The following is a 57671-nucleotide window of genomic DNA, read 5'->3' on the forward strand; positions in this document are numbered from 1 at the left end:
AACCGCGCGGTCCAGCAGTTCTGCATCGCCCAGAGAAACCTCTGCCTGCACCTTGCCGATGGACGGGTCCCACACCTGATGCTTGCGCCCGGTGCCGGGCCCCGTCGGACCGGCCATGAAATGATCGATATGTCGCATGATAGTCCCTCGTTTTCGCTCAGCGCTCGACCCATTCGGAGGTCAGGGCGCGAGCCGATAGATATTTCGTCTTGGTCCAACCGCCATCGACCACAATCGATTGGCCGTTGATCATTTCCGCGCTGGGCGAGCATAGGAAGGCTATGACGTTCGCCACGTCATCCGGCTCGGCCAGGCGCGGATAGGGCGTGGTTTCAACATTGGCGCGCTGGAACGTCTCATCATCAAAACGATGGCGGACCATGTCTGTCATCGTCACGCCCGGCGCGACGCAATTGCTGCGGATGCCGCGCGGACCATATTCCACCGCCATATGCTCGGTGAGCGAGCGCAGCCCGCCCTTGGCCGCAGAATAGGGTCCTCCCCGCCTGCCCCCGATCATTGCATAGGTGCTGGTCACGTTCACTACCGCGCTGCCCTCGGTCATGTGCGGGATTGCTTCGCGGCAAAGGCGGAACGGCGCGCGCAGCATGACATCGAGGAACCGGTCCAGTGTCTCGTCGTCGGTATCGTGCAGCGGAGTCGGGCTGCCCAGACCGGCATTATTGATCAGCGCATCGATCCGCCCGAACCGTTTCAGCGCGGCATCGATGATGCGTTTCGGCGCGTCGCCTGCCGTGACATCAATCGAGAGCGTTAGCACACGATCGTCCCCGCCAAGTGATACTGCCAGATCGGCCAGCTTGGCTTCATCACGGCCGATCCCGACCACCGCCACACCAGCTGCGCATAGCGCCTTCGCCGTGGCAAGCCCGATACCGCTACCGGCCCCGGTAATGATCGCCGTTCTGCTCATGCTGTGCGCCTCAAAAATCCATCTCCTGGATCTCGCCGTCAAAATTATGCGCAAGCTTATGGGTCGCCACATTCAGTTTTTCGGCATCTTCGCCGCGCAAATGCGCATCGATCACGCGGTTGTAATTGCTGATCATGCCTTCGATCCCCTTTCCGAGGCGCATGAACTCAAACCCCGCAGCATGCAGACCCTTCTGCTGCATCGGAATATTGCCATAGTCCTGGCGCGGAATGGTGGGGAACTGGTCGCTGTCACAGGGCAGTACCGTCGGCTCGGCGACGGCCTTGTGCTCATCATCCGGTGCAAAGTTGGTCAGCGACCAGATTTCGAACAGGCATTCTTCCGGCCCCAATGGCCGTATCCGATAAGCTGAGGCGCTGCTCATGGTCGGCAGCAGGAAATAATGCGGGAATATGAACTCGACCGCCTTGACCGGGTTCGTCTGCGCCACGGTGTTGAGATCGGGCAGATCCTCGCCCCGCGCGCGCAACTGCTCGACAACCTGATGCTGCACGATGCCGTACCACATCATGACCGCCTGCTCGGGGTCCTCCGGCAAATCGACCTCGAGCAGTTGCCCGGCAATCTCCACCTCCTTCTCGTGGATCATCCCGGCCATGCCGTCATTCAGCAACTTCATATGTTCATATTGCGCGTGAATATTCTCGCGCACCGTCAGGTTGGGATTGATCGGCACACCGATCCCGCCCGTATCCTGCCCGTACATGCTGTTATACAGTTGCGGCAGCATCTTCTGCAGCTGCGGATGAGTCTTCATGACATGGTAGCCCTCCATGAAGGCTTCCATCGCGACCTTCCAGTTCGCGGGCAAAGTGGTGGAATACCACCATTCGGCGCGCTGCTTGTCCATGCCGCGCGCTTCCAGATCGTCCAATACAGGCCCGATGCTTTCGCGCAAAGACGCAGCGTCGTCGTCAAAATTGATGAAGGCGCAGCCGATGGCGGTTTCAACACGGCACGGCACAAGGTCGACCTCGGCCTGCGCCAGCTGCTCCTCGCTGAAAAAATGCCGGCCATAGACGAAGGTGTTCTCTCCTTCGATGTTCCAGCGCCATCCATGGAATGGGCAGATGAAGCCCGCCGACTTGCAATTGCCCTGCCCGCCAGGCTTGGCGATTGGCACACCGCGATGGCGGCAGGCATTGTGGAACGCCTTCACCCCGTTTTTCGTCTGCACGATGATGACGGAACGATCGAGATTGGAATATTCAACCCAGTCGCCGACATTCTCGATGAGTTCCAGACGGCAGGCCATTTGCCAGACATGAGGCCACAAACGCTCGTTTTCCGCCGCGAAAAATGTTTCGTCATAATAGCGCTTGGCCGGAATGCGTTCCGGATTATCGACGGGAAATGGAATGTCGAACGTCGCGCTCGGATCGGCCTCGGCCATGGACGAAAAATCCTCTTTAGCTTTGTTGGCAGGCAGTCCTAACCAACTATGGCAGCGATGCGAATATGACCGGTCGGACCAACGCTCCGGCGATGTCAGCTGCGCTGCCTAGCCGCCAAGCTGCGCGCGCAGGACATGCTTCAGCACCTTGCCGGCGTCGTTGCGTGGCAAGGCATCGCGCAGCACCACCGCCTCTGGATATTTGAACTTCGCCACGCCTTGAGCAGCAAGATGCTCCGCCAAAGTGCTGACATCCGGTCTTGTTCCGGTGCGGGGAACCACAACGGCATGGGCACGCTCGCCCGTACGGACGTCGGGCACGCCTACAATCGCGATATCCGCTATATCCGGATGCCCTAGCAAAAGATCCTCAATCTCTTTGGGCGCAATATTCTCTCCATTGCGAATGATGATATCCTTGATACGCCCGGTCACGGTCAGGAAGCCGTCCGCGCTCATGCTTCCTTGATCGCCGGTCCGGTAAAAACCATCGTCGTCGAATGCCGTCCTTTCATCCGCCTGATCGATATAGCCTGCCAGCATCTGCGGTCCGCGCGCGAGAATTTCCTGCCCCGGCCCCAATCTGATCTCGGCATATCCTGCCTTGCCGTCGGTGAGCGCAGCCTCTGGCATGCTGCTGCGGCTTAACGCACCGACGGCGGTCACCGGCACTTCGGTGGATCCATAGACCCGGCTCACGCGCGCACGATCGAACCAGTTTGCAGCGTCCTCGATCAGGCGCGGCGGTACCGAAGCGCCGCCGCAAATGAAAACCTTCAAGGCGGGCAGATGCGCGCCTTCAGCCTTGGCGGCAGCGAGCAGATGCTCCAGGAACGGTGTTGCTCCGGCCATATGCGTCACATGCTCTTCCGCCATGATGGTAAGCGCCGCAGCAGGATCCCAACGCTCCATCAGAATAGCGCTGGATCCCAGGAGCAGCGGCGCTTCGAATACATAAATGGAGCCACCAATATGGCTGATCGGTGAGGGCACGAGAAACCGGTCGCCCGGCTCGACCAGCCAGTGCTCGGCAATCTGGCGCAACAACGCATGCAGCGAATTGTGGGTGTGCAGCACACCCTTGGGCCGGCCTGTGGTTCCCGACGTATACATCACCATGCGCACGCTGTTTGGATCGAGCATGAGAGGCTCGCGCGGGACGCTCCGGTCCACAATCTCGGCAAAGCCATGCTCTCCCTGCCCGCGCACGACCACGATCTCGGGGGGATCATTGTGCCCGGCGGCCACCCGCCGCACCATGTCCGCATAGGCGAAGCCGTTGAAGCTTTCCGGCACGAATACGACCCTGCTGGCGCAGTCTTTTAGGATGAAACTTAGATCATGATCGCGCAGGCTTGGCAGAATGGGATTGGCAACCAGTCCGCAATAGGTTGCCGCGGCATAGATGATGGCGGCTTCATGCCAGTTTGGCATCATGAACGAGATGACCTGGCCTCGCTCGGTGCGCGCCCCAAGCCATCCGGCCAGGCGGCTGGCAGAAAGGTGGCAGTCGCTGGCCGTGAGCCTGACATCGCCATCGATCAACAGAACCCTGTCCGGGGTCTGCCCCGCGATCCGCGGCAGCACCTGCCCCAATGTTTCGTCCGACCACCATCCCCGCTGCCGTGCTGCGGTAGCCCGCGCCTCGTCCCAACGAATGCTCCAGCCATCGATTGCGCGCCGCGTGATCATAGGGGTCCCCTTTTTTGCCGACTGTTGAACGGTCGCCATGCACCTTGGCAATGCGCGGGCATGAGGCAGGCCGGAAGCATCGCGGCGGTGATACCCGCAATCCTTGGCTAGGACCCGGCATGACCGCACGATAGGCCAGCGCAAAATCGAGACGCAGGAGAGCAGCTGATGCAGTTGGAAGGAAAGGTCGCCGTCGTGACCGGTGCAGGATCGGGCATTGGTCGCGCTATTGCCGAACGTTTCGCCAGGGAGGGCGCAAAGGTCGGTGCGTGGGATCTCAACGCAGACGGCGTTAACGAGACAGTGCAGACCATTAGCGATGCTGGTGGGCAGGCTTTGGCCATCGAAGCCGATTGCGCCGACAAGGACGCCATTGCGCATGCCGCAAGACAAACACGGGAACGTTTTGGCGATATCCAGATACTCGTCAATAATGCCGGGATTGCGCCTTTTGTGCCCTATCTCGATATTACCGATGAGCAGTGGGACCGGCTGATCGCGGTCAATCTGAAGGGGCCGCACCTTTGCACGCGCGAAATGCTGCCACCGATGCTGAAAGCGGGTTGGGGCCGTGTGATCAATATCACGTCCTCATCGGTGCAAAGCGGATCCTTTGCGCAAGGCCATTATGTCGCGTCCAAAGGCGGTGTGCTGGGCCTGACCAAAGCGCTGGCGCTGGAGTTCGCGGCAAGCGGCGTAACGTTCAACATGGTGCCGCCTGGCTTCGTCCATACGCCGGCACTCGACAATGCACCGGTCGATATAGAGAAGTTCGCCCAGACATTGCCCATGAAACGCGTGGGCCGCCCGGACGAGGTTGCCTCCGCCTGTCTGTTTCTGGCCAGCGAGGATTCCAGCTATATTACCGGCCAGACCATCAGCACCAATGGCGGGCGCTACATGGGTTCTGCCTGATCTCGATATCGCCCGGGCGGCTTCGCGCTAGCCGGGACCATGGGGTATAGTCCGCCCAAAGATATGCAATGGAGCCAGCAAGATGACCGTCGGAACCAAGACCCAAGTCAAGCATGAAGCGATCAAGCCCATGATTGGCAGCCGCATCCTGAATTCGAAAGACGAGCTGCTGTCAGGCGATCTCGGCGATGAAATTCGCGAACTACTGGAGCAGAATGGCGTGCTGGTCTTTCCCGAAATCAACTTTACCGATGCGGAGCAGATCGCATTCACCAAGACGCTGGGAACCTATGCGCCGGAACGTCAGGGCGATGACGAAGAAGTCACCAAGATCAGCATAGACCCCAAGGTTTCCGGCCCGACCGCGGAATATCTGAGAGGGTCGCTTTATTGGCACATCGACGGCACGATGCAGGAAGTGCCCATCCTTGCCTCGATCCTCGCATGCAAGAAACCCTCCCCCAAAGGCACGGGAAACACCGGCTTCTCCAACACCTATGCCGCCTATGAAGGGCTGCCGCAGGAGGAAAAGGACCGTATTGCCGACCTGAAAGTACGGCACGGCATCTGGGCCTCGCTCTTTTTCTATCGCCCCGAACCGCCGCTGGACATGCTGAAAGCCATGCAGGCAATCGGCGACAAGGAATTGCCGCTGGTATGGTCCCACGAGTCCGGCCGCAAGTCGCTCGTTATCGGCAACACGGCGCATACCGTGGTCGGGATGGACGTGATGGAAAGCCGTCTGCTGCTCAACGAGCTGCGCGAATGGGCCACCAAGGAAGACTATACCTATACGCATGAATGGACTGCGGGCGATCTGGTGATCTGGGACAATACCGGGACCATGCACCGCGCCGAACATTATGATGTGGAGAGCGGACGCCTGATGGTGCGCACGAAGCTGCAGGGCGAAGAACCCTTCGCCTGATTGCCCGAACGGAAAGGCACCGCCAGATGAATGAACTTCGGTTTGACGGACGCGTGGCTGTTATCAGCGGCGCGGGCCGGGGGCTGGGTCGTGCCTATGCGCTGCTTCTGGCGTCCCGCGGCGCCAAGGTGGTGGTAAACGACAATGGCAGCGCTATCGCCGGGGCCGCGGAAGATCACGGCCCGGCGGAATCGGTGGTCGAAGAGATCAGGCGACAGGGTGGCACCGCGATGGTCTCCACCGCGTCGGTCGCATCCCCAGATGAAGCGGCCCAAATCGTGCGCGATGCCATCGACGCGTTCGGGCGGATCGACATCCTCGTTCACAATGCCGGCAATGTCCGCCGCGCACCGATCCACGAAATGTCGGACGAAGCCTATCATTCGGTTGTGGATGTCCATCTCAGCGGTGGCTTCTATCTCGCCCGCGCCGCCATCCCGCATATGCGGGAGCAGCGATATGGCCGCTTCGTCCTCACCTCTTCGATCGGCGGATTTTACGGCAACGCGAATGTCGTGAACTATTGCGTGGCCAAAGCCGGCCTTATGGGTCTCAGCCGCGCCATCGCTGTCGAGAATGCAGAATTCGGCATTCAGAGCAATTTGATCTTGCCCGGCGCCGTTACGCGGCTGTCCGAGGGCATCGATACCAGTCAGTTTCCACCCATGGAACCAGACAAGGTCGCCCCCATGGTCGGCTGGCTGGCGCATGAAAGCTGTGACCGTTCGGGGGAAATTTTCGCCGCCGTCGCCGGCCGCATGGCCAAGTTCGAAATCGCCGAAACACAGGGTGTGTTCGCGCAGGATTGGACGATCGAAACCATTGCAGCCCGCCGGGATGAAATCACTGCAACCGAAGACGAGAAACGCTTCGGGCTCAATGGCTTTCAGGAACATCTCGGCTTCAGTTTCGCGATGGCGAAAGCCAACTGAGGCGGGCTTTTCGGGCACGGTTCGCCCTGCCGTTCAAGGATAGCGCGCGTGCCGCTGCAAAGATTCTAGCCAGAAAGCGAACATCATGCCTGCGAAGAGCGCCAGATCAGAATGGAAATCCCACTGGACGCTGCCGGTTGCGGCTGGCCTAGGCTATGCCACCAGCGTCATCCATATTTACGGGCTGGGCGTCTATATCGAACCGATCAGCGAGAGCTTTGGCTGGAGCCGTTCGGTAACCACCTTCGGACTAACGATTGCTACGCTGATCCAGGCCCTGTTCGGTATCCCGATCGGCATGCTGGTCGACCGGATCGGGCCGCGTCCGCTTGGCGTTATTGGCGTGGCTTTGACCTGCGGCGCATTTGCCCTGTTGGGCACGGCATCCGGCAGCGAATGGCAGTGGTATGGCCTGTGGGCGGTTATGGCTCTGGCCACTTTACCGGTGCAGGCCACCATCTGGACAGCAGCCGTGGCCAGCCGTTTCCAGGCATCGCGCGGGCTTGCCTTTGCCATTACGCTATGTGGCGCCTCGGTCGCCGCTGCACTTTTTCCATGGCTCGGCGCACGACTGATCGGTGCGTTTGGATGGCAAACGGCGATGGCTTATCAGGCACTGATCTGGCTCGCTATTGCCCTGCCCGTCATCATCCTTTTTTTCCGCGGCGCAAACGACGTGCCCAAAAGCCAAAGGGCGCAGATCGCCGCCGCGCCCGCCCCGGGCCAGCCTGAAGGTCTGAGCTTTGGCGAGGGCCTGAAATCATCGATTTACGCGCGGTTGATGCTGGCCAGCCTTCTTTTCACCTTTACCATTCTCGCGCTCGTCGTACATTTCGTGCCGATACTCACCGGCTTTGGCCTAAACACTGCCAGCGCTGCCGGGCTGGCCGGCCTTATCGGCCTCTTCTCGATCGCTGGCAGGCTCGGTACCGGTTTTCTGCTCGACCGCTTCAACGCTGCGCGCGTGGGCGCAGCCGTTTTTCTTCTGCCCATCGCAGCCAGTCTGATGCTGATTCTACTTGGTCCGGACGGTGCCATCCCGGCAGCCATCATGGTCGGCCTCACGCTCGGGGCCGAGATCGATGTGATTGTCTACCTCGCCACACGCCATTTCGGTTTGAAAGCTTTTGGTGCGCTCTATGGCGGACTCCTGGTCGCCCTGTCGGTCGGCACGGCTACCGGTCCGCTGGCTGCATCTGCCATATTCGATCGCTATGGCGCGTATGAGCCGTTCCTCTGGGCGACGGTGGGCATGATGGTGGTCAGTAGCCTGTTCTTGCTCAGCTTGCCTCGGCCGCAATTCGGCAATCTGAAAAGCTCAGAGACCTAGGCAGACATATTTGGTTTCCATATAGTCGCTCAATCCGTGGCGCGAGCCTTCGCGGCCGAGGCCTGACTGCTTGATGCCGCCGAAGGGAGCGACCTCTGTCGAAATGATCCCCGTATTGACACCGACCATGCCGGCCTCAAGGGCTTCGGCGACACGCCATATTCGGGCAATATCGCGCGCGTAGAAATAGCTCGCCAAGCCGAATTCGCTGTCATTTGCCCATTCAATCGCCTGCGCCTCGTCATGGAATCGTATGATGGCGGCCAGCGGACCGAAGGTTTCATCGCGGGCAATCAGCATGTCCTGCGTCGCATCGGCCAACACGGTCGGCTCGAACCAGGTGCCGCCCAGTTCAGACCGCTTGCCGCCGGCGCAAATGCGTGCCCCCTGCCGGGTCGCGTCGGCCAGATGCTCCTCTACTTTCAGAACAGCCTTTTCGTCGATCATGGGGCCAATCTGCGTGCCGTCCTCCATCCCGCTGCCGAGCTTCAGCGCCCGTACGCGCGTCGCCAGTTTTTCCACGAACTGGTCGTATACCGCGTCCTGAACGTAGAAGCGGTTGGTGCAGACGCAGGTCTGACCGGCGTTGCGGAACTTGGATGCGATAGCGCCCCCGACGGCCGCATCGATATCGGCATCATCGAACACCAGAAATGGCGCATTGCCGCCAAGCTCGAGCGATAATTTCTTGATCGTCTGCGCACTCTGACGCATCAGCGTTCGCCCGACATCGGTGGACCCGGTGAAACTGATTTTGCGAACCAGGGGGCTGGCCGTTAGTGCCTCCCCTATTTCCGCCGCGCTGCCGGTCACGATGTTGAGCACACCGCGCGGCACACCGGCTTCCAGCGCCAGAGCCCCGATCGCCAATGCGGAAAGCGGCGTCTGCGATGCAGGCTTCAGCACCACCGTGCAGCCGGCGGCAAGCGCCGGTCCAATCTTTCTGCCAATCATGGCGGACGGGAAATTCCACGGCGTAATGGCGCCCACGACCCCTATTGGTTGCGTCAGGGTGAGAATGCGCTTGTCAACACCGTGCGAGGGGATCACCTCGCCATAGGCGCGTTTGCCCTCCTCAGCGAACCACTCGATGAAGCTGGCACAATAAGCGATTTCACCCACCGCTTCAGCCAGCGGCTTGCCCTGTTCGCGGGTCAGCAATTCGCCCAGCAGCTGCTTGTGCTCCATCATCAGATCGAACAGTTTGCGCAGGATGCCCGATCGCTCACTGGCCGTGCGCGCACGCCAGTCCGGTAAGGCCGCCTGTGCCGCCGCGATGGCGCGCAATGTCTCCGCGCCGCCCATTTTGGGGACGGTGGCCAATTCGTCTCCATTTGCCGGGTCGACCACGGCAAATCGCGTGCCGTCGTCGGCATCGCACCACTGACCGTCGATCAGGCACTGCGTGCGAAGTAAGTCCTGCTGTGTCATGGGCCCCCCAGTGGCGGTCAAGAGTTTGATAGGCCCCAAAGGGCGTCGGCGGCTGCCGCGGCGTTGGAGGCCCGCCCGCCCAGCTCGCCGATCAACGCCTTCAGGCGATAGGTCCACATGTGCAGCGGATGCTCCAGGGTCATGCCCATCGCGCCCAGAAACTGGTGAAAATCATACACACAGGCTCGCGCGGACTCCTGCGCGTGCCACGCCGCCAAGGCGGCATCGCCGGGGTCCAGCGTTCCGGCGGCCTTCATAGCCAGCCAGTATACGCCGTTGGCACGCACTTGCGCTTCGGCCAGACGATGGCGCACCGCCTGAAAGGTGGCCAGCTGGCGGCCAAATTGTTCCCGCTCGCTGACATGCGCCACAGTGCTGGCCAGCGCTGCCGCCAGAAGGCCTGCCGCCTCTGCCGCCAGCGCCGCGCGCCAGCGGATGAACATGATAGACGGCGCTATGTCGTGGATCTGCCGCTCATCGGGCAGCGCGACAAGGCTCGTCATCGGATAACCGTACAACGCCCCGGTTTCGGCGCGCAGATGATCTTGGGTTGCGACGAAGCTCTCGACCTCCTGCTCTCCCACGATCACAACCGTGGTGCCGGGCGCGAGAAAGCGAACCAGTTGCGGCGTGCGGCGCGACGCAATTAGACAGATCGGCCCAGGCACCTCGCCCAGCAATGGCCCGATCATCGCGCTGAATGCGGCCTCGGTGGCGAAGGGAAGGCGGGCAATCCGCTCGATCACTACAGCGGCGGTCACCGTGCCTAGATCGGGATCCCTTGCGACATCGAGAAAGCCGTTTAGGCGCAACTGGGCATCCAGATCGTCGCTGGTCGCAGCCAATGGGGCATCGTGCAACGGCGCCGCCTCAAACGGGCGCACCAGGGTATCAACTGCGCTCAGAATGGCGCGCTGGTCATCTGTTAGGGCCAGATCCATCAGCGCGGCTCCCGTGGCAGTTCCAGCACATCGCTGGCAATGATGTTCAGCTGAATTTCGGCAGCGCCGGCAGCGATCCCCGCCACAATTCCACGCTGGTGATGCATCTTGAGATATGGATGATCGTCCGCGAGAGCTTCCGGCAGATGCTCCACGATAAACTCCGCAACACGCCGTTCGCACATCACGGTCGCAAAGCGCGCGGATGAACTTTCCTGTCCAATCACCTGCCCCTCCGCGCGGCGGGTGACGATGGCATAGCTGGCCATGCGGGCGGCCTCGGTCAGCGCAGCGGCTTCCGCCGCTTCGATCCGCACCGCCTCCCGCGTAAAATCGCCGCGGTGCTGCAGGATCGATACCGCCCGGTCCAGCGCGGCCCGCGCCAGCGAATAGCGCGGAATGCCGAGCCGTTCGTTGCGCAGCGAATAGGCAATGATCTCCCACGCCTGCCCCTCCTCACCAAGCCGGGCGGTGGCCGGTACACGCATGTCATCGAAAAACACCTCATGGATATCGCCCTCGCCGATCAGCGAGGGAATTTGCCGTACAGTGATACCGGGCGTGTCCATCGGCACCAGCAAGATGGTGATCCCGCGCTTGCGATCGTCGCTCGTTCGGCACAGCAGAAAGCATGTATCGGCCAGCCCGGCATAGCTGGTCCATATTTTCTGGCCATTGACGACATATTCATTGCCGTCCAATTCCGCGCGCGTCCGCAGAGAAGCCAGATCGGATCCGGAACCGGGCTCTGAAAATCCCTGGCACCATAGGGCTTTGCCCTCGGAAATCGGCGGAAGGTAGCGCTGCTGTTGCTGCTCGGTGCCGTAAGTGATCAGCGTGGGACCGATCCAGTTGACGTTCATATATTGGCCGCCGCGCGGTTCGCCCGCGATCCACATCTCTTCGGCCAGGATCGTCTGGAACCATGGGCCCAGGCCCTGCCCCCCAATGTCTTTGTCCCAATGCGGGGTAAGCAGATCTTCCCTGGCCAGCGCGGCGCAAAAGCTTTCCGCATAGCGGGTGAGCGAAGGCGATGCGGGCCCGTGTTGGGAGAAGCGCTCCCAATCCTCTGGCAGCGTATCGGCGAGAAACGCCTTAAGCCGCTCGCGAAACGCTTCCTCATCTTTGGTCCAGGTAAATTGCATGGCTCACTCCTACGCAAGCGAGGCTGGCGCGAACAGGGCGCGGCGCATCGCCGCCCCGATATCGCCGGAATGCCGCTTGTGAAAACACGCCACCAATCGGACTACCCAGGGCCATGAGCACCGATCTTCAAGACTTCCGCGCCGAGATCCGCCAGTGGCTGGACCGGGAAGCCCCCACCGATTGGCGCAGCGCCGCGACACATGATGCGTTTGTGGAAAGCCAGCGCGCCTGGTTTCGCAAGCTGGTTGCCGCGGGATATGCGGTGCCGCATTGGCCTGAACGGTGGCCGGGCGGTGGGCGCACGCTGCTGGAGCAGAAAATCATCTATGAGGAGCTTTCGCGCGCCGATGCACCGCGGCTGCTCCTGCCGTTCGTCTCTACCTATCATGCCTATGCCACAATTGGTGAATGCGGCACGCAGGAACAGCAGGAGCGCTATCTGCACGCTATTCTGGACGGGGAAACCTGGTGCCAGGGCTTCTCCGAACCCAATGCAGGATCGGACCTTGCCGCCATCCGCACCAAGGCCGTGCGCGATGGAGATCACTATGTCGTCACGGGCCAAAAAATATGGTCGACCATGGCGCAATATGCCGACATGTGCCTGCTGCTGGTCCGCACCTCGACCGAGGGGGCCAAGCAGGCGGGAATGACCTATCTGCTGATGGATATGGACAGCCCCGGCGTCACCGTTCGTCCGATCCATCAGATCCAAGGTGACGAGGAATTTGCTGAAATCTTCCTGGACGAGGTCAGGGTGCCGGTCGATCAGCGTGTAGGCGCAGAAGGCGCCGGGTGGGCGGTGGCGCAGGCCACGCTTGCCTCCGAACGGGGCCTGACCTTGATGGAGCTGTCCTATCGCATGCGCGGTGCCCTCACGCGGATTGCACGGCAGCTGACGGAGGTTGGGCGCGCCGACGATCGCGGTGCCTTGCGTGATCTTGGCGCGCTGAAGATCAGGATCGATGCCGTCTGCGCGCTGGCCGACCAGTTCTTGCGCAAGCGGATGAACGATGAGGAGCAGATCGGAGACGCCTCGATCGTCAAGCTGGCCTATGCCCGCTGTCTGCGCGCCTATGCCGATCTCGGGGTGCGCTTTGCTGGCCTCGATGGGCAATTTCACGCGCCGATCACTTTTGGCGATCTAAATTCCGGCAACTGGATGGCCGATTTCATGAACAGCTATGCCTGGACCATCGCGGGCGGCAGCGACGAAGTACAACGCAACATCATTGCCGAGCGCATGCTGGGCATGCCGCGCGAACCGAAGTCCTGGACGGCCGAGGTGGCGGCATGAGCGAGATGCGGCAAACGCTTGAAGACAGCGCGCGCAAGGTTTTTCCCAACTGGGAAGCGGCACGGGATGCGAGCGATGCGTGGGCCCAAGTGGCGCAGCTTGGCTGGTTCATGGTCGGTGTGCCAGAAAAGATAGGTGGGCTGGGCCTGGGCGATGAAGGTCTGGCCATCATCTTTGCAGAACTGGGCCGCGCGCTGGTGCCAGGGCCCGTATTGACGCAGTTTCTAGTCATCGAGGCACTGGTGGCTGGCGCGCCGTTCGAGGAACGCGACGGCTTGCTGGAGCGCGCCATGAGCGGCGAGATCATGACAGCGTCGCTCGCCATCGGCGGGCGTTCCAGTGAGGCGGTGATGGATGCCGACAAGGCCTCTCACATTCTGCTCCGCCGCGAGGATGTAGTCGCGCTAATCTCGCAAGATGGTGCGCAAGTGAAAGCCCGCGAAACATGGGACGTATCGCGCCGCCTGTTTGACGTCGCGGTCGTCGACGACGCGCAGCGTTACGTTGTGGCGCGTGGCCAAAAGGCGGCCCAGCTGAACGATCGCCTCGATACGCTTCTGTGCATCGCCCTTGCCGGTGATGCGCTTGGCGGCGCACGGGCAGCCCTGGGCTTGACGCTCGACCATCTCAAGGGCCGCAGCCAGTTCGACCGGCCGCTGGCGATGTTTCAAGCATTGAAGCATCGAGTGGCCGATTTGAAGATGATGATCGACACCGCGGACGCGTTTTACGCCGATCGCACGTCGCAATCGCTCACGGCGTTAGAAGCCGGTGAGTTGAAAAACTTCTGCTGCGCGGTCTATCGCGATACTGTGGAAGACGCGATCCAACTGCATGGCGGCGTCGGTCTGACCACCGAATATGCCATCCACCGCTTCTTCAAGCGCGCATTCCTGAACTGCGCACTGGGGGGCGATGCCGATTATTGGAATGAGCGCGCCGGACGTGCCGCGATGGCGGAAAGTCAGGCCAAAGCCTGATAGCCGCGTTATAGCGCAGCACGGTGGAAAAGTAGGTTGCCCTTCGTTGGCTCCCGTCCGGCTTTCCGGACGAGAGCCCTTCACGATATCCTGATTCAGCTCATCAGGCCTTTCACGGCCGCAATCATGTCGGCAGGCTGCACGATGTAGGCATCCTCCAGCGCCTTGGCGAATGGGACCGGACATTTCGGGGCGCCGAGCCGCCGCACCGGCGCTTTCAATTTGCCGAAGAGCTCCTCATTGATAGTCGCCGCGATTTCTGCACCCGGCCCAAAGTCGCGCACCGCTTCATGCGCAATCAATACCCGGCCGGTCTTTTGCGCCGATGCCAGTACCGTTTCCCGATCCCAGGGAGAAATCGTACGCAGATCGATCAGCTCAACCGAAACGCCCGCCTCGGCAAATCCTTCCAGCGCCATCTGCGCCCGAATGCACTGGCTCGACCAGGTGACGAGCGTGACATCGGTGCCTTCCTGCACGATCCGTGCCTTGCCCAATGGTATCGGCCCCTGATCGTCGTCCACCTCTGACGGGATGAACATGGTGCCGGCGCTTTCGATGAAGATGCAGGGATCGGGGTCCTGGATACAGGACAACATCAATCCCTTATAGTCGGCCGGGCTGGATGGCGCGACGACCTTGATGCCGGCAGCATGCGCAAACCATCCTTCAAGATGATCGGCATGTTGCCCAGCCGTCTGCCAACCGGCGCCGGTCAGCGTGCGGATAACGATGGGCACGCTGGTTTGACCGCCGGACATGAAGCGCAATTTCGCTGCATGGTTGAAGATCATGTCCATCGCGACGGTGGTGAAATTCATCAGCATGATTTCGGCCACCGGTTTGTAACCGGCCATGGCCGCGCCGATGGCGGCGCCAACGATCGCCTGCTCCGAAATTGGCGTGGACCGGACGCGGTCGCCGAATTTCGTCGAAAGCCCCTGCGCCGCCCCGGTGATCCCGCCGCCCTCCGGATCGGCAATATCCTCGCCCAGAACCAGGACCTTTTCGTCCTCGGCCATCGCCTGGTGCAAAGCTGCGTTGACGCCCTGGATCGCGTGCATTTTCGTCGTGCTCATGCCGACATCTCCTGTTCGAATACGTCGCGGCGCAGTTCATCAGCGGACGGCACTTCGCTGGCCATCCCGAATTCACGGGCTGCAGCGACTTCCTGCTCGATCTGCTGTGTCATCTCCTCAAGCTGGGCTTCCGTGGCATGACCATCGTCCAGCAACTTCTGGCGAAAAGCCGGCAGAGGATCGTTTTCCTTGGCCTTTGCCAGCTCACCCTCCGGCATATATTTCATGTCATCGCCGAGCACATGGCCCATGAAACGGAATGTGTTGCATTCCAGCAAGGTCGGGCCTTCGCCTGCGCGCGCGCGGTCGATGGCGGTGGCGACATGGGCATACATCTCAAAGGGATCATTGCCGTCGATCGTAAATCCCGGCATGCCATAGCCTACGGCGCGCTTTGAAATCTTGTCGACCGCCGTGCCCTTTTCGAAGCTGGTATGCTCGGCATAGCGGTTGTTGGGGCAGACGAAAATCACCGGCAATTTCCACAGGCCGGCAAGATTCATCGCCTCGTGAAACGCCCCGATATTGGACGCGCCGTCACCGAAATAGGCGATAACGACCCGCTTCGATCCGTCCAGCTGCGCCGCCCATGCGAGCCCGTTGGCGATCGGCATGGAAGAGCCGACGATGCCGGTTGTCACCATCACCCCGGTTTCGGGATGCGTGAGATGCATAGGGCCGCCCTTGCCCTTGCAGGTGCCGTCGACACGACCTGCGATCTCCGCCCAAAGCGGTTTCAGCGGCATGTCCTTGGCCACCATGTCCTGAATGCCGCGATAAATGGTACAGATCTGATCTTCGTCGGTCAAAAAATGCGAAACGGTGGCAGGGATGACTTCTTGCCCACGCGCCGAATAATAAGGCATTTGCAACCGGCCTTTTCGGATCGTCGACAGTATAGCATCGTCGTTGCGTTCAATGCGGACCATCCGGCGATAGATATCAACCAGTGCTTTCGTATCGGGCTGCGGCGCGTTACTCGCTTCGCTCATGCTTTCCTCGCTTTGTTCGGAATAACCGAACTGTCGCGGTGGGAAAGGTTGAGGTCAACGGCGCAGCAACGCGCCACAGCGATATGTTCCGAACGGCAGATAGATGACCATGGCACTTCCTGAATATTCCACGCTGCTCCTGGCAAGACATGGCAGGCGGCTTACCATTACGCTCAACCGGGGAGACGCGCTCAACGCCTTCGACAAGGTGATGCATGACGAGCTTCCCACCGCGCTGGAATTTGCACGCGACGATGCACATTCGGATGTGATCGTTTTGACCGGAGCCGGCCGCGCCTTTTCGGCCGGTGGCGATTTCGAACATATCGCGGCCAATGCTACGCAGCCGGAGCGATTCGACCATGAAATGGCGATGGCCAAGCGGATTGTGCTGGCCCTGCTCGATACCGACAAGCCCGTCATCTGCCGCATGAATGGCCATGCGGTAGGGTTGGGCGCGACCATCGCATTGCTGTGCGATATCATTTACGCCGATGAGAAGGCAAAAATCGGCGATCCGCACGTCCTGATCGGACTGGCGGCCGGCGATGGGGGCGCGCTGATCTGGCCGCAGCGCATCGGCCTGACCCGTGCGAAGGAATTTCTGTTTACCGGAGACCTGATCCGCGCACCCGAGGCGGTGTCGATCGGGCTCATCAACAAGGCTTTGCCCTCCGATGCTCTGGATCAGGCCGTCGATCACTTGGCGCAAAGGCTTTTAGGCCTGCCCCAAATGGCCTTGCGAGCGACCAAAAGGCTGACCAATCTGGAACTGAAGCGACTGGCGGACAGCCTTCTCGACAAAGGCATGGGATGGGAAAGCGAAACGGTACGAAGCCCTGAACATCGCAGCGCTATTGCCGCGATGCGCAAGGCACAGGGCGGTTAATCGATATTGCCGGGCGCAACCCAGCGCCGCTCTGCCGAAGATAGGCGCATCGCCTCCATCACGCGCTCCACTTCCAGCGCGCGCCCGAAATCCGGGGCGGCGCTTGCCTTACCATGGATGGCATCCACCATCTTTCGCATGGAGAGGGCCATCGGAAAAGCCGGAGGAACAGGAAAATCGGCATCGATCCCGACACGGTTACCGCCGAAATAGGCCTGCGGTACCTCAACCTCCGGAAGGTCGGTCGGCGCGTGCTGATCGGCCTTGTCTTGGAGCTTGGCGCCAAATAGCTTGCAATCGCGGGCTGTCGGAAAGGTGGGCGAACGGCTCATGAGCCTGCCCTCGCTCCCATATAGATCGAGAAGCCAGCCATCATGCTGCGGCATGGCCCATCCGGCCTGTAGCTGAACCAGCGCGCCGCTGGCAAAGCGCAGCATGGCGTTGCCAGTGTCGTTGGTTTCGGGTTCTATCCTGGAGCCGTCTGCGAAAGGCCACTCGGCCAGCACTTGCCGGTCGTCGGCAACCAGATCGACGATCGGACCTAACGCTTTCATCAGCGGATAGAGCGCGTGACTCCCATTGTTACGCAGCCCGGACACCCCGGCCTTGCCATCGGCGAACCAGGCATAGGGAAAATCGGCGGCGGGCGCGTTGAACAGAGAGATATTGAAATGGCACGTTCCACCTATGGGCGTGCCGATATATCCCTGCTCGATCAGTTCGATCTGCCGCCGCACCGCTGGCACATGCTCGATGAAGGCATCGACCACGCCGATGCTTTGGGAGGCCCGCCAGGCGTTGTCGATCGACTTGGCGGCTGACCAATCTGGCGCATGCGGAGAGGCATTGTAGAGATGCTTGCCCGCATGAAGAGCGGCGATGATCCAGGGCACACGCAAATTCGGCCGTGTGCCTAGGTCAATGATATCGATATCCGGATCGCGGCACATGGCCAAGGCATCCCAGAATGGCCGTTCGATCCCGTATCGCTGCGCAGCTGCGCGCGCAGTTTCCTCGCGCGACGTACAGATCGCGGTAACTTCGACGTCGCCAAGCGCGCGCCAAGCGGGCAGATGGGCCATCGCCCCCCAAGCCGCTCCCACCATGGCCACGCGAAGCGTCATCGTCTTACTCGATGATCGCCACCACGGTGCCCACGGGCACGGTTTCACCTTCATCGATCTTGACGGTCAGCTTCCCGGTTGCCGGCGCTTCGACTTCGTTGGTCGACTTGTCGGCCTCGAGCAGGAACAGGCATTCGCCTTCAGTGACCTGCTCACCATTTCCGAACATCCACTCGGCGATCTGCCCCTCGGTCATCGAAAAGCCGATCTTAGGAAAAATAACTTCGGTTGCCATGATGTGATCCCGTCTGGAGTTTCTGCAATTGGTCTAGGAGCGCAGCGCGACCGCCCGCAACCGATTGACAGACCGCGCCTCCGGGTATCGGCCCCGCGATGTCCCGTTCGTCAGCTTTCGTACTGCTTGGCCCAGTCGGCACTTTCACCAGGCTTAAGCGACGCCCCCGGGACTTTCCCCGACACCGTTTTCAGATCGAAGCCGATCGGATCGACATCGCCCTCGATCGGTACGCCAAAGGAGGAAATAGCCCAGCTCGTCATGACATAATGACCGATGGACATCACCAAATCCATTTTCTGCCGCGTATCGTAGTGGTCTCCGAGCTTTTGCCATACTTCGTCGGACACATGGTGATCGTCAATGAGATCGTCGACGGCCTGCAGAACGGCACGCTCTTCCGCTGTCCAGTGATCGGCTGTTTCAGGAAAGTCGCGGATTGCCGCTATGTCTTCCAGCGTCAGTCCGGCTTTCAGGCCGTAGCCCACATGATTGTGCCATTCATAAAGGCTTTTCACACGCACCGATACCCGCAGGATCAGCATTTCCAGGGACCGAACCGGCAGCGTGTTGGTCATCAACAGATGCTTGGACCATTGGCTGTAGGGCAAGGCCATGGCGGGATGTTGCGCCAGCACCATCATGATACTGGTGCGCGATCCTTCTTCGCGAGCGTTCGGCTCTCCCCAGAAGGCGAACACGTCCCGTGCGTCGTCTGTCCATCGTTCGCGCGGCAAGCTGGGGATACGTTGCATTTTGTCGGTCATCGCAAATCTCGTCTGGTCTGGCGGTTGGATCTAGTCTGCAAAGTCAGCTGCGGCATCGCGGGCCAGTTGCGCCTCGCTCGACACGATGTCCGCGCGATAGAAACGCGCTGCCATCAGGAAGCATAGAACGCCGGGAATAGCCAATAACGTGATAGAAAGCAGCGCCGCCCGGAGCGAATTCTCTCCATATTTGCTCGCCAGCATGTCGCTCAGTATACCAATCAGCGCCGGGCCGAGGCCAAAGCCGATCAGATAGATGGCCATCAGCGTCACCGCTGCCGTCGTCGCTCTGGCCCAGACTGGGGGCAAAGTGGTGCAAATCATGATCAGCGGCGCCGCAAAAATGCCGCCGGTGAAAGACAGGACGCCTGCCAAAACGTAGAATTGGTTGATGTCCGCCAACTGGAACATGCCCCAAATCGTGGCCACCGCTCCGATTGTCGCCAAGATGCCAATCGTCAGCTGTCGGCGCATGTCCCGTCGCCCGACAAAATCGGACAGCGGACCACCTAGAATATGGCCAACGAAGCTGCCCGCGCCGATCGCCGTACCAAGCGTGGCACCGAAACTGACTGCATCAATGTTTTCAATCCGGGTCAGATAGGCCGGGATCCAGCGCAGCACGCCGTTGACCATCAGCGCCAGACAAGCGAGCCCCCCGATCAGCCAGACCACGGTCCTGATAGCGAAAATCGTTTTCAGCGTTTGAAAGAAAGGTGGCTGCACCGGATCACGCAGCAACCCGTCGGCCATGCCCTTGGGGAAATTGCGCACCGTGAAATAGAACAGCGGCGCGACGATCAGACCAGGAATCCCAGCGAGCAAAAAAGCCGAGCGCCAACCGTAATTCGTGATGGCCCAACCGCCGATGGCATAGGCCAGCCCCATTCCTATCGCCGGGCCGGCCATGTAAACCGACGTTACCGTGCCGCGCTGATGCTTGGGAAAAAGATCGCTGAGCAAGGCTGGGCCGGGCGAACTCAAACCCGCCTCGCCAAACCCCACCCCCATGCGAGCCACGAATAGAAAAATGAAACTTTTGGCAGCGCTCGAGACGGTCGTGGCAGCGCTCCAGAGGGCAACGCTGACCGCAATCACCAGGCGTCTCGGATGCCGATCCGCAAGCCGCGCCAAAGGAATGACAGCGATGGCATAAACGCCGGCATAAGCGAGACCGTTAAGCGCGCCGATCTGGCTATCCGAAAGACTGAACTCGGCCTTGATGGGTTCGACGAGAATATCGAAAATCTGCCGATCGACCGCGCTGATTGCGGCAATGACAGTCAGCAAAAAAAGGATATACACGCGATAGGGCAGCGACGGCAGCTCTACCCCTGACGCTGACAAGCCAGTCTGCGAGACATCGTTCGCTTCCCGCAAATGATGGGCCATCAGTAGGCAAACCCAAGCTCAAGGCCCCATGTGGCCGGTTCGGCATATGTGGCGCCCAGGCCAAAGTTATTATATTGAACCTGGGTGACGAAGCGATTGTCGGTCAGGTTATCGCCAAAGGCTGCGATATAGAACCGGTCCGTGGGGTCGCGCCACTCTGCCCGCACAGACAGCGTTTCATAATCTCCGCCAGGGAATTGCGTGCCCGATGGCGCAAAGGAAAATTGAGATGTGTAGTAGATGTTTCCGGAAACAATCAGGCTGCCCCCGGCCGCAGCCGTTTCGAAACGCCCACCGATATTGCCCGTAAATTCGGGCGTGCGCTGCATGTCAACATCCGTCAGATCAAGGCGGAGGGGTAGGAGGGATAGGCCGTTTTGTAGGCAAGTCTGTTGCACGGTGGCGCCCAGATCCGCGCAGGCGAAATAGACCGGGGCGCCCGGAAAATCGGTATAGCGGCCATGAACATAGGATGCGGCCGCGTTCAGGGAGAACCCGCTTCCGAGATCGGCACTGAGCGCGCCTTCCACGCCGAAAATTTCCGCCTTCGCCGCGTTCAGGATCTCGGCCCGCCCGTTGGTGAGCAGCGAGACCTGCAGATTGCTATAATCATAGTAGAAGCCGGCAGCCTCCAGCGACACCGCGCCGAAGCTGCCCTTGAAGCCAAGCTCGAACGCATCGACCTCCTCCGGCTCGACCGCGTTGCACTGGAAAGCGGGCGGGTTCTGGCATGACCCGCCTACATCCACGATCGCGGCCTTATAACCGCGCGAGAAGGACGCGTAGATGCTGGTCTGATCGGACGGTTTGTATCGCACGACGATACGCGGCGTCAGCTTGTCCCCCTCCGTATCGGGGACGAACGTCCTGGCCGTCCCGACGCTGTACGATGCATCGGTGATCGTATCATGCGCATAGCGCACGCCGCCGGTGAGAAACAGGCGATCGGTCAGCTCATAGGTCGCATCGAAAAAAGCGGCGTAACTGCGGGTCGGAGCCTCGGATCCGCCCAGCCTGATCCGCGGGCCACCCTGGCTGACCGCGCTGTCCAGAAACGTCAGATAGCGATCGGAATTGTAAAGAAAAAACAGGCCGGCTGTATATTGCAATCGCGCCCCGGCCTTGGATGTCAGCAGCAGTTCCTGAGTCCAGGTATTGTTGATCACCGGAATGCCGAACTGGAAGATCGGCAAGGCCGTCTTGTCGAGATCCAGCGAGGAATCGAGATCCTGATGGCGATATTGCGTGTAGGACGTCAGGTCTGCAAAACCCAGATCGGCCTCGAGGGTCAACTGCACGACATCGGTGTTGCTGGTGATGAAGCTGCGATCCGCGCCCGGCGCATAGAAATCCGGATCGGTCGTGTAAGCCGATGGCGGATAGAAGGGCGACGTTCCCACCCCGATGTCGGGATCGGTATAGATATTATACAGCACCGGCCGGGGATCATCCGATTGCAGATGCTGGTAACGCAACTTGGCCGAAAACGCGCCGAAATCGGCTTTCAGGCCGGCCCGTATCTGCCAGTTTTTAAAATTGCGATCGCGCCTGCCGGTCGCCAGATTGCGCTGAAATGCGTTGCCGCTGGTATAGAGCCCTTCGATGTCGAAGGCGATATGGTCGGTTATACCGGTGGTGGCATAGGCCTGCGCGCGCACGGTATCGAAGCTGCCATAGGACGCACGCCAGGCGGCCGATGTTTCGGTGCTGGGATCGGCGGTGTCGACCAGAATGGCGCCGCCCGTCGAATTGCGCCCGAACAACGTGCCTTGCGGCCCCTTCAGCACCTGGACGCTGCGCACCTTGAACAGTTCGAAATCGGCCTCGGCCGGATTGGGGGAATAGAACCCATCGACATAGATGCCGACATTCGATCCGCCGCCAGATGTGGTGATGCTGGTGCCGATACCACGGATGGTGGGCTGGACGAACTGGCTCTGCCGGTCGAAGCGAAGCGCCGGGGTCAGTTTCACGATATCGGAAAGCTGCTCTACATTGGCCGCTTCCAGCTGGTCCGTCCCAAGGGCCGTGATCGAAATCGGCACATCGACCTGGGCTTCCTCGCGCCGCTGGGCAGTGACGACGATCACATTGCCGCCGGCCGAAACCTGCGTCTCCAGCCCAACATCATCGGCGCCCTGTTCACGCGGCGCATCCGCACTTTGCGCGGCCAGTGGGCTTGCCCCGGCAGCCAATGCCACGGACGCTGCCGAACTTAGCAACCGCAAAGAAAAAGAAGCTGTGGCCATTGGTATAGTTCTCCCACGGATTGGCGCCGTCTTTCGCCGCGCCTTTGCCTTGCCGATAAACCCGATCCGGCTTGGCGCATAAACCCCTCTCCCATTCTTCGCCGGGGCGATTGGCCTGCAGGTTGCCGACCGGTTGCTATTGCCGGGGATTGTCTGGCCGCAAAGGGCGACGTACGATCGGCCCCATGATTGGGCCAGAATTCTTAGCGGTCGCGGCGCTCGATGTGCTTTCGGAAACAGCTGCGCACGCGGTAGACGTGAAGGGCCGGACGATCCTGCTCTGCCTGCAGGCAGGCAAGGTGTTCGCCATTTCGGCCCGGTGCAGCCATGCGGATCAGGAACTGACCTGCGGCGCTGTGCGCAATGGCTGGATTTCCTGTCCTGCGCACGGCGCGCGCTTCGATCTGGCAACGGGCGAACCGCTCAATCCCCCGGCGACCACCCCGATCATGACCTATCCGGTACGGATCAGCGGCGGCATGGTCGAAGTGGCCGTGTAACAGGGTCAAGGAGCGAGGACGGACGCCATGTCCGTGCCGCTATCCGGCGTATCGGACCGCCAGCGGACGGAGCCATAGGGCCGCTCGAGACGTCGGCGGATGCGGCTGTCGTCATGCAAGCTGTTGAGCGCTTCGACGCGTTCCTGCGCTTCCATATCCGCTTTGGTGTAGCGGTCTCGCAGGTGCAGATAGTCCCCCCAGGTCGGGCAGATATAACGTTCGGTCCATAGTTGCGGCACGGCAATGTCCCGTGACAGGGACCAGTTGAAGCCGCCATTGCGGCGGCGCGTTTCACCGACGGATTGCATGGCCTGATAGAAATCCCGCGCCGAATCCAGCGCCACCCGATAGTCGATCTCGATCACGATGGGCCCAGATCTGGGCGTCAGAGCAAGCGCCGTATTCGGCTGGTTATCGATGGCCACCTGTTCGCTCTGGCCGCTGATTTCCCGGCGCAGCGGCAGCACGAAGCCGAGCGACATCGTAACACCCAAAACGCTGCCGGAAATAATCATGATGGCCGGGATACCGATCTGATCGGCCAGCCCGCCCCACAGAACGGCCCCGATCGCCACACCGCCCGTGACGGACGCGCTGAACAGCGACAGGGCCCGTGCCAGCACCCAGCGCGGCGTCGATAGCTGGATTCCGATGTTGAGCATCGAGAAGACCAGCATCGTCATGGCCCCCTGCACCAGAAACAGTGCGGCGCTGAGCCAGATCAGCGTGCTGATACCGATGCCGATCAAGGCTGCTGCAGCGGCAAAGGTTGCGCAGCGGATGGCGTTTTCCGGTCCCAGCCGGTCCCGTGCGGCCGTCGTGACCAGGGATCCGAGCACGGCACCGACCCCGCTTGCGCCGAGCAGCAGGCCATAGACCGCCGCATCGCCGTTCAGCACGTCCTGTGCAATCAGCGGGGCCATCGCCGTGCTCGTTGCCCCGGCAAATCCAAACAGAAAGCTGCGCACCAGAGCGTTGCGCACGCTGGATGCATGGCGGGCATAGCGCAAACCGGAGACGAGCGCCCGGTTCAGCCGTTCGGGCGGAAGGCGGGACGATATATGCTCCCGGCGCCAGAAGAATATCGCCAGCAGCAGCGGTATATAGCCCAGCGCATTGACCGCGAATGCCGCCTGCGCCCCGGCCGCCAGTACGATAACGCCGCCCACCGCGGGGCCGAAGCTGCGCGCCAGATTATAGCTGACCGACCCCAGCGCGACAGCCGATGGCAAGTGCGTCACCGGCACCAGTTCACTGATCGAGGATTGCCAGGCTGGCCCATAGAGCGCCACGCCGGCACCGATGACAAACAGGAGGCCCAGCAAAAGCCAGGGCGTGATCAGACCGGCGAACCCGACCGCCGCCAGCACGCATCCTGCGCAACAGGCCAAAGCGAGACCGGCCAAGGCGATCTTGCGACGATCGAACATATCGGCCAGCGCGCCGGCCGGTAGCGCCACCAGCATGAGCGGTGCCATCAGCGCCGTCTGGACGAGCGCGACCATCACGGTGGAATCGCTCAGCCTTGTCATCTCCCAGGCGGCTGCAACGCCAAGGATCAGATGTCCGAAATTGGATAGAAGGCTGCTGGTCCAGATGCGACGGAAGATGGGAACACCCAGCGGCGCCAGCGCAGACCCGCGCCTGGGATCCATTTGTACCATCGCCGCAAGCCCTATCTGTGCCCGATGGCCCCTGCTTGTCCCGCGTCGCCATGGCTTGTCATCCCAAGCGGCCATGACATCGCCCGGGCGTAGATGCGGACCTTATACCACTGGCTCATGGTAAAAGGCGCTTCACCGTGCGACTTTGCGGGAAATAACAGTCCGGGCAGGAGAGCAATGGAATGGCCGACGCTTATATCATCGATGCGGTACGCACTCCGCGGGCGATTGGAAAAACCGGCAAGGGCGCCTATTCCGGCTTGCATCCCCAGCATATTGCAAAGGCGGTTCTGGAAGCCATTCGTGATCGCAACGGGCTGGACACCGCGACCGTGGACGACATCATCTGGGGCACCAGCGCACAGATGGGGCTGCAAGGCGGCGATCTTGGACGGATGGCCGCGCTCGATGCCGGTTACGACGTCAAGGCCAGCGGCGTGACGCTGGACCGCTTCTGCGGCTCGGGCCTTACCGCTACCAGTCTGGCCGCCGGGCAGATCATGTCCGGACTGGAAGACTGCGTGATCGCCGGCGGCACCGAGATGATGAGCCATGTCATGGATCATGGCATGATGCTGCGCGAAAAGAAGGCGCATGTTGCCGGTGGGATCGGCACCAACAATCCCACGCTGGATGCGCGGCATCCGCAGACCAATCAGGGCGTCGCTGCCGATGCCATTGCGGCCATGGAAGGCATCTCCCGCGCGGAGCTGGAGGCCTTTGGCGTAGAGAGCCAGCGGCGCGCGGCCATCGCCATGAAGGAGGGCCGGTTCGACAGATCGCTGGTTCCGGTCAAGGACGCCGATGGCCATGTTGTGCTGGACCGGGAAGAATATCCACGCCCGGACACCACGGCGGAAAAACTGGCCGGCATGAAACCGGCTTTCGCGATGTTCTACGATCTGCCCGCCAATGCGTCGGGTGAGACATTTGCAGGGCAGATCAGGCGGAAATATCCGGATCTGGATTTCGAGGCCGTCCACCATGCCGGCACATCGTCCGGCGTTGTGGATGGCGCAGCGGCGCTGCTTCTGGCGTCGAAAGACTATGCCGACGCCCATGGAATGACACCGCGCGCGCGTATTGTGGCGGCGGTGAATGTCGGTGACGATCCCACGCTGATGCTGAACGCTCCGGTTCCTGCGGCCAGAAAAGCCCTGGAACGGGCGGGGCTGACCAAGGACGATATCGACGTCTGGGAGATCAACGAGGCGTTTGCCGTGGTGGCCGAAAAATTCATCCGCGATCTGGATCTGCCGCGCGACAAGGTCAACGCGAATGGCGGCGCCATCGCCCTGGGTCATCCGATCGGGGCGACCGGCGCCGTCCTGATCGGAACGGCACTGGACGAGCTGGAGCGAACCGGCGGACGGTATGCGCTCATCACGATGTGCGCCGCGGGCGGCATGGCGCCGGCGATCATTATCGAACGGGTTTGACCCGCCCGATCATTCGATAACCATCATCCGGCCATAGCCATTATCTGGGCGGCATGCGGATGGCGCCATCGATGCGGAATTGATGGGCGTTGAGATAGCTATTGCGCGCGATTTCCAGTACCAGGCTGGCAAATTCCTCTGCATGCCCGAGCCGCTTTGGAAACGGCACCGAGGCATTGAGATTGTCCCACATCTTCTCGTTCAGATCCTTGAACCGCAGCATGGGCGGCGTCGCGAAGATGCCCGGCATGATGGAATTGACGCGAATGCCCAGGTCCATCAGATCGCGCGCCATCGGCAGCACCAGGCCGTTGACCCCGGCCTTCAGCGATCCATAGGCGATCTGACCGATCTGGCCGTCCTGCGCGGCGGCACTGGATGTCAGGATGATCGTTCCGCGTTCGCCATCGTCATTCACCGGATCGGCAGACGCCATGCCAAGCGCGCTGATCGATGCCACGCGGTAGCTGGCAATCAGGATACCTTGCGCAGAGAACGCATAATCTTCGGTCGAGAACCGTTTGAAACCGCCCGTTTCCTTGTCCTTGCCGACGGTCTTGCCGCCCTTGGCGGCCATGGCGCAGTGCACCAGGACGCGCTCCTGTCCATGCGCCGCGCGTGCGGCCGCAAAGCCGGCCTCGACGCTCTGCTCGTCCATGATGTCGACCTTGTGGAAGGTACCGCCAATCTGCATCGCCGCCGCCTCCCCCGCGTCTTCGTTGAGATCGAATATCGCGACCTTGAGGCCTTGCTCCGCCAAGGCTTCGGCGCTTGCGAGGCCCAGGCCGGATGCGCCCCCGGTTACGACGGCGCCAAGACTGGAATCGAGTTTCATAATAGCGGTCTCCCGGCTGCGTGAATGACCGGAAGAACTATAGAAGCGGCCAAATGGATCGCCACCGCATGAGCGCTATATCGCACCGGCGGACGAGACCGCAGAACCCCCGTGTTTTTGCCATCATTCCATCGTTACGGCGATGATCGCGCTCAATCGGCCTTCACAGGGTGACGTGCCCGGCGGCTCTGCTTATCCCTGCTCTTCCAGGCAAAAGGGGAAGTGGCGATGGCGAAAGTTATGGAGGGCATCAAAGTCCTGGAGGTCGCACAATTCACCTTCGTACCGGCAGCGGGGGCCGTCCTGGCCGATTGGGGCGCGGACGTCATCAAGATAGAGCATCCCGTGCGCGGCGATACGCAGCGCGGCTTCCTCAACATGGGGGGCGTTCAACTGGATCCCCAGCGCCATACCCTGTTCGAGCATCCCAACCGGGGCAAACGCAGCGTCGGCATCGATTTCACCACGGCCGAGGGTCAGGACGTGCTGCACGAACTGGCCAAGCAATGCGACGTGTTCCTGACCAATTATCTTCCGCAGCATCGCCAGAAATATAAATTCGATATCGAGCATATTCGCGCGGTGAACCCCGACATCATCTATGCCCGCGGCAGCGCCTGGGGCGACAAGGGGCCCGAGCGGGAAAAGGGAGGCTTCGACGGCACCGCTTTCTGGAGCCGGAGCGGCATCGCCGACTGCATGACGCCGGAAGAGCTGGAGGGGCCGCTGTCTCAGGGCATCCAGGCCTTTGGCGATTCCATTGGGGGCATGTTCATCGCGGGCGGCATTTCGGCGGCTCTGTTTCATCGCCTCCGGACCGGCGAGGCCAAGGAGCTGGACGTATCCCTGCTTTCCACCGCCACCTGGGCGGCCGGCGCCAATATGGCGCAGGCGCTGGAAACCGGCATCGTGACGCGCAATTCCATGCCGCGCTCCGGCGGCAGCAGCCGCAATCCGTTCATGGGTAATTTCCGCACATCGGACGGCCGCACGATCAATCTGTGCATCGTCAGCCCGACCGGTTTGATCGAGGATACCTTCCATCATGTCGGCCGACCGGAGGCAGCCGCAGATCCTCGCTTCAAGGACGTGCTCAGCCTTATCGAACATGCGGACGCGGCGAGCGAAATTCTGGTCCAAGCCTTTGGCGAGAAATCGTTCGACTATTGGCGCGAACAGCTGCGTGGCATGAAAGGCCAGTGGGCCCCCATCCTGACCCTGATCGAACTTGCCGAGGAAGAGCAGATCAAGGCGAATGATCACATTCTGGAAGTCGATGCCGCAGATGGCAGCGACAAGCCGCTCAAGCTGTCGCGCAGTCCCGTCGAATGGGATCATGAACCCATCACCGCCACCCGCTCCCCCCAACCGAGCGAGCACACCGAACTCGTGCTGATGGAAATGGGCGTGGAATGGGACCGGATCGAGCAATGGAAGGCAGCAGGCGCCATTGCATAAATTAACCACCCTTCATCACACAGTAGGATTGAGCCAATGAAGCCAGGAACGCGATTGAAGAGCGCGGTGTGCGATACCGAAGTCATGGTCATCCGCGGCGGCGAAGGAACCGTCGAATGCGGCGGCGCGGCGATGACCGAGGATGGCGCGAAAACCGGCGAGCCAGCGGCAGATCATCAAAACGGTACCCTGATCGGCAAACGCTATGTCGATGGGGGCGGAACGGTCGAGCTGCTATGCGTCAAAGCCGGCAAGGGATCGCTCGCGCTGGATGGCACGCCCATGGCCACCAAGGATTCCAAGCCCCTGCCCGCTTCGGACTGATCGGAACCACCAGGCCGCCATGAATATCGCGCTTTTCCTCGAAATGGCCGCAGAGGCCGCGCCAGACCGCATCGCCCTGGTCTGCGATGGGCGCTCGTTCAGCTATGCCCAATTGCTGGCTGGCGCCCGCGGCGCAGCCACCATGATCGCGCAGTCCCATGCCGAGCATGTGGCCTTGCTCGACGAAGCGAGCGAAGCGGCCGTGTTCGCGCTGTTCGGCGCCGCGCTGGCCGGCGTGCCCTATGTTCCGCTGAATTACCGCCTGGCGGATGCCGATCTGGCCGCCCTGCTGCAACGCATAACGCCGTGCCTCCTGGTCGGTGACGTGGCGCGTGCACGCTCGCTGCACGATGATGAACGCAACATGTTGATCGCGCGAGAACGCTTCACCGGTCAGGCCAAGGAGGCGCCGGCCATAGAGGAAAGCGATGCCGGTCTGGGCACCGCCGTGCAACTGTTCACAAGCGGTACGACGGGCATGCCCAAAGCCGCCATCCTGCGGCATACCAATCTGACCAGCTATGTCATCGGAACGGTGGACTTCGGCTCGGCTCCGGAAGGTTCGGCTGGCCTCGTCACTGTGCCGCCTTATCATATCGCCGGTATCGCAGCGCTCCTGACCTCGATCTATTCTCAGCGGAAAATCATATTGCTGCCCGCATTCACGCCCGAAGCATGGCTCGATCTGGTGGCCGACCAGCGCGTCACGAACGCCTTCGTGGTTCCGACCATGCTGGCGCGCATCGTGGATGTCATGGACAAGGGGCATCGGCCCGATATGTCTTCGCTGAAAGCCATTTCCTATGGCGGCGGTAAAATGCCGCTCGAGCTCATCTCGCTCGCGCTGGATCTCTTCCCGGAAACCGGCTTTACGAACGCCTATGGCCTGACCGAGACCAGTTCGACGGTGGCGCTGCTCAGCCCCGAAGATCACCGGGCGGCCAAGGCATCGAACGATCCGATGGTCCATGCGCGTCTGGCGTCCGTGGGGATTCCCCTGCCCACCATCGAGCTGGAAATAAGGGATGAAGACGGCAAACTGCTCGGGCGCGATGCCGTCGGCGAGATTTACGTGCGCGGCGAGCAGGTTTCGGGCGAATATAAGGAAAAGAGCGCGTTGACGGCCGATGGCTGGTTTCCGACGCGCGATGCCGGCTATCTCGATCGCGATGGTTATCTGTTCCTGTCGGGCCGGGCCGACGACGTGATCGTACGGGGCGGCGAAAACCTGTCGCCTGGCGAGATCGAGGACGTCTTGCTGACCCATCCCGCCGTGACGGACGCCTGCGCCACTGGAATTCCAAGCCATGAATGGGGCGAAACGGTGGGCGTGGCGCTGGTGTTGAGCGACGGCAACAAAGCCCCCGAACAGCAAGAAATACAGCAGCTGGTGCGTGATCGTCTGCGTTCAAGCCGTGTTCCCGAACAGATTCTGTTCGTCGAGAGCCTGCCCTATAACGAGATGGGCAAATTGCTGCGACGCGAGGTCAAAACCTGGTTCAAGAGGTGATCACACCGGGCGACTTGCCCCTTCCGCTGTCGGCATGGGCCCAGCGCCATATCCATTCGCTCAACCGGCTGAGCGGTGTTCGTCAGAAAAGCAGCGCCGACCAGCTGATGCGCGAGCGGACCGTGACCAACGGCTATGGCACTGCCGGACGGCGATCCGCCGGCGGAGGCAGCCAATTCCATCGCACGCAGGATGGTGCCATTGCCCTAAATCTGTCCCGCGAGGACGATCGAACGCTGCTGCCCGCGCTGTTCGAAACGGCCGATGTCGAGGATCTTGCCGCCTGCTGTTCGCACGCAAAGGAAGGCAGGCTCGTCGCCCGTGGCCGCACCCTGGGGCTCGCGATCGCCGGATTGCATGAACAGCCGGTCTCGCATGCGCTCGAGGTGCGAGCTTTGGGCGACCGAAAAGCCCCCCGCCCCATGCCCCGCCTGTTGGACCTTTCCGCTCTATGGGCGGGCCCGCTGGCATCGCGACTGCTGCAGAATGCCGGATGCGCGGTGACGCGGGTGGACAGCGTCGGCCGGCCGGACGCGATGGAGCACGCCGACCCGGCGCATTTTCAGGCATTGAACGATGGCAAACGGCGCATACAACTCGACTTGCGCAGCGGCGAGGGCCTGCGCCGATTGCGTGCGCTGATCGCGCAGTCCGATATCGTCATCGAGGCGGCCAGGCCCCGCGCGCTGTTACAGCTCGATATCGATGCCGATGCCATGATCCGGGCGCAGCCGGGGCTGACGTGGATCACCATCACCGGCCATGGCACGGCAAAGGGCGCTGGCGATTGGGTCGCGTTCGGCGACGATGCGGCCGTGGCAGGCGGGCTCAGCCGGGAGATGTTCGAAACGACCGGACGCTTGGCCTTCGTCGGCGACGCCATCGCCGATCCATTGACCGGCATTCGTGCGGCAGAACTCGCTTATCGTCATCACCTCGATGGAGGCGGTGTTCGCATGATCCTGTCGATGAGCGGGCTTGTCGCTCAGGCCATTCGCAGCGAAAAGGCCCGGTCGCCGGCACAATGGCAAGCGCTTCTGCACGCCTGGTCCTGCCGGACAGGCAAGCCGATTGGGCGCTTACCGGCCGACGGTCAGATGGCGCCGTCATGCTGATCCGCAACGCCGAAATCTGGCGCGGCGCCACACAGGACGTGCGGACCGTCGGGAACAGGGTCGCAGCGATCGGAAAATTGCAGCGGGAGACGGATGAACCCGTTCTGGAAGCCGATGGCTGTGCCCTTCTGCCCGGGCTGCACGATCATCATATCCATCTGGCGGCGACGTCCGCCGCGATGCAATCGGTGGATTGCGGTCCGCCCCATGTGAACAATGCCGGGGAACTGGCGATCGCCTTGGCGCAGACGGGCACAGGGTGGCTGCGCGGCACGGCCTATCATGAAAGCGTGGCCGGCGTCCTGACCCGCAAGCAAATCGACGCATGGCAATGCGATCGTCCGGTGCGCGTTCAGCATCGGTCCGGCCGGATGTGGTTCTTTAACAGTGCCGCCTTGGCACTCCTGCGCGATTGCCCCGATATACCCGCAGGCATCGACTTCGATACCGGGCAGGCGTTCGAGATCGACGATTGGCTGCGCGGGGCATTGTCATCCAGGCCGCCAGATTTGCGCGCGCTCAGCCGCACCTTGGCGGCCCATGGCATGACCGGCGTGACGGAGATTTCGCCCTCCAACTCCCATGCGGAAGCGCAGTGGCTCGGCCGTGAGATAGAACAGGGCAACTTGCGGCAGCATTGCGTTCTGGCCGGGCGGCTGGACCTGTCCGATCGCATGCTGCCTCGCGGCATCGCGCTGGGCCCGCTCAAACTCCATCTTCACGAACATCAGCTGCCCGATTTCGAGCTGGTGGTAGACCGGATTTCGGCGGCCCACCGGTTGGCCCGCCCTGTCGCCGTTCATTGTACCACCGAGGTGGAACTGGTTTTCACGCTCGCTGCTTTGGCCGAGGCGGGCACCCTGGCGGGCGATCGCATCGAACATGCCGGCATCGCTTCCGACGCGCTGATCGAGCAGATGGCCGCACTGAGGCTGATCGTCGTCAGTCAGCCGCACTTCATTGCGGAACGCGGCGACCAGTATCGCGAAGCCATTCCGCCGAGCGAGCATTCGCTGCTCTATCGCTTGCGGTCCTTCATTGGCGCTGGCGTCCCTCTGGCCGCAGGCAGCGACGCGCCCTATGGCTCGACCAATCCCTGGACGGCCATGTCCGCGGCATGTTCGCGCCGCACGCGGAACGGCCATATGATCGGTGCCAAGGAGGCTCTGTCGCCAGAACAGGCCCTGTCTTTATATTTGCGCGATCCGCTAAATCTGACCGTCGAACGCCAGATCGCTGTGTCGGGGCCGGCAGATCTTTGCTTGCTGGACCGTCCCTGGGCGGCGGCGCGCGCGGATCTGTCTGCGGTCGCGGTCCGCGCCACGCTGTTCGACGGCAGCTTAGTCTATGATCGCGTCGACCAGCCCCCAGTCCAGCGCCGTTCGGGCGCCGATGCGGCGGCCTGACAGCATCAACAGCGCGGCCCGCTGACGTCCGATACGCCGCGACAGCGAGACGCAGCCTCCGGCGCCGGGAATCAGCCCCATCTTCAACTCCGGCAGGTGAAATATGGCCGACGACCGCGCCGTCATCCGGTCAGCAAAAGCCGCCAGTTCCAGCGAGGAACCCATGCAGAGACCTTGAACGCTAACATGCAGTCGCGCCGGGCACGCCACTATGGCATGGGCTGGCAGCGTTTGCAGCCTGATGCCATGCGCGGCAACCGGATCGGTCGTTGTACCGAACTCGCCCAGTTCCGCGCCTGTGCCGAACGCCCTTCCGACCGCACTCAGCTCGATGCGGGCTATGCTGTCATCCAGCACGGCAAGGTCAAAGGCCTCGCGCAAACCGTCCCGCAGGGACACGTCGATCGCGTTCCACGCCGCTGGCCGATCGATCACCAGATGCAGCACATTGTTCTCGCGCGACATCTGCAGCTGCCCCGGCGGCCATTCTGGCGCCTCGCCTCTTGCTGCAAGCCAAGCATGGTGTTCCGCGCCGCCCTGGAGGGTCGACATCGCCAGGGACTCGGCCACCAGCGCCTCTCTGACGGGCAGATGCGCGATCAGCCGCAGCAATTGCACGCAGATGGTAGCGCTAAACGGATTAGCGAGAATCGAGTCGATCAGCTGGCCAATGGAAAAGGGCGACTCGACGATCACATCGAGATGACTGGCCAGCGGATGGTCGCGCGGACCAATTCCGATGACCGGGCATGGCGGCAGTTCGCCAACGCATATGTCGCGCGGCTCGGCGTCCAGATCCAGCACGATCAGCGGTGGAATTTCCGTCCGATCAAGGGTTCGTAAGCGACTGAACTGCAGGACAAACGGCGCACATAACATCAGCATTCCCTAGCGTCCCCCACGCTCTCGGCAAGCGCCCAATTATGCTGCACTGCAATAAACTGTACCCTGTCGTTTTTCGTTGACAGCCGCTCCTTTGAAGCCAACACTGTTGTTCACTAACTGGAGAGATGACATGACAACGCAGACCGCTAACAAGGCCAAAATCGCTCGTCGGGTTATTGAGGTTCTTGAATATTTCGATGACGCGCATCGTGAAGCCACAGTGATGGATATCGTGCGCCGCTATGATCGCCCGCAAAGCAGCACGTCCGAACTGCTGTCCAGCCTCGTCGAGCTTGGCGTTCTGTACAAGGATTGTCAGTCACGCTCCTACCGTCCCACGCCGCGTGCGGCCATGCTGGGCGCAAACACGCAAACGCCGCTCGTGCGCTCAGGTGGCCTTTCGGCACTGCTGGATCGGCTTCAGGCCCAGACGGGCCTGACTGTCGCGCTATTCGGCCTGGTCGGTGTCGAGGTTCAGGTCTTCAATTGCCTATCGGGCACCGTCGGTTCCAATGCCGGTTTCCGCGAGAGCATCGTTGGTGGGAAGACCGAGCGCCTAACCGACTCCACGGTCGGCCAATTGCTGCTGTCGACGCTGTCCAGGCCCCGGCGTGAGGGCATCATTCGCCGCCTCAATGCGGAAACAGACGGCCACCATATGCCCTATTCCGAAATGCTCGACCTGATCGATCGGTATGAGCGGCAGCGCGGCGCGACGGGCGCGGCGGGCTTCGGTATCGACGCGGAGATCTGTGCGGCGCTGCTGCCAAATTATCATGTCGACCAGCCCATGGCGATTGGCTTCGTCTACAAACCGTCCGGCAATATCGATGCCGAGGCCCTTGCCAACACCGCAAAATCGGCCATCGAACAGATGGTCAAGAACAGCGAACAGCGCGAAACGGTCACGCCAATGACAGCCGCCGCCTGATCAGGCTTTATAGCGGACATGCAAAAGCCGGGTCGTCGACCCGGCTTTTTTTATGTTCTGATTAACCGATTGGGAGCGAACAATCCGCGAGCGGAGAACGCGCCCAATCTAGTTCGCGTGCTCGCCTACGCAGACTGTTTCTTGCGCTGGTCATGCTGCGAGAACATGCGCATCAGATCGCCAGATGTGATGGGCCGCGTGGTCCCCTCGTCCACGGGACGATCGCCGCCCGAACTTTTGGGCGCGGTATCCACACCGGCATCGTCCGCACGCTTGCGGAGCGCAGCGACGGTAACCTCTTCCCTTTTCACCATGTCAAACAGTGGAAAGTTGAACCAGTTCATCGCGTTGCCGTGCGAAATTTTCTCGATCTGCGTGTCCGTCAAATGCTTGATGGACTTCCACAGATGCTCCGGCACTTCAGGCCACAGCGTATCGGAATGCGGATAGTCGGTTTCATAGGCGATATTGTCTTCGCCGATGAACTCGATATTTTGCAGCCCGAACTGGTCATCGATGAAACAGGTAAGGAAATGGCGCTTGAACATTTCGCTGGGCTTCATCTCCTGGAACACCGAGTTGGTCCAGGCCTTGTGCCGCCAATTGGAAAAGTCCGAACGTTCCATGAAATAGGGCACCCAGCCAATGCCGCCTTCCGACAGCGCAATGCGAAGTGACGGATATTTGTGCAACGCTTCCAGCTGCAGCCAGTCGGCTGCGCCATAGGCAATCGACATCGGCATGGTGGTGATCCACGCCTCGATCGGCGTTTCTTCCGATGCATGCGGTGCCGGGTTGCCCGCGCCGATATGGCAGCAGATGGTCAGATCCGTATCGACGATCGCCTTGAAGAACGGGTCCCAATACTCATTGTGAATGCTCGGCAGGCCTTGCGACGTCGGGGCATCGCTGACGGAAACCGCCTTGAAGCCCTTCTTGGCCAGACGATGGATCTCGGCGACGCAGGCATCCATGTTCCAGGTAGGCAGGATCCCGCAGGGAATGAACCGTTCCGGATAGGAATCGCACCATTCGTCCTTGTGCCAGTCATTATAGGCGCGAAGATGCACGAGCGCGCGGTCCTTGTCGGCAACGCGGTGCAAGCGGCCACCGGCGAAATCGAAAACGCTGCCGAAGTTTACGGAAGACGCGATGCCGTTGACGTCCATATCGCCCACGCGCGCGTGCACATCGTAGACACCTTCGCGCAGCTGATCGAGCGCGGTCGGCTCCATACCATATTCGTCCATCGGACGGCCGACGACGGCGTTCAGCCCGACCGAGGGCAGATACATGCCCTGATATTCCCAGGCCGCCTTGCCATTCTTGTCGGTGATGAAGGTTGGCGCATCTTTCAGGTCCTCAGCCGACAGATGGTTTTTGAACATGTCCGGTGGCTCGCTGATATGATCATCCACGCTGATCAGCACCATATCGTTCATCTGCATGTTCATTCTCCTTCTGCGCAGGGTCCGCGACCCTTTTAGGGGAGTCGATTAGCGGCAACGGAGGATGGTGCCCAATATGTGCCCCAAACATCGCCTGTGTGAAGTCGCACGCGAAAGGCAACCCGGCGGTTACACGCCTGAGTTGCCAGTTTCAGCGCTGTGCAGATGTTTCGCCATGTCCTTGGGGGAAGCGCACGCCACCGGATTACTCAGTCGCGGGCAAGCAGGAGAGCGGCCGCCATGGGCCCCCCGCCGCTGGTCGCGACGGCCAGCGACGGGTTGCCCGATACTTGCCGATCTCCGCCCAGGCCGCGCATTTGCACCACGGATTCATGCGCAAAGCCGAAGCCGTGCAGCCGCCCCGCGCCCAGCTGACCGCCCGACGTGTTCATCGGCAACACGCCGTCGAGCGCTATGCGGGTGCCACCTTCGACAAACCGATGCCCCTCGCCGATCGGGCAGATTCCAAGGCCCTCGAGCCAGGTAATCGGATGAAAAGCGAAGCCATCGTAGAGCTGGGCGATATCGAGATCCGACGGGCCATAGTCGCTATGCTCCCACAGCGCTTTGCCGGTAGCGTAGGACCCCGGCCATTCGGCCTGATCCCAGCTATATCGCTCCACCGAACCGGCGGTGGCCGCAATGCGAACCGGCGTTGCTGTAATCTCGTCCAGCGCATCCCCTGCCGAGACGATGATCACGGTCGAGGCGTCGGTGAAACGATCGCAATCATACAGACAAAATGGCGTGGAAATCATGCGTGCGGCGAAATATTTGTCCGCCGAGAGCGGCTCTTTTACGATCGCGCGCGGATTGAGCGCGGCATTGCGATGCGCATTGATGGCGATCGCAGACAATTGCTCACGCGTCATGCCATAGCGGGCCATGTGCCGCGTTGCATATTGCGCCACCCAATTGGCCGCGGAAATGGCGTAAAATGGCGCCGTCCACTGGCTCGCGCCGCTGACGTCCTTGCGGTGCATCGGCGGATATTCGTCCGGATCGGCCAACGCGCCGGCTTCATACACCGTGCGAAAACACAGCACATGCCTTGCCCTTCCCGCTTTCACGGCCATGGCCGCAGCCGCGATCGCGCCGAGTTGCGCGGTCATTTCCTGGGCGCCCAGATGCCACCGGGTCTTAAGCCCCAGGGCCTCGATCACATCGTCCGACGACACAGGAGAAAATCCGAGATAGGTCGGCATTTTGCCGGGATAGGTGGCCACCCCGTCAATCTGTCCGGCAACGAGCCCGGCATCATCGAGCGCCTCCCGAATGGCGTCGACGGTCAAGAGCAAGGGCCGCCGCTTCAGACGAACGCCGACCTCAGACATGCCGATGCCGCTAATATAGGCCTGTGGCTCACCCATTACCCGGCCCTCTCGAACAGGGGAAAGAAGATGCCATCCTCTTCGGAAAAATTGACGACGACGGGGTCATCCACCGCCACGTCCGTCGGAGCGCAGCCGATGATATTGGTAGTGAGAAAGATGCTCTCATCCTCCTCCAGCGCGACGCGCGCAATCACGAACGGCACATCGAGGCCCGGCATCCATGGCTGGTGATTGATGGTGAAACTGTCGATACGCCCCCGCCCGGACGCGGGTTGCGGGGAAACATTCTCGCTCCAGCAATGGCGGCAAATCGGTTGCGGCGGATGCAGCCACCGGTCGCAATCGCCGCAGCGGCAGATCATCAGCTTCCCACTGGCGCCGCCGGTCCAGAATGCCCGATTTTCAGCGGTTAATCGTGGCCGCGGACGGGGCGGGCCGAAACTCATTTGTCCCAGACAAGGTGCAGTGTGTCCGGACCGATGACATTGCCGCCATGGAAGGTGACGGGCTTGTCCGGATCGAGCCGGAATTCCGGAAGCGCCTTGACCATTTCCTCGTACAAGACCTGCAGCTCGATCCGCGCGAGATGGGACCCAAGGCAGCGATGCGGGCCGGTGCCAAAAGCAATATGCGCCTTGTTTTCCCGGTTGAGCGTGTAGGCTTCAGGGTTCTGAAACTCGCCTGGGTCGAGATCCGCAGCGGGCAGAAACATGAGCGCCTTCTCGCCCTTCTTCAGCGTCACGCCCTGGAATTCGGAATCTTCGCTGACGAACCGCGGCGGAACGGTGAAGGTGTAGCGCCGCAAGATTTCCTCCGCAGCCTCGGCAATCAGCGCGGGGTTGTCGCGCAGCTTGCGCTGCAATTCCGGATCGGTGGCAAGATGCCGCGCGCCAAGACCCATGCCGTTCATCACCGTGTCGAGGCCGGCCACGAACAGCATGACGGCATAATTCTCGATATCGTGCAGCGTTGCCGGGCGGCCATCGAAATCGGACTGCCAGAGCAGGGACAGCACATCGTCTTTCGGCTCGCGCTGACGGTCCAGGATCGTTTCGCGCATCACATCGGCCACCTTGCGCAGCCGCTTCTGAATGGCGCGCGGGTCCATGTCGGTATCGTGCAGATGGTCCGCCACGAGATCGCGATATTCACGCTGTTTGCTCTGTGGCAGACCGAAGAGCGCGAGGAAGATCTGCGTCGGCAGCGGCTCGGCCACATCGGCCATGAACTCGCAATGGCCCTGATCCTTGATCCGATCGATAAGACCAGCGGCAAGCGCCCGGATCTGGTCCTTGAGCGCCAGCATGTTCTTCGGGCTGAACGTCTTGTTCAGCGGCTTGCGATAGGTATCGTGATGCGGTGGATCGACCGTGATAGGCAGCGGAATAAGCGCTTTCTGATCGTCCGGCTGCGTCGCATTATAGGCGGCAATCGCTTCATAGGGCACGGGGCCGTTGCTGAAAATCTCGGGGCTGCGTTGCGCCGCATGCACGGCGAAATGGGCGGCAACCACCCAGTGCCCACCATGGCGCGGCGTCCAGAACATGGCCGGTGCCTCCCGCGCGATCTCAGCGATCCGGTCATGTCCATGCGCGATCAGCCCGGCATCGTAATGATAATCGAAATCATAGACCAGCTCATCCGGAACATGGTCGGGCTTGGCAACGGCAGGCGTCAATTCGGGCATGGTCGGATCGTGCTCCTTCGCGCAATAGAGTGCTGGCGTTGTGCGGCAGGCCGCCTGGAAAAACCATGGCCCATGGCCAATACCGCACCGGCGATTGCAGCGGATCAACGCCCATCGCACCTGCGATTTGGCGGCGTACCGGTTGATTGATACCGGCCCAACCGTTTTAGCCTTGCGTCATGACAATCCAGGCGGAGGCCCCATGAAGGTTCGTATCCAGAAAGCGCAATGCGTGGGCAATGCGCGGTGCCAGGCAGTCGCGCCCGATCTCTATCCGCTCGACGATGAAGGTTATATCGATACCGACGGTTTTGCACCATCGGCTGCGCAGCAGAAGCATGCCTTGAACGGCGCAAAAGCATGCCCGGAACGGATCATTTTCGTGGTCGAGAACGAGAGCGGCGAGGAACGGCAGCTCTGGCCCCCAATCAGGGCCTGAACGAGGGCGCCGGTCGGGCTCCCGCATTTTGCAATAGATACATGTTTGAGGATCTGATCGATGAGCGATATTTTGGGCTATAAGGGCAAGCGGGTTGTCGTATCGGGCTGCTTTTCCGGCATGGGGCATGCCGTAGCCAAGATGCTGATCGACCTGGGTGCCGAGGTCCATGGCCTGGACTTCAAACAGTGCGATCTTCCTCTGGCGTCTTTCAACATGATCGATCTCAGAGACCCGGAATCGATCGAGCACGCTGCCGCGCATATCGGCGGCAAGATCGATGCCTTGTTCAATTGCGCCGGCTTGCCGAATGCCTTCCCCGCCATGGACGTGATGAAGGTCAACTTCATCGGCCTGCGTCATCTGACCGAGCAGCTGCTGCCGAAGATGGGCGCGGGCGCGGGAATTGCGAATATCGCCTCGACCGGCGGGCTCGGCTGGAGCCGCCGCATTCCGGACAATATGGCGTTCGTCACGACGAAAGGCTGGGACGCCGCCATCGCCTGGTGCGAGGCCAATAAGGATACGGTGTCGGAAGGCTATGCCTTTTCGAAGGAAAACGTCATCGTCTGGACCCAGTTCATGGGCGCACAGCTTATCAAGAAGGGCATCCGGATCAACTGCACCCTGCCCAGTCCCACCCAGACGCCCATGATGAAGGCGTTTCACGAAAGCTCCGGCAAGGATGTGGTCGACGCCGCTGCGGAACCCATGGGTCGTTACTCCACCCCGGAAGAGCAGGCTGGCGGTCTCGTGCTGCTCAACTCCAGGCTCGCAAGCATCGTCAATGGCGTCGTTTTCCCAGTCGACGGCGGGTTCATGGGCGCGCTGGCCACCGGGCAGATCGACATCGCCAAGCTGATGGGCGGCAAGAAGCAGGGCTGAGCATATGAATTTCGATCTGACCGAAGAGCAGGACATGATGCGCGGAAGCTACGCGCGGCTGCTGGATGCCAAATGCACGCCCGAACGGCTTCGCGCCGCTGAAAAGACCGGCATCGATGCCGAGATCTGGGCCGAGCTTGCCGATCTTGGCGCCTTCATGCTGCGCGTGCCGGAGGACCGGGACGGACTGGGCCTGGGCACGTTCGACGCGGCGATCCTCATGGAAGAAGTCGGGCGCACCTTGCCGTCCGGGCCGATTGCGGAAACGATCCTGGCCGCCCGGCTGGTTGCCCTGCTCGGCGGCGACGAGCACGCCGAAACGCTTGCCGATATCGTTGGCGGCACAAGCATTGCGTCACTCGCCTTCGCGGACACAGGCCAAAAGCCAAAGCAATTCGTGGCAGGCGGCGAGCATGCCAAATTGGTGATCGGCAAAAGCGGCACCGATGTTCTTCTATACCAGGTAGGGCAAGATGCCTTCACCGCCGAACCAAATCTGGCATCGAACGGCCTTGTCGAAATTGATCTGACGACATGCACGGTGTTCACGCTGGCATCGAATACCGAGGCCGGACAGCTGTTCGACGCAACCTTGGAAGAATGGAAACTGCTTACGGCATCGGCCTTGGCAGGTCTTGGTCGTCAAGCTGTCAAAATGGCCGCGGAATATGCCAGCGAGCGTAAGCAGTTCGGTCAGTTCATCGGGCAGTTTCAGGCCATCAGCCATCCCCTGGCCGACAATCTTTGTGACGTTGACGGAGGCAAGCTGCTCACGTGGAAAGCGCTACGGGCCGCCGCTGATGGTAATGCCCAGGCGGCCGCCTTCTGTTCCCTGGCGCTCTGGTGGAATGCCAGGGCCGCCGGCAGCGCTGTCAGTCAGGCGCTCCAGACGTTCGGCGGCTACGGCCTGACCACGGAATATGACATTTACCTCTACAATCTGCGCGCCAAGGCCTGGCCGCTGACATGGGGTGATCCGGCGCAGCTTCTCGTTGAAGCGGGGGAGCGGTTCTACGGAGGCGCTGCGCCTGCCATGCCCGATGTCGGCGATCTGCCGATCGAGTTCGACATCGGCGAAGAAGCCCGCGAGATGATCGAGACGATCGACCGCTTCATGGAAGACAATGTGACCGCGGAGATGCGGGCCAAATTCCACTATAGCTGGGAAGGCTGGGTGCCGGAATTGCACAAGAAGCTGGCCGAGGCGGGCCTGCTGTTCTTCAACCCTGAACTCGGCGGCAGAAAAATCGGATCTTATGCCCGCGCCGCCGTGCGGCGGACGCTGGAAAAACACGGCTACGCGCACCCCGCGACCAGCGTTGCCGAAATGGTGGGCCTCATGATCGCGCGCGCCGGATCGGACGAGCTGAAGGACGAGGTGCTGTCGCGCATCATCTCTGGCGATATCATTGCAAGCCTTGGATATTCCGAGCCCGCTGCCGGCTCGGATGTCTTTTCTGCACAGACCCGCGCCACGCCGGACGGAAATGGCTGGAGCATCGAGGGCACAAAGATGTTCACCAGCGGCGCCAACCTAGCCGATTATGTCCTGATGCTTACGCGCACCAACAGCGATGTGGCCAAGCACAAGGGCCTGACCATGTTCATCGTGCCCCTGAAAACCGAGGGCGTGACGGTGCAGCCGGTGCACACCTTCCAGGACGAACGCACCAACATTACCTTTTACGACAACGTCAAGATCCCGGACAGCTACAGGCTGGGCGAGATCGATGGCGGCACAAAAACCATGTCGCTCGCGCTTGAGCTGGAACATGGCGGCAGCTTCGCCAACGCCATTCGGGCCAATCTGGAAGCGGCAGAAGAGCTCTGCGCCCTGATCGACGCACCGGACGGGGGCAAACTGATCGACGATCCGCAGGTCCGGGCACGTCTGGCACGCGTGCACGCAAGCATTGCGATCTCCGAACTGTTCGAATTTCGCGCCAGCTGGGCATCGGTGGAAAAGAAACAGAATCTTGCATTTGGTCCGATGGCCAAGATGTTCTCATCCGAGCGGTTCATGGACGATGCCCGCGATCTGATGGATCTGACCGCACCGCTGTCGCTATCCAAACGAGACGGCGCGGCTCAGCTGGTCAATCAATCCTATCGCCACGCCCATGGAACGCGCATCTACGGCGGCACCAGTCAGGTCCACCGATCGATGATCGCCGAGCGCGCCCTCGGCATGCCGCGCAGCAGAGCTTAGGAAGCCGACATGACCAGCGAACCGCATCTTCTGACAGAATCGGTCGATGGCATTCTCATCGTCACGCTCAACCGGCCGGACAAGCTGAACGCGTTATCGTCGCAGACCATGCTTCTGTTCGACGCGGCGCTTGCCGGTTTCCGCGACGATCCGGATCAGAAGGTCATGCTGATCCGCGCGGCGGGTCGCTTTTTCTGCTCCGGTGCCGATCTGAAAAGCGGTGCGCCCGGCGCGCGGCCACGCACGGCCACCGGCATACGCGAAAATCACCGCACGGGCCTGTTCGGTATGCACCGCATTTACGATGAGATGGAGCATATCGAAAAGCCCATCGTTTGCGCCATCCACGCCACCTGTGTCGGCGGCGGCCTTGAAATGGCTTTGTCCTGCGATTTCCGCCTCGCGGCACAAAGCGCGCAATTTGCTTTTCCCGAAGGCCTTTTTGGCGTGCTTCCCGCGTCGAATGGCGTCAGTCGGTTGACGCGCATCTGCGGTCCGCATTGGGCCCGCTGGCTCATCATGGCCAATCAAAAGGCCGATGCGGACCGCGCCCTGATCATGGGGTTGGTGCATGATGTGATGCCGGACGAAGGCTTCGACGATGCGGCCATGGAATTCTGCCGACATCTTACGAAAAACAGCAGCGAGCAAATGGGGGCTGCAAAGATCGCGATCGAGATGGCCGCCGAAGTCGGCCGCGATACGGCCCGCCACATCGAACGGATGGCCAACAGCGCTCTGATGCTCAATCCCGAATATCTGAAACGGATCGAGGATTATGTCGCCAAACTGGGCAGCAAGCCGAAATCATGAGATAATCGGCGAAAGCCCTCAAAATTACCGCTTGAAGCTGCCGGGCTGGATTTCCCCGCAACGCGAAAAAGCCGCTCCAGATACCGTAGCCGACCGCGCCGATCAGCACGATCGCGACATAGATATTCAGAGATACATCACCGTTTGGCATCGACACTTCCCTCAGGCCGGCGGACCTAAGGCCCGGCAGAGCGGTCGCCTGATCAGGCCGCCGAGAGGCCGGCGGAGCGGTCGTCTGATCAGGCCGCCGAGCGTTTCTGGCTGCGCCCGCGTTCATCGGAGATGGCCAGCGCCAGCAACCGTGCCTGCTGATACAAGGTGCCGCCTTCGAAACGCGGTTTGATCTGGGGCGGATAGTGGGCCTTCATTTCCTCATCGGTTGCGATCGTGACCACACGTTCCAACCCCGTGTAGAGCACACTGGCAAGGTCATATTCCGGCCCGGTTCCCTCGACGGCATTGCCACCGGCCTGCTGCCCGAGCAGCCGCACCACATTGCGCGCCATCGAGATACGTTTCAGCATGACGCGCTCATCATGCTGATCGGCCAAGCGGTTGCGCAGATGCAGGATACGCGAATGCCGCTGCCAATAGGTATGAAAAGCCGCGATGAACTGTGTCGAGCGCGTTTCCACTTCCTCATCGGGCCAGCGATCGCGGATCAGGCCGATATAGGCCTCCTCGGCTTCTTCGGCGATGGGTTCGAACACGGCCAGAAACAGTTCGGTCGGATCGGCGAAATAATTATAGATCGACGACATGCGCAGCTCGGTATGGCGCGCCACGGCGCTGAGCGAAAAACCCTCGCTGCTCGGATTTTCGATCAGGTCGCGCGCAACGGTCATGATGCGCTCGCGCGTGATCCGGCCCTTGTTGCCCAGCTTCTGCCCCTGCAGATTGGTGTCGATATCCTTCACATTAGCCATGCGCGTCTTCCACGGCGTATCAGGCCGCCTTTCTTACTGCGATGACCTTGCTGTCGAGAAATTCCTCAATCCCTGCAAGACCCCATTCGCGGCCCATGCCGCTGCCTTTGAACCCGCCAAATGGCAGGTCACCGGCAATACACATACCGCCATTGACGCTGACTGATCCAGTGCGGATACGCCGCGCCATCGCTTCGGCGCGGTGTTCGTCCGCCGACACCACGCCGCCGGACAGTCCATAGGCGCTTTCATTGGCAATGCGGACCGCATCGGCGTCATCATCGAAGCCTATAACCACCAGCACCGGCCCGAAAATCTCCTCCTGCGCAATGCGCATGGAATTGTTCACGTCCACGAAGCAGGTCGGCTCGATGAAATAGCCCCCACCCTTGTCCGGGCGTGCTTTGCCGCCGGCCAGAAGCGTGGCGCCCTCCTTTAACCCAAGCTCGATATAGCTCATTACCCGGTCCATCTGTTTCTGGCTGACAACCGGGCCCATAATGTGGGTCGGCTCGTCCGGATCGCCCCATTTCTCGGTAAACCCGGCATAGGCCGCCTTCAGACCGGCCTTGGCCTCTTCCATGCGGCTATGGGGAACCAGCAGACGGGACTGGACGGCGCAGCCTTGCCCAGCGTGGAAAACGAGGATGGACTGCGCACATTCCATCGCAAAATTGGGGGCATCGTCCAGGACGATCTTGGCGCTTTTACCGCCCAGCTCCAGAAATACGCGTTTGAGTGTCCTGGCGCCGACTTCCATGATCCGCTTGCCGACCGGCGTGGAGCCGGTGAAACTGATCAGATCGACCCGCGAGTCGGACACCAGCTGTTCGCCCGCCGCTGCCGGGTCCGCGCCAAACACGACATTGAGTACCCCGGCGGGCAGACCGGCCTGATCGGCCAGCTCGCCCCAGATGGCGCCCATGCCGGGCGTGTCGGGAGCCGGTTTCAAAATCACGGTGCAGCCCGCCAACAGCGCTGCGACCACTTTACCGACATTGACATAGTGCGGCACATTCCAGGGCGTGATCGCGGCAACCACGCCGACAGGCTCGTACACGACCTTGCGGTGCGATTCGAACCCGCGGAAATCGCGCGTGCCCAGATCTTTTTCCCATGTCACCTGATCGAACACGGCCAGATAGTCATCCCAACCGACATTGGCGTTGTCCACATGCGCCATGCCGACGGCTGCGAGCGCGGCACCGGCTTCCTTGCGCGCCAGCTCGATCAGCCGGTCCTTATTCTCCTCGAACAAGGCACGCAGACGCGTAAGCGCTGCTACCCGGTCGGAACGATGTGCGGGATCGGACCAGGTCCCTTCATCGAAGGCCCGGCGCGCTGCGGCAATGGCTGCGTCGACATCCTGGTGCGTCGCATCGGCAGCGGTGCCGGCGACCTCGCCCGTCCAGGGATTGATCACGTCGAACATCCCCTGGTCCGAGGCGTCACGGATCTGGCCATCGATGTACAATTTGGCGTGCGGCAATTGGGTCATGTCAAATCCTGGTTCGGTGGTTCAATCGGCGCGGCGCGCACCGAGGGTAATATGGTCCAGATTGATGTCTGGCGCAGCGTCCACGATCAGCCGGAAGATGTCCGGCAATGACTGGAACTGGGAGAGCGGCTGCTCCATCATGGGCATGCCGGCCGCGGCGCAGGCGGCGGCGAAGCGCATGGTGACCTCAGGCTCCCAACCGCTGGTGGTCTTGTTCTCGCCGAACATCTTGCCCGCGCGCACCGTGGTCACGCGGATGCCGCGCGGCCGCAATTCGCGCCGCCAGCCATCGCCGATCCGTTCCAGGGCGGCCTTGGTGGCAGCATATAGCCACATCATTGGCACTGGAAGTTTCACGCTCTCGCTAGACACGTTGATGATATGAGCGCCTGCTTCCATCGCTCCCAAAGCTTCCCGGGCGACAAAAACGGGTCCGGCGATATTCGTGTTGATCTGGCTCATCACCTGCTCATCGGTGACCTCGTTCAGTTCGAACGGCGCATAGATGGCAGCATTGTTGATCAAGACATCGATGCGCGCCGTCTGCTGCGCGATCAATCCGAACGCATGGCGCACGGACGCACTATCGGAGATGTCGCAAGTTACTGGCACACAGCGCTCACCGAATTCATCAGCGGCGGCCCGCAATGTCGCTTCGGTTCTGCCGAGGATGAAAACCCTGTCCCCGTCCGAACAAAAGCGCCGCGCGAGGGCCTTGCCCAGCCCGTCGCCAGCGCCCGTTATGACGATCGTCTTGGTCAAGCTGCTATCCCTGTCCGTTCGGCTGGGCAAAATCGGCTGGATAGGCCGACAGGTCGCCATCATAGGCAATGCCTCCGGTCCACCGGTCACCACTGATCTTGGTGAAATAGTGAACCGTGCGTGCGAACGACCCGGCGCTGGACCGCGCTTCCATGGCAATGCCGGACGGGCTCACACCGCGGGCGCGGGCGGAAAAATCGCGGATCGTGAAGAGCAGATCGTCCGTCTGCTGCGCACATAGCACGAGATCGCTACCAGGGCAGAAACGGCGTGGCTCGCACTGCGTGCCTGCCAACCGTCCGCGCTTCATCCCGACATGTCCCGGCACACGGCTTACCTCGGGCATATGCACCTCGTCATACCAGCGGTGATAGGCGTCTTCCCGCCCCGCCACGAAGTTGGCGAGGATGATCGAAACGCCGGACAATGGCTGATCGGCCTGCCAATTCGGCCCGACATACCAATCCGAATACATGTTGTATGTATAGAACCGCTCCGCCTTGTCGGTATCGTCGAGAAGCGCGGCAGCATCGCTTTCGGCAAGCAGCTGACCCAGTTTGGGAATATCCCGGTCCGGCACGTCATAATCGAAGGTGTAGAGGGACAAAAACCGCCATGGCTGATCGATGTCCGGCATAATCTGCAGCGCGGCAATTTCGAACCGATCCGCAGAACGAAACCCGTCCAGCGCCTTGAGCGCATCTAGCTGCGCGCCGTCGAACCAGCGGGCATAGTCATCTTCCTTGCCGGAAACGATATTGTGCAGGTGCAAGGTCACATATCTGGCCATGGGCCCTGTCTAGCCGCAATAGAAAAGGCGGCAATCCGCCGCGCATCTTCATCGCCAGAGCGGACCTTGGCGCTATTGCCGTTCAGCCCCATCCCATTCATCCTGTTGCCATGTCAGAAAACGAACAAGCCGAGACCGAAATACGCTTCGCCATCTTCCGGGCCAACGACAGTGTCGATTTCGAAGAAAGCGGCGCCATGTCAGCGCCGGCGGCAGGAAGCTTCGATGTCGACGCCGTGACCAAGCTTATGCAAGCGGGCATCGATCATGGTGCCAATAATGAACTGCTGTTCTCCGGCGGGGGAATGAGCCTGGCCAAAGTCTGGTTCAAATCCGGCTATCCGCTTCCACGCCACAGCCACGACTGTGCGTGCCTTTATTATATCACGGCTGGCTCTCTTCGCCTCGGCAAGGAGGATCTGGGGCCGGGTGACGGTTTTTTCGTGGGCATGGACGTGCCGTATACCTACATCGCCGGCCCTGATGGCGTCGAACTGCTGGAATTTCGTGCGGCCACCGAATTCGGAATCGCGCTGCTCGGCGCCAATGCGAAATGGGGCGCAAAGGCCCTGGAACAGCTGCACTCAAGAACGGACGCCTGGAAATCTGAGCGGAGACCTTCCGAACGTTAAGAGACCGCCGGCATCTATTCACATCGACGAAACTCAATCCGCGCGAATTTCCACAACCCGTCCTGACGGCAGAACTGATCGGCATAACGTCCGATGACACTGTCCAATGCGCCGGTTCCGCGGCGCTTCATCTGCACCTGCACCGTCCATAGCCCTTCGGCAGCAGCGTCCGTGACGGTGATGCACGGCGAATGGACCATGTGCAGCATCCACTCGCTACCGCCAACAATCTGTTCGGCGAGAAATTGGATGACGTCTTCAGCGCCGTTAATTGCGCCAGATCCGTAATCGGCCACCACGGCATCCATCATGAGGCTGCGCAGATCGGCCATGGCATGGGCGCGATCGTCCGGAAGGGCGTCGACCGCGCGGCAATAGCTTGCCTTCACATTCTGGAGCGCCTCATAATCGGTCACCCTTCGGCATCCGCCAGTCGCCTGGCCGCGAATTCGCGCAAATCCGATGTCTTGATCTTCGCCGAACCTGTCGTTTTGAGGTCTTCCTCCTGAAAGAACAACACACGGCGCGGCACCTTGTAACTGGCCAGGGTGCGGCTGGCGAACGACCGGACGTCTTCTTCGCTCACGCTTTGGCCAGCATGCGTCACGACGGCGGTGACCACCATTTCGCCCAGAAGATCATCCGGTACGCCTACCGTCTGGTTCAGCTTCACGCCCGGGCATTGACGGATCGTCTCGTCGATTTCCAAGGGTGACACATTGGCCCCGCCGGTCTTGATGATATCGTTCAGCCGACCCTTCCAGAACAGCCGTCCCTGCGCGTCGACATGACCGCCATCACCGGTCGGGAAGAACCCCTGATCGTCCAATGTCTGATCGAGCGGTACGCCAAGATAGCCCATCATCAAGGTGGCGCCTTTGACCGAAATCTCTCCGGACTCGCCAACAGGGACCGTCTCACCTGTCAGTGGATCGACAATCTTGAAGGTTATGCCCGGCTGCGGCTTGCCGCTGCTTCCCGCGCGCTCTTCCATCGATGTGCCGGACGGATAGATCGAACTGATCGTGAATGTTTCCGTATTGCCATAAGCAGACATCGGTTCATCCCAGTCGGTATCGATGGTGGGATGCTGCCCGAAGGCATGGGAAGCGCTGACATATTTCATTGCCGACAGGTCGACATCGTCCCAGTTCGGTGCGCTGGCAAGCTGCGCCCACTGGTGCGGCCATGCGATGGCCATGGTGGCCTTTTCCCGCGCCATCAGATCGAGCGCTTCCTCGGGCTGGAAGGTCGATTGCAAAATGAGCGCCCCGCCAGCGCTGAGCGCGCCGCCGATGCCCATGCCGAAATTGCCAGAGAAGAAAAAACCGTTGGCGGACCAGCTGCGAACGTCCGGCCCGGTCGCGTAGAACCGCTTCCATCGCCATAACTGCAGAGCCACGGCGCGATGCGCGCTTAAAATGCCCTTTGGCTTGGCCGTGGAGCCGGAAGAAAAGAACAGCACCGCAGGATCGGCCGGCGATATCTGGTCGGCGATCGCCTCGACCAGATCGGTCTCCGTATCGTCGGCCCTCGACAGAAACGCATCCCAGTTCTCGCAGCAACCCTCTCCCTCTCCAACCGCGGCGACATGGCGCAGAAAGGGTAATGTCTTGGAGCGGAGCGCACCGGGTTCGGCCGTGGCCACCTGCGGTTCGATCTCCTGCAGCATGGCAAGGAAATCCTTGCGCAGGACGGTGCGCTCCATCAGCAGCACCGATACCGAGGACAGCTCGAGCATATAGGCGAGCTCTTCAGTCGTCGAGAAGGTGTTGAGCGTGGTGGCAACCCCGCCCGCCAACGCTGTTCCCCAGACTGCAGCCAAGAACTCCGGGCGATTGGTCATCAGAATGCCAACCCGGGTGCCCCTGCCCGTTCCACAGGCAATCAAGGCGCGCGCAACCTCCTGCGCGCACGCCCACAAGTCATTGTAACTCCACGAAATGCGCGCGCCGTCTTCGTGGAAAACCAGCGCTTCGCTTGCGCCGCCGGCCGCACATACCTCGCGCAGCCAACCACCCAAAGTCAAAGCGCCGATGCCCTCTTCCTCATCGAGCGATGGTCCCCGAATGATCGAGAGTGCTAGATCCTCCATAGACTTTCCCCAGCGATCAGGCGTTCACATCGACGATATAGCGTCCCTTGACATCGCCGCTCATGAACTTTCCGGCAGCGTCGATGGCATCGGCCAGTCCAATTTCCTGACCGATCGCTTCCAGTTTGCTGGTATCGAGATCGCGGCCAAGACGGTCCCAGGCCTTCAGACGGCGCTCCTTTGGCGCCATGACGCTATCGACGCCCAGCAAGCGAACGCCGCGCAGGATGAAGGGCATCACCGTTACCGGCAGATCGAAACCCTGCGCCAGCCCACAGGAAGCGACGGCTCCGCCATATTTGGTTTGCGCGCAGGCATTGGCCAGCGTGTAGCTGCCAGCGGTATCGACCACGCCCGCCCAGATTTCCTTCTGGAGCGGCTTGCCTTTCTCGCTCATCGTCGCGCGATCGACGATGTCGTCCGCGCCAAGCTTTTTGAGATACTCGGCCTCCTGCGTCTTGCCGGTCAGTGCATGAACCTGAAATCCGGCGGCCTTCAGAAGCGCGATGGCGACAGAACCCACCCCGCCGGTTGCGCCAGTAACGAGCACCGGCCCCTGATCCGGTGCGATACCGGCATCGATCAGTGCATCGACGCACAGCGCGGCGGTGTAGCCAGCGGTTCCGATAGCCATGGCCTGCTTTTCACTAAAGGCCCTGGGCAGCGGCACGAGCCAATCTCCCTTCAGCCGCGCCACCTGCGACAGGCCGCCCCAATGGGTTTCGCCAACGCCCCAACCGTTCAGCACCACCTTGTCGCCCGCCTTGTAATCGCCATGCGAACTATCGCGTACCGTGCCCGCAAGATCGATGCCCGGCACCATCGGCCAGGTCCGCACCACCGGGCTGGATCCGGTGATAGCGAGCCCATCCTTGAAGTTGAGCGTGGAGTAAGCGACGTCGATCGTCACATCTCCTTCCGGCAAACTGTTTTCATCCAGTTCTTTCAGCGAGACGGTTTGACCGTCATCGGTCTTTTCGATTTGGATGGCCTTGAACATGATATTTCCCCGAAAGAACTATGTCAGCGATTGCTACGGGCAGTGTGTTGCAAAAACTTCGGCATGAAGCAGCAACTGAAACGCTGATGGGGCATTTCATCGCCCTGCCGCTATCTCGGGCTGGCGATTTCGACCATGTCGTCCTGCATGACGGGGGCACGCAGCCGCGCGACCACGCCGGGAAATTCGTCCGGCACCATTGAGCCGAACAATGACAGACGCAGCACTTCGCGGCTCATGCGCGTGGCCAGCTTGCGCCGCTCGGCCTTGTTTTTGCTTTGGGACTGCGCCCAGACCGGCCACAGAAAGATGCTCGACAGAACGATCACCGATAGCGCCTGCGAATCGATATTGTCCTGTGCCAATTTGGTTCGCGAGAAACGCTGCAGAGAACCCTCGAACTCACGCCAGAAAGGATCGGCCGTCGGTTCGGGCGATGCCAGGATCTGCAATAGCCAGCCACGGCTGAGTTCCGCATTGTCCATGGCAAACACCGCCAGCCGGTGCATGGTGAGGCCAATATCGACCTCCTCGATCTTGCGCTCACCCTCGCTTGCCACATCACCGAACGCGGCTTCGTACATTCTGCTGGAGATGGAATCGAGCGTCGCCTTGACGAGCAGCTCACGCGAGGCAAAATGCTGATACACCGTGCCGCGATTGACGGCAGCCTTTTGCGCAACCGCTGAGATACTGATGGCATTGGCGCCGTTTCGCGCAAAGAGAGAGCATGATGCTTTCAGGATATCGAGACGCGTGGCCTCAGGGTCGCGAGGGCGTTTTCCAGCTTTTACCATCATTCTCCGTCACATAAGATATGGCCATGCCCGGCAGGCATAGCCCCGCCAGACCAGTAAATCTGCCTGTGATGGATGAAGCTGACTGTTGGCATCAGCAAATGCAAGGAAATCCGCGTACTGCGACGTGCAAATCACGTCCGTGGCGCGTCGAATTCCAGGGTCTTTTCAATCGCTTTTGACCGACGGGTCTCAGCCGCCCAAGTTTGGCAGACTGTTATTCGTGACGCAGGCCGGGCATGCCCCAATGGACAGGCCCGGCCCGAAACAAGATCGATCAGCTCTTGCTGGGCAGCTCGGCGACGGCTGTGCCGAGCGCGCTCAGTTCACCGCGATGGGTTTCGGCGCGCTGCTGGATTTCGACATATTTCTTGCCGTTTTCCTCGAACTTGCGGATCACCGATCCGTCGATGAAAATCACGTCTCCATCCGGGTTATGGCGGCGGATCTGGCTCTTGTGCTTGGTCAGCATCCCATCGTCACCAATCCAGTTGGTCACATGGTGGGTCAGCCAGCTGTGGCGTTCGGGGCCGTAATCATAGGCACCGGGGGTCCCCACTTCACGCGCGAAATCATCGTCCCAATGCACGCGCTCCGGCACGTCACGAATGCCGAACTTGTTGGGAATTCCAAGCCCTGGATGGGCGTCGAGCAGCTGGAAATGCAGTTTGTTGGTACGGATGTAGAGGCCGCCCCAGCCCTGCGCATAGCCAATAAAGCCGGTGACGGTCATCGGCCCTTTCATCATGCGTGGAAGCTCATCGCCTTCCTTCACATCTTCCCAATAGCGCGGGGTTGCACCGCGAATTTCCTCGTTCCGGTACAGGTCGAACCATTCCTGCATCTGCTCATCGGTGAGTTGTTCGACCTTGCCGACCTGGCCGGTATATTTCGTCCCGCGCTCACGCGCCTCGTCGCGGTCCGTGCGGAAGACATAGCTGTCGCATTCGGCCACGTGATCGCCATGCTGATTGTAGAAATCGACATGATAGATCTGCTGATAGGCACGTCCGGCAAAGCGGGTCTGATGTTCGATCAGATCTTTCAGATGCGCCTTGGTGCTGATGGTGTCGTTCCGCAGAACCGGCTTATGCCAGGTCCAGTCGGCACCGGCCCACATTGCGTGGACGCCCGGCAAGCCGCCGCAATAGCCTGAAACGATCCGGCTGGTCGAAAAGAGGAAGCTGGGCAGCGCGACGATCGAACCATATTTGGTTTTCTGCGCATAATCCGGATCGCACCAAAGCGGGTTGTCGTCGCCAATGCCATGGGCATAGTGGCGGATACCATCCCGCGTCGCTTCATAATTCCACGGCTCCACCGTGTTTTCAATCGGCACGCCGATGCGCTTGCGCAGATCGTCGAGCCCTTCTTCGGTAATCTTGGGGAAACGCGGTTCCGATTTCGGTTGCGAAGCCATTTTTCTACTCTCCTTGTGTGTCAGGTTGATATTTTTGCGGCAGCGGCGGCCTCGCGGTCCCGAAGGACCTTGCGATGGACCTTGCCGGCGGGCGTTTTGGGAAGCTCGTCGACAAATTCGACAATCCGGGGAAACTCGTGCTGGGCGAGCCGCTCACGGGTGAAATCCTGCAGTTCCTTGACGAAGGCGTCGGAAGCTGGGCGGCTGGAGATCACGAAGGCCTTGACCACCTGGCCCCGTTTTTCATCCGGCGCGCCGATCACGGCACATTCCTGCACGTCAGCATGCTTCAACATGCTGTTTTCGATTTCGACGGCGCTCATGGTCCAGCCCGCCGAAATGATCACATCGTCCGCACGTCCACAGTGATAGAAATAGCCGTCCTCATCGATCTTCGCGCGATCCTTGGTCGACAGCCAGCCATCTTTGCGCTTCAGCATCAACTCGCCGATCTCGCCGGGATCGGTGGGCGAACCATCGGCGCGCTGGACCTGCAATTCGAGCCCGGGAATAGCCTTGCCCAGCGCGCCGGGTTTGACGGTAAAGTCTTCGGCCCCAGGGAAATTGGCCAGAACGACGCCGATTTCCGTCGTGCCGTACATCGAGCATGCGTCGATGCCGAAGGTCTCGGCAATCCAGTCCAGTGTTCCGGAATCGATGGGTTCACCGGTAAAAGACATTTTCTCGAGCGAAAAATCGAATTCCGCCGAACGGCCGGTGTTTTTCATCATGCGATAATGGGTTGCGGCAGCGGACAGGTTGGTGATGCCGAAATCCTGCAAGGCAGCCATCATGCGTACCGCATCGAACCGGCCATGCCCCATGGTGCCGGTCGTCACACCCATGGCGAGCGGGGCGAGCGTGCCGTGCCATTGGCCATGGCCCCAGGCGGGGCTCGACGGACAGAAAAATTCATCGCCTGGCCGAATGCCGGTGCCGTAAAGTGCCGCATAGATCAGCGTCACGATAGAGCGGTGCGTGTGCTGCACCGCTTCGGGCAGTTCCCGCGTGGTCCCGCTCGTATATTGGAAGCAGGCCATGTCATCAGCGGCCGTGGTCGGCTCGAACCGGGCTGGATAGCGTTTGATCTCGCCGATCAACCGATCGTCCGCAACCGTCACGCGCAAGCCGTCGATCGTCTCTGCAAGACCGGCTTTCTCCGCATTGGTCAGCAGGATCGCCGGTTTGCAATCATTGACCCGCAGGCGCAGCGCATCGGGGCCGAACAAGGTGAACAACGGCACCGAGATCGCGCCGTGCAGCATGGCACCGAACATGCAGACATAGAATGGGAGCGACGGCTCCAGCATGAAAGCGATCCGATCGCCTTTCTGTATGCCGTTATCGTTCAGCCAATGGGCAAATTGGGCGGCCCCCGTCGCAATCTCATCGAAACTCAGAATTTCGTTCGCGCCATTGGCATGCGCGATCCGCACGGCTGGACGACCGGAACCGTCGGCATGGCGCAGGATGCACTCATGCGCGATGTTCATGGTCTGCCGATCGCCATCGAACAGGTCCCACAGACCTGCGGAGGACGCATGCGCGAGCGCGTCAGCATAGCTCGAATAGTCGGTCAGTTTCGCCATCGATCTTCTTCCCTGCAAATCATTCGCTGCATCGGTGATCAAAACCGTTCCACAATCATCTTGCTGTTGCAAATCTTGAATGCTATTCAATATATCGAATGGCCGACACTGATGGAAAACCACCGCTCGGCACGGTTGTGCGCGAAAGCAAAGCTCCTGCCATTGCGCGCGCCTCCGCCATCCTTCGTCTCTTGGGCCGAAGCGATATTCCGCTGGGATTACAGCCTATTGCGCGGAAATTGGATCTGGTACCGAGCACCTGTCTCTACGTTCTCAGGGCTTTGGTCGCCGAAGAGCTGGTCAGTTTCGAACCGCAGACAAAGCGCTATTCGCTGGGGTCCGGCCTGTTATCGCTGGCGCGATCTTGGTTGCACCGTGATCCCTTCGCCGGTTTGGCCCAACCCATGATCGATGAAATCGCCAATCGATTCGGCGTAACCTGCGTGGCGGTGGAAATTTCCGGCCTCGATCGGTTCACGGCCGTGGCCGTTTCAAAAGCCGGGGGCAACTTCCGGCTAAGCACCGAGGTGGGCAGCCGTTTCCCTGCATTGATTAGTGCCACAGGTCGCTGCATCGCCGCCAATGGCGCGTTCGAGGAAAAGCGCCTGCGCGCCCGCTTCGATAAACTGCGCTGGGATGATCCGCCCAGTTTCGAGGAGTGGCAGGCGCAGGTTGCGGAGGCCCGCGAGCGCGGATTTGGCCTCGATGCCGGCCATTATATAGCAGGGGTCACCGTGTTGGCCGCCCCCGTATTCAAGGCAGCTGGCGCGCCAAGTCATGCCTTATCCGCCACAGCCCTGTCCCGCACGCTGACGCCGGATGCGATCCCCGAGCTGGCCGACGCCCTGATCGGTAAATGCAATCTATTGTCGCGCCAGATTTCGCAGGCGGCCTAGATCGGCCGAACCACCAATACGCTGCCTTCCGCATCGCCGGACACATAGACCCTGCCATCGGACGCGGCGGCCACCCCGCAAAACGGCACCATCGGCCCGGACATATCGCCGACGCCGCCAAGCAATTTCGGTTGAACGCCCGGCGGTGCCTTGACCGGCAGCGCGGTTGCGATGTCCTCAGTCGTGCCGTCCGTCAGATTATGAGCGATGAGCTTTTTGGCAGCGACATCGACCACGAAAAGCCTGTCGCCCTCCAGCGCGATACCTTGTGGCTCCCCCAAGCCATCGATCACGGTCTCCGTCCGGCCGCCGGCGATGCGCACTATGCGGCCAGCGCCGCTTTCGCTCACATAGACCTCGCCATCCGGCGTGACGGCAACCCCCATCGGCACATCCAGCCCTCGCGCCAGTTCTTCGATATGGCCATCGGCAGCGGACAACACACGGCCTGCTGCGCCGTCCGCAAAAACAGCCGCGCCGCCGCTGGACGAAGCCACGCCGTAGAGTAGTTCGAATCCGGCAGCGACTGGTTCGCTCTCGCCGCTATTTGGGCTCCACCGCATGACGGCGCCCAGTGAATTGGTGGTCAGCCAGGCGCCATTGCCTGCACTGGCAACGCCGCGGACGAAACCCGGGAAACCCGGTGAAAACAGAAAGCCGGCCGTCTCCAGGCCGTTTTCGCCAAGCATGTAAGCAAAGCCGCCATCGGCAACGAACAGCGCGCCATCCTGGTTCAGGGCGAGACCCATGGGCCATTGCAACCCACGTTCGACCAATGCCCGCACCTGACCGTCCGCCAGGATTTCCGTCACCTCACCCGGTATCGACGATACGAACAGGCGATCACCGACAAAGGTGCAATTGTCGAGGCCGGGCGCAAGCTGGGCCAGGAGTTCCCGACTGCCGGACTGGGGATCAATCCGCAGGACCTGCCCCGATGCGACCTGCGTGGAGACGATGCGGCCGTTGCTGTCGAACTTGACGGAATCGGGCACGCCCAGATCGCCGGCAACGACCTCATGGCGGCCGCTGTCAAGATCGACCCGCCATATCTCGTTGGTCGCCATCATCGGCATATAGAGCTTGCCATCCGGGCCGATTTCGAACGCATTGGGCATTGGCGCGTCAGCCATGATTTCGCGCCGTCCGCCGCCGTTCCGATCCAGCTCGAACACCCGTCCGCCCATGCGGCACTCGCCCGCGAAAAGGCGGTCCTGATGCACCGTGATCGGATTGGCGACGGGCATATCGTCGGCAATGATACTATATTCACCCGATCCGGTCATCATGGACACCCGGCCAAGCGTGATCTCGGTCGCGTACATATTGCCCGCACTATCGAAGGCGATGTCGTCCGGCGCGGTGATTGGCCCATCGATGGCGCTGATAACCTTAAGCGCGCCACTGTCGATATCGAGCGCCGTGACGGCGCTTCCGGCCACTTGTGCCACATAGATTCGTCCGTCCGGTCCGGTGCGCAGACCATTGGCACCGAACAGCCGGCTGGCCGGCGTCGCCCGGTCGATCCGCCACCCCTCCGCCGCCTGGGCGCCCGATGGTCCCCTATAGCGACTGGATATCATCAACCATGTCCCAGGATGGATTTCAGCTCCAGATAGTCGTCGAAGCCTGCCGTGCCCCATTCGCGGCCATTTCCGCTCTTCTTGTAGCCGCCGAAGGACGCGTGGAAATCGAACCCGTTGTTGATCGCGACCCA

The 57671-nt window shown here is 61.0% G+C and carries 54 protein-coding genes (2 of these 54 cut by a window edge); 21 read left to right on the plus strand and 33 right to left on the minus strand.

The window, feature by feature from the left end; translation table 11 throughout:
- The 4 genes from G410_RS0111435 to G410_RS0111450 all read right to left on the minus strand — a co-directional run.
- Positions 1-138, minus strand: partial view of a CoA-acylating methylmalonate-semialdehyde dehydrogenase gene (locus G410_RS0111435; RefSeq protein WP_022673792.1) — the beginning only. It extends 1365 nt beyond the left edge of the window; 138 of the gene's 1503 nt are visible here — the first part of the coding sequence; its start codon is at positions 136-138; its stop codon lies off the left edge, out of view.
- A 19-nt stretch (positions 139-157) separates the two neighbouring features.
- Positions 158-934, minus strand: a complete 777-nt coding sequence (locus G410_RS0111440) for an SDR family NAD(P)-dependent oxidoreductase (RefSeq protein WP_022673793.1) — start codon at positions 932-934, stop codon at positions 158-160.
- A 10-nt stretch (positions 935-944) separates the two neighbouring features.
- A complete protein-coding gene (locus tag G410_RS0111445; RefSeq protein WP_022673794.1) occupies positions 945-2348 on the minus strand; it encodes an aromatic ring-hydroxylating oxygenase subunit alpha in 1404 nt (467 codons plus the stop codon).
- Between the two features lie 108 nt (positions 2349-2456).
- A complete protein-coding gene (locus G410_RS0111450; protein WP_022673795.1) occupies positions 2457-4040 on the minus strand; it encodes an AMP-binding protein in 1584 nt (527 codons plus the stop codon).
- A gap of 168 nt (positions 4041-4208) precedes the next feature.
- Between G410_RS0111450 and G410_RS0111455 the strand changes: the two genes are divergently transcribed.
- From G410_RS0111455 to G410_RS0111470, 4 genes are all read left to right on the plus strand, one after another.
- Positions 4209-4955 carry an SDR family NAD(P)-dependent oxidoreductase gene (locus G410_RS0111455; RefSeq protein WP_022673796.1) on the plus strand — a complete coding sequence of 249 codons (747 nt, stop codon included), beginning with the start codon at positions 4209-4211 and terminating at the stop codon, positions 4953-4955.
- Between the two features lie 82 nt (positions 4956-5037).
- Positions 5038-5883, plus strand: coding sequence for a TauD/TfdA dioxygenase family protein (locus tag G410_RS0111460; protein WP_022673797.1), 846 nt, complete (start codon positions 5038-5040; stop codon positions 5881-5883).
- Positions 5884-5909: 26 nt separating this feature from the next.
- Complete coding sequence (locus G410_RS0111465) at positions 5910-6815, plus strand: SDR family NAD(P)-dependent oxidoreductase (protein WP_022673798.1); 906 nt, start codon at positions 5910-5912, stop codon at positions 6813-6815.
- 85 nt (positions 6816-6900) lie between these two features.
- A complete protein-coding gene (locus G410_RS0111470; RefSeq protein ID WP_022673799.1) occupies positions 6901-8145 on the plus strand; it encodes an MFS transporter in 1245 nt (414 codons plus the stop codon).
- On the opposite strand, the gene G410_RS0111475 is transcribed toward G410_RS0111470, so the two are convergent.
- Genes G410_RS0111475 through G410_RS0111485 form a run of 3 tightly spaced genes read right to left on the minus strand, consistent with a single transcriptional unit; the run spans position 8134 to position 11662 of the window.
- Entirely contained in the window at positions 8134-9576 is a 1443-nt protein-coding gene (locus G410_RS0111475) for an NAD-dependent succinate-semialdehyde dehydrogenase (protein ID WP_022673800.1), read from the minus strand. The two genes, G410_RS0111470 and G410_RS0111475, sit on opposite strands and share 12 nt — an antisense overlap.
- Positions 9577-9593: 17 nt before the next feature.
- Positions 9594-10517 (minus strand): acyl-CoA dehydrogenase family protein, encoded by a 924-nt coding sequence (locus tag G410_RS0111480; RefSeq protein WP_022673801.1) that lies wholly within the window; start codon positions 10515-10517, stop codon positions 9594-9596.
- On the minus strand, positions 10517-11662 hold the full coding sequence (locus tag G410_RS0111485; RefSeq protein WP_022673802.1) for an acyl-CoA dehydrogenase family protein: 1146 nt from the start codon (positions 11660-11662) through the stop codon (positions 10517-10519). Before G410_RS0111485 ends, G410_RS0111480 begins: the two co-directional genes overlap by 1 nt.
- Before the next feature lie 113 nt (positions 11663-11775).
- Between G410_RS0111485 and G410_RS0111490 the strand changes: the two genes are divergently transcribed.
- Complete coding sequence (locus G410_RS0111490; protein WP_022673803.1) at positions 11776-12960, plus strand: acyl-CoA dehydrogenase family protein; 1185 nt, start codon at positions 11776-11778, stop codon at positions 12958-12960.
- Positions 12961-12965: 5 nt separating this feature from the next.
- The gene (locus G410_RS0111495) at positions 12966-13940 is read left to right on the plus strand and encodes an acyl-CoA dehydrogenase family protein (protein WP_245559350.1); all 975 of its coding nucleotides are present in this window, start codon (positions 12966-12968) and stop codon (positions 13938-13940) included.
- 95 nt (positions 13941-14035) lie between these two features.
- Here G410_RS0111495 and G410_RS0111500 read toward each other — a convergent pair whose 3' ends face one another.
- Both G410_RS0111500 and G410_RS0111505 read right to left on the minus strand, forming a co-directional pair.
- Complete coding sequence (locus G410_RS0111500) at positions 14036-15019, minus strand: alpha-ketoacid dehydrogenase subunit beta (protein ID WP_022673805.1); 984 nt, start codon at positions 15017-15019, stop codon at positions 14036-14038.
- Positions 15016-16011, minus strand: coding sequence for a thiamine pyrophosphate-dependent dehydrogenase E1 component subunit alpha (locus tag G410_RS0111505; protein ID WP_022673806.1), 996 nt, complete (start codon positions 16009-16011; stop codon positions 15016-15018). Before G410_RS0111505 ends, G410_RS0111500 begins: the two co-directional genes overlap by 4 nt.
- Positions 16012-16114: 103 nt before the next feature.
- On the opposite strand from G410_RS0111505, the gene G410_RS0111510 reads away from it, so the two are divergent.
- Positions 16115-16900, plus strand: a complete 786-nt coding sequence (locus G410_RS0111510; protein WP_022673807.1) for an enoyl-CoA hydratase/isomerase family protein — start codon at positions 16115-16117, stop codon at positions 16898-16900.
- Here G410_RS0111510 and G410_RS0111515 read toward each other — a convergent pair.
- The 5 genes from G410_RS0111515 to G410_RS0111535 form a co-directional block, all read right to left on the minus strand.
- Entirely contained in the window at positions 16897-18024 is a 1128-nt protein-coding gene (locus tag G410_RS0111515) for a Gfo/Idh/MocA family protein (RefSeq protein ID WP_022673808.1), read from the minus strand. The two genes, G410_RS0111510 and G410_RS0111515, sit on opposite strands and share 4 nt — an antisense overlap.
- A gap of 4 nt (positions 18025-18028) precedes the next feature.
- Positions 18029-18259: a biotin/lipoyl-containing protein gene (locus tag G410_RS0111520; RefSeq protein ID WP_022673809.1), complete on the minus strand. Its 231-nt coding sequence runs from the start codon at positions 18257-18259 to the stop codon at positions 18029-18031.
- Positions 18260-18369: 110 nt separating this feature from the next.
- Positions 18370-19026 carry a carboxymuconolactone decarboxylase family protein gene (locus G410_RS0111525; protein ID WP_022673810.1) on the minus strand — a complete coding sequence of 219 codons (657 nt, stop codon included), beginning with the start codon at positions 19024-19026 and terminating at the stop codon, positions 18370-18372.
- A 30-nt stretch (positions 19027-19056) separates the two neighbouring features.
- Positions 19057-20418 (minus strand): spinster family MFS transporter, encoded by a 1362-nt coding sequence (locus tag G410_RS16530; RefSeq protein ID WP_022673811.1) that lies wholly within the window; start codon positions 20416-20418, stop codon positions 19057-19059.
- Complete coding sequence (locus G410_RS0111535; RefSeq protein ID WP_211215020.1) at positions 20418-22619, minus strand: TonB-dependent receptor; 2202 nt, start codon at positions 22617-22619, stop codon at positions 20418-20420. Before G410_RS0111535 ends, G410_RS16530 begins: the two co-directional genes overlap by 1 nt.
- Positions 22620-22852: 233 nt before the next feature.
- Here G410_RS0111535 and G410_RS0111540 point away from each other — a divergent pair, with 233 nt between their 5' ends.
- Positions 22853-23167 carry a Rieske (2Fe-2S) protein gene (locus tag G410_RS0111540; protein WP_022673813.1) on the plus strand — a complete coding sequence of 105 codons (315 nt, stop codon included), beginning with the start codon at positions 22853-22855 and terminating at the stop codon, positions 23165-23167.
- A gap of 5 nt (positions 23168-23172) precedes the next feature.
- Here the strand turns inward: G410_RS0111540 and G410_RS0111545 are convergent, their stop codons facing one another.
- The gene (locus G410_RS0111545) at positions 23173-24831 is read right to left on the minus strand and encodes an MFS transporter (protein WP_051137278.1); all 1659 of its coding nucleotides are present in this window, start codon (positions 24829-24831) and stop codon (positions 23173-23175) included.
- A gap of 182 nt (positions 24832-25013) precedes the next feature.
- Here G410_RS0111545 and G410_RS0111550 point away from each other — a divergent pair, with 182 nt between their 5' ends.
- A complete protein-coding gene (locus tag G410_RS0111550; RefSeq protein ID WP_022673815.1) occupies positions 25014-26270 on the plus strand; it encodes an acetyl-CoA C-acetyltransferase in 1257 nt (418 codons plus the stop codon).
- Positions 26271-26310: 40 nt separating this feature from the next.
- Here G410_RS0111550 and G410_RS0111555 read toward each other — a convergent pair whose 3' ends face one another.
- A complete protein-coding gene (locus G410_RS0111555) occupies positions 26311-27105 on the minus strand; it encodes an SDR family oxidoreductase (RefSeq protein ID WP_022673816.1) in 795 nt (264 codons plus the stop codon).
- A gap of 228 nt (positions 27106-27333) precedes the next feature.
- Between G410_RS0111555 and G410_RS0111560 the strand changes: the two genes are divergently transcribed.
- The 5 genes from G410_RS0111560 to G410_RS16540 are packed head-to-tail and all read left to right on the plus strand — an operon-like array spanning position 27334 to position 32918.
- Positions 27334-28563 (plus strand): CaiB/BaiF CoA transferase family protein, encoded by a 1230-nt coding sequence (locus G410_RS0111560; protein WP_028971378.1) that lies wholly within the window; start codon positions 27334-27336, stop codon positions 28561-28563.
- A gap of 36 nt (positions 28564-28599) precedes the next feature.
- Positions 28600-28887, plus strand: a complete 288-nt coding sequence (locus G410_RS0111565; RefSeq protein ID WP_022673818.1) for a hypothetical protein — start codon at positions 28600-28602, stop codon at positions 28885-28887.
- Between the two features lie 19 nt (positions 28888-28906).
- Positions 28907-30397 (plus strand): class I adenylate-forming enzyme family protein, encoded by a 1491-nt coding sequence (locus G410_RS0111570; RefSeq protein WP_022673819.1) that lies wholly within the window; start codon positions 28907-28909, stop codon positions 30395-30397.
- Positions 30394-31512, plus strand: a complete 1119-nt coding sequence (locus tag G410_RS16535) for a CoA transferase (protein WP_022673820.1) — start codon at positions 30394-30396, stop codon at positions 31510-31512. Before G410_RS0111570 ends, G410_RS16535 begins: the two co-directional genes overlap by 4 nt.
- Positions 31506-32918, plus strand: a complete 1413-nt coding sequence (locus G410_RS16540; protein WP_022673821.1) for an amidohydrolase family protein — start codon at positions 31506-31508, stop codon at positions 32916-32918. Before G410_RS16535 ends, G410_RS16540 begins: the two co-directional genes overlap by 7 nt.
- On the opposite strand, the gene G410_RS0111585 is transcribed toward G410_RS16540, so the two are convergent.
- Positions 32853-33797 (minus strand): enoyl-CoA hydratase/isomerase family protein, encoded by a 945-nt coding sequence (locus G410_RS0111585; protein ID WP_084489173.1) that lies wholly within the window; start codon positions 33795-33797, stop codon positions 32853-32855. The two genes, G410_RS16540 and G410_RS0111585, sit on opposite strands and share 66 nt — an antisense overlap.
- 136 nt (positions 33798-33933) lie before the next feature.
- Between G410_RS0111585 and G410_RS16545 the strand changes: the two genes are divergently transcribed.
- Positions 33934-34734 carry a helix-turn-helix domain-containing protein gene (locus G410_RS16545; RefSeq protein WP_022673823.1) on the plus strand — a complete coding sequence of 267 codons (801 nt, stop codon included), beginning with the start codon at positions 33934-33936 and terminating at the stop codon, positions 34732-34734.
- A gap of 125 nt (positions 34735-34859) precedes the next feature.
- Here the strand turns inward: G410_RS16545 and G410_RS0111595 are convergent, their stop codons facing one another.
- The 4 genes from G410_RS0111595 to G410_RS0111610 all read right to left on the minus strand — a co-directional run bounded on the left by G410_RS0111595 (position 34860) and on the right by G410_RS0111610 (position 39203).
- Complete coding sequence (locus G410_RS0111595) at positions 34860-36182, minus strand: amidohydrolase family protein (RefSeq protein ID WP_028971380.1); 1323 nt, start codon at positions 36180-36182, stop codon at positions 34860-34862.
- 209 nt (positions 36183-36391) lie between these two features.
- A complete protein-coding gene (locus G410_RS0111600; RefSeq protein WP_022673825.1) occupies positions 36392-37552 on the minus strand; it encodes a thiolase family protein in 1161 nt (386 codons plus the stop codon).
- Entirely contained in the window at positions 37552-37962 is a 411-nt protein-coding gene (locus tag G410_RS0111605) for a Zn-ribbon domain-containing OB-fold protein (protein ID WP_022673826.1), read from the minus strand. The genes G410_RS0111600 and G410_RS0111605 overlap by 1 nt, the downstream gene beginning before the upstream one ends.
- The gene (locus G410_RS0111610) at positions 37959-39203 is read right to left on the minus strand and encodes a cytochrome P450 (protein ID WP_022673827.1); all 1245 of its coding nucleotides are present in this window, start codon (positions 39201-39203) and stop codon (positions 37959-37961) included. Before G410_RS0111610 ends, G410_RS0111605 begins: the two co-directional genes overlap by 4 nt.
- A 202-nt stretch (positions 39204-39405) precedes the next feature.
- On the opposite strand from G410_RS0111610, the gene G410_RS0111615 reads away from it, so the two are divergent.
- From G410_RS0111615 to G410_RS0111630, 4 genes are read left to right on the plus strand one after another with little or no spacing between them, the layout of a single operon-like run.
- Positions 39406-39642, plus strand: coding sequence for a ferredoxin (locus G410_RS0111615; RefSeq protein WP_022673828.1), 237 nt, complete (start codon positions 39406-39408; stop codon positions 39640-39642).
- Positions 39643-39702: 60 nt separating this feature from the next.
- A complete protein-coding gene (locus tag G410_RS0111620; RefSeq protein WP_022673829.1) occupies positions 39703-40527 on the plus strand; it encodes a coniferyl-alcohol dehydrogenase in 825 nt (274 codons plus the stop codon).
- 4 nt (positions 40528-40531) lie between these two features.
- Positions 40532-42736, plus strand: a complete 2205-nt coding sequence (locus tag G410_RS0111625; RefSeq protein ID WP_022673830.1) for an acyl-CoA dehydrogenase family protein — start codon at positions 40532-40534, stop codon at positions 42734-42736.
- A 9-nt stretch (positions 42737-42745) separates the two neighbouring features.
- Complete coding sequence (locus tag G410_RS0111630) at positions 42746-43549, plus strand: enoyl-CoA hydratase/isomerase family protein (protein WP_022673831.1); 804 nt, start codon at positions 42746-42748, stop codon at positions 43547-43549.
- Positions 43550-43788: 239 nt separating this feature from the next.
- Here G410_RS0111630 and G410_RS16550 read toward each other — a convergent pair whose 3' ends face one another.
- Genes G410_RS16550 through G410_RS0111650 form a run of 4 tightly spaced genes read right to left on the minus strand, consistent with a single transcriptional unit; the run spans position 43789 to position 47525 of the window.
- Complete coding sequence (locus G410_RS16550; RefSeq protein ID WP_022673832.1) at positions 43789-44475, minus strand: TetR/AcrR family transcriptional regulator; 687 nt, start codon at positions 44473-44475, stop codon at positions 43789-43791.
- A 19-nt stretch (positions 44476-44494) separates the two neighbouring features.
- Positions 44495-45973 (minus strand): aldehyde dehydrogenase family protein, encoded by a 1479-nt coding sequence (locus G410_RS0111640; RefSeq protein WP_022673833.1) that lies wholly within the window; start codon positions 45971-45973, stop codon positions 44495-44497.
- A 21-nt stretch (positions 45974-45994) separates the two neighbouring features.
- On the minus strand, positions 45995-46735 hold the full coding sequence (locus G410_RS0111645; protein ID WP_022673834.1) for an SDR family oxidoreductase: 741 nt from the start codon (positions 46733-46735) through the stop codon (positions 45995-45997).
- A gap of 4 nt (positions 46736-46739) precedes the next feature.
- Complete coding sequence (locus G410_RS0111650) at positions 46740-47525, minus strand: hypothetical protein (protein ID WP_022673835.1); 786 nt, start codon at positions 47523-47525, stop codon at positions 46740-46742.
- A 110-nt stretch (positions 47526-47635) separates the two neighbouring features.
- Between G410_RS0111650 and G410_RS16555 the strand changes: the two genes are divergently transcribed.
- Entirely contained in the window at positions 47636-48157 is a 522-nt protein-coding gene (locus G410_RS16555) for a cupin domain-containing protein (protein ID WP_022673836.1), read from the plus strand.
- A 14-nt stretch (positions 48158-48171) separates the two neighbouring features.
- Here the strand turns inward: G410_RS16555 and G410_RS0111660 are convergent, their stop codons facing one another.
- From G410_RS0111660 to G410_RS0111685, 6 genes are all read right to left on the minus strand, one after another.
- On the minus strand, positions 48172-48573 hold the full coding sequence (locus tag G410_RS0111660) for a nuclear transport factor 2 family protein (protein ID WP_022673837.1): 402 nt from the start codon (positions 48571-48573) through the stop codon (positions 48172-48174).
- Complete coding sequence (locus G410_RS0111665; RefSeq protein WP_022673838.1) at positions 48570-50252, minus strand: class I adenylate-forming enzyme family protein; 1683 nt, start codon at positions 50250-50252, stop codon at positions 48570-48572. The genes G410_RS0111660 and G410_RS0111665 overlap by 4 nt, the downstream gene beginning before the upstream one ends.
- Before the next feature lie 16 nt (positions 50253-50268).
- Positions 50269-51252, minus strand: a complete 984-nt coding sequence (gene acuI / locus G410_RS0111670) for an acrylyl-CoA reductase (NADPH) (RefSeq protein ID WP_022673839.1) — start codon at positions 51250-51252, stop codon at positions 50269-50271.
- A 110-nt stretch (positions 51253-51362) separates the two neighbouring features.
- Positions 51363-52049, minus strand: a complete 687-nt coding sequence (locus G410_RS0111675; protein WP_245559352.1) for a TetR/AcrR family transcriptional regulator — start codon at positions 52047-52049, stop codon at positions 51363-51365.
- Between the two features lie 277 nt (positions 52050-52326).
- Complete coding sequence (locus tag G410_RS0111680; protein ID WP_022673841.1) at positions 52327-53469, minus strand: FAS1-like dehydratase domain-containing protein; 1143 nt, start codon at positions 53467-53469, stop codon at positions 52327-52329.
- Positions 53470-53489: 20 nt separating this feature from the next.
- On the minus strand, positions 53490-55058 hold the full coding sequence (locus tag G410_RS0111685) for an acetate--CoA ligase (RefSeq protein ID WP_022673842.1): 1569 nt from the start codon (positions 55056-55058) through the stop codon (positions 53490-53492).
- A 98-nt stretch (positions 55059-55156) separates the two neighbouring features.
- Between G410_RS0111685 and G410_RS18465 the strand changes: the two genes are divergently transcribed.
- Positions 55157-55954, plus strand: coding sequence for an IclR family transcriptional regulator (locus G410_RS18465; protein ID WP_022673843.1), 798 nt, complete (start codon positions 55157-55159; stop codon positions 55952-55954).
- On the opposite strand, the gene G410_RS0111695 is transcribed toward G410_RS18465, so the two are convergent.
- Complete coding sequence (locus G410_RS0111695; RefSeq protein ID WP_022673844.1) at positions 55951-57537, minus strand: SMP-30/gluconolactonase/LRE family protein; 1587 nt, start codon at positions 57535-57537, stop codon at positions 55951-55953. The two genes, G410_RS18465 and G410_RS0111695, sit on opposite strands and share 4 nt — an antisense overlap.
- Positions 57537-57671: the end of an aldehyde dehydrogenase family protein gene (locus G410_RS0111700; RefSeq protein ID WP_022673845.1), read on the minus strand. 1284 nt of this gene lie beyond the right edge of the window; only the last 135 of its 1419 coding nucleotides appear in the window; its start codon lies beyond the right edge, outside the window — the gene reads right to left on this strand; the stop codon is at positions 57537-57539. Before G410_RS0111700 ends, G410_RS0111695 begins: the two co-directional genes overlap by 1 nt.

The organism is Novosphingopyxis baekryungensis DSM 16222 (genome assembly GCF_000420305.1).
In the GTDB taxonomy this organism is placed as follows: domain Bacteria; phylum Pseudomonadota; class Alphaproteobacteria; order Sphingomonadales; family Sphingomonadaceae; genus Novosphingopyxis; species Novosphingopyxis baekryungensis.

Bases quoted from the DNA above. Each gene is read 5' to 3' on its own strand.
- G410_RS0111440 (WP_022673793.1), bottom strand. From the start codon at position 934: ATGAGCAGAACGGCGATCATTACCGGGGCCGGTAGCGGTATCGGGCTT.
- G410_RS0111445 (WP_022673794.1), bottom strand. From the start codon at position 2,348: ATGGCCGAGGCCGATCCGAGCGCGACGTTCGACATTCCATTTCCCGTC.
- G410_RS0111450 (WP_022673795.1), bottom strand. From the start codon at position 4,040: ATGATCACGCGGCGCGCAATCGATGGCTGGAGCATTCGTTGGGACGAG.
- G410_RS0111455 (WP_022673796.1), top strand. From the start codon at position 4,209: ATGCAGTTGGAAGGAAAGGTCGCCGTCGTGACCGGTGCAGGATCGGGC.
- G410_RS0111460 (WP_022673797.1), top strand. From the start codon at position 5,038: ATGACCGTCGGAACCAAGACCCAAGTCAAGCATGAAGCGATCAAGCCC.
- G410_RS0111465 (WP_022673798.1), top strand. From the start codon at position 5,910: ATGAATGAACTTCGGTTTGACGGACGCGTGGCTGTTATCAGCGGCGCG.
- G410_RS0111470 (WP_022673799.1), top strand. From the start codon at position 6,901: ATGCCTGCGAAGAGCGCCAGATCAGAATGGAAATCCCACTGGACGCTG.
- G410_RS0111475 (WP_022673800.1), bottom strand. From the start codon at position 9,576: ATGACACAGCAGGACTTACTTCGCACGCAGTGCCTGATCGACGGTCAG.
- G410_RS0111480 (WP_022673801.1), bottom strand. From the start codon at position 10,517: ATGGATCTGGCCCTAACAGATGACCAGCGCGCCATTCTGAGCGCAGTT.
- G410_RS0111485 (WP_022673802.1), bottom strand. From the start codon at position 11,662: ATGCAATTTACCTGGACCAAAGATGAGGAAGCGTTTCGCGAGCGGCTT.
- G410_RS0111490 (WP_022673803.1), top strand. From the start codon at position 11,776: ATGAGCACCGATCTTCAAGACTTCCGCGCCGAGATCCGCCAGTGGCTG.
- G410_RS0111495 (WP_245559350.1), top strand. From the start codon at position 12,966: ATGCGGCAAACGCTTGAAGACAGCGCGCGCAAGGTTTTTCCCAACTGG.
- G410_RS0111500 (WP_022673805.1), bottom strand. From the start codon at position 15,019: ATGAGCACGACGAAAATGCACGCGATCCAGGGCGTCAACGCAGCTTTG.
- G410_RS0111505 (WP_022673806.1), bottom strand. From the start codon at position 16,011: ATGAGCGAAGCGAGTAACGCGCCGCAGCCCGATACGAAAGCACTGGTT.
- G410_RS0111510 (WP_022673807.1), top strand. From the start codon at position 16,115: ATGACCATGGCACTTCCTGAATATTCCACGCTGCTCCTGGCAAGACAT.
- G410_RS0111515 (WP_022673808.1), bottom strand. From the start codon at position 18,024: ATGACGCTTCGCGTGGCCATGGTGGGAGCGGCTTGGGGGGCGATGGCC.
- G410_RS0111520 (WP_022673809.1), bottom strand. From the start codon at position 18,259: ATGGCAACCGAAGTTATTTTTCCTAAGATCGGCTTTTCGATGACCGAG.
- G410_RS0111525 (WP_022673810.1), bottom strand. From the start codon at position 19,026: ATGACCGACAAAATGCAACGTATCCCCAGCTTGCCGCGCGAACGATGG.
- G410_RS16530 (WP_022673811.1), bottom strand. From the start codon at position 20,418: ATGGCCCATCATTTGCGGGAAGCGAACGATGTCTCGCAGACTGGCTTG.
- G410_RS0111540 (WP_022673813.1), top strand. From the start codon at position 22,853: ATGATTGGGCCAGAATTCTTAGCGGTCGCGGCGCTCGATGTGCTTTCG.
- G410_RS0111545 (WP_051137278.1), bottom strand. From the start codon at position 24,831: ATGGTACAAATGGATCCCAGGCGCGGGTCTGCGCTGGCGCCGCTGGGT.
- G410_RS0111550 (WP_022673815.1), top strand. From the start codon at position 25,014: ATGGCCGACGCTTATATCATCGATGCGGTACGCACTCCGCGGGCGATT.
- G410_RS0111555 (WP_022673816.1), bottom strand. From the start codon at position 27,105: ATGAAACTCGATTCCAGTCTTGGCGCCGTCGTAACCGGGGGCGCATCC.
- G410_RS0111560 (WP_028971378.1), top strand. From the start codon at position 27,334: ATGGCGAAAGTTATGGAGGGCATCAAAGTCCTGGAGGTCGCACAATTC.
- G410_RS0111565 (WP_022673818.1), top strand. From the start codon at position 28,600: ATGAAGCCAGGAACGCGATTGAAGAGCGCGGTGTGCGATACCGAAGTC.
- G410_RS0111570 (WP_022673819.1), top strand. From the start codon at position 28,907: ATGAATATCGCGCTTTTCCTCGAAATGGCCGCAGAGGCCGCGCCAGAC.
- G410_RS16540 (WP_022673821.1), top strand. From the start codon at position 31,506: ATGCTGATCCGCAACGCCGAAATCTGGCGCGGCGCCACACAGGACGTG.
- G410_RS0111585 (WP_084489173.1), bottom strand. From the start codon at position 33,797: ATGTTATGTGCGCCGTTTGTCCTGCAGTTCAGTCGCTTACGAACCCTT.
- G410_RS16545 (WP_022673823.1), top strand. From the start codon at position 33,934: ATGACAACGCAGACCGCTAACAAGGCCAAAATCGCTCGTCGGGTTATT.
- G410_RS0111595 (WP_028971380.1), bottom strand. From the start codon at position 36,182: ATGCAGATGAACGATATGGTGCTGATCAGCGTGGATGATCATATCAGC.
- G410_RS0111600 (WP_022673825.1), bottom strand. From the start codon at position 37,552: ATGGGTGAGCCACAGGCCTATATTAGCGGCATCGGCATGTCTGAGGTC.
- G410_RS0111605 (WP_022673826.1), bottom strand. From the start codon at position 37,962: ATGAGTTTCGGCCCGCCCCGTCCGCGGCCACGATTAACCGCTGAAAAT.
- G410_RS0111610 (WP_022673827.1), bottom strand. From the start codon at position 39,203: ATGCCCGAATTGACGCCTGCCGTTGCCAAGCCCGACCATGTTCCGGAT.
- G410_RS0111615 (WP_022673828.1), top strand. From the start codon at position 39,406: ATGAAGGTTCGTATCCAGAAAGCGCAATGCGTGGGCAATGCGCGGTGC.
- G410_RS0111620 (WP_022673829.1), top strand. From the start codon at position 39,703: ATGAGCGATATTTTGGGCTATAAGGGCAAGCGGGTTGTCGTATCGGGC.
- G410_RS0111625 (WP_022673830.1), top strand. From the start codon at position 40,532: ATGAATTTCGATCTGACCGAAGAGCAGGACATGATGCGCGGAAGCTAC.
- G410_RS0111630 (WP_022673831.1), top strand. From the start codon at position 42,746: ATGACCAGCGAACCGCATCTTCTGACAGAATCGGTCGATGGCATTCTC.
- G410_RS16550 (WP_022673832.1), bottom strand. From the start codon at position 44,475: ATGGCTAATGTGAAGGATATCGACACCAATCTGCAGGGGCAGAAGCTG.
- G410_RS0111640 (WP_022673833.1), bottom strand. From the start codon at position 45,973: ATGACCCAATTGCCGCACGCCAAATTGTACATCGATGGCCAGATCCGT.
- G410_RS0111650 (WP_022673835.1), bottom strand. From the start codon at position 47,525: ATGGCCAGATATGTGACCTTGCACCTGCACAATATCGTTTCCGGCAAG.
- G410_RS16555 (WP_022673836.1), top strand. From the start codon at position 47,636: ATGTCAGAAAACGAACAAGCCGAGACCGAAATACGCTTCGCCATCTTC.
- G410_RS0111665 (WP_022673838.1), bottom strand. From the start codon at position 50,252: ATGGAGGATCTAGCACTCTCGATCATTCGGGGACCATCGCTCGATGAG.
- acuI (WP_022673839.1), bottom strand. From the start codon at position 51,252: ATGTTCAAGGCCATCCAAATCGAAAAGACCGATGACGGTCAAACCGTC.
- G410_RS0111675 (WP_245559352.1), bottom strand. From the start codon at position 52,049: ATGGTAAAAGCTGGAAAACGCCCTCGCGACCCTGAGGCCACGCGTCTC.
- G410_RS0111680 (WP_022673841.1), bottom strand. From the start codon at position 53,469: ATGGCTTCGCAACCGAAATCGGAACCGCGTTTCCCCAAGATTACCGAA.
- G410_RS0111685 (WP_022673842.1), bottom strand. From the start codon at position 55,058: ATGGCGAAACTGACCGACTATTCGAGCTATGCTGACGCGCTCGCGCAT.
- G410_RS18465 (WP_022673843.1), top strand. From the start codon at position 55,157: ATGGCCGACACTGATGGAAAACCACCGCTCGGCACGGTTGTGCGCGAA.
- G410_RS0111695 (WP_022673844.1), bottom strand. From the start codon at position 57,537: ATGATATCCAGTCGCTATAGGGGACCATCGGGCGCCCAGGCGGCGGAG.